This is a genomic window from Bartonella refiksaydamii, from assembly GCF_902652675.1.
Taxonomy (GTDB): Bacteria; Pseudomonadota; Alphaproteobacteria; order Rhizobiales; family Rhizobiaceae; genus Bartonella; species Bartonella refiksaydamii.
The window spans coordinates 1-57,671 of record NZ_LR736295.1; the positions used below are offsets into that span (position 1 = coordinate 1).

Annotated in this window: 43 protein-coding genes, 2 tRNA genes and 1 pseudogene; 21 read left to right on the plus strand and 25 right to left on the minus strand. The window is 37.1% G+C overall.

Features of this window, described 5'->3' with window-relative positions; all coding sequences use genetic code 11:
- Positions 1–160: 160 nt before the first annotated feature.
- The 3 genes from GQO39_RS03720 to GQO39_RS03730 all read right to left on the minus strand — a co-directional run bounded on the left by GQO39_RS03720 (position 161) and on the right by GQO39_RS03730 (position 1,966).
- Positions 161–1,063 carry a hypothetical protein gene (locus GQO39_RS03720; RefSeq protein WP_156851001.1) on the minus strand — a complete coding sequence of 301 codons (903 nt, stop codon included), beginning with the start codon at positions 1,061–1,063 and terminating at the stop codon, positions 161–163.
- The gene (locus tag GQO39_RS03725) at positions 1,044–1,256 is read right to left on the minus strand and encodes a hypothetical protein (protein ID WP_210349159.1); all 213 of its coding nucleotides are present in this window, start codon (positions 1,254–1,256) and stop codon (positions 1,044–1,046) included. The genes GQO39_RS03720 and GQO39_RS03725 overlap by 20 nt, the downstream gene beginning before the upstream one ends.
- A gap of 398 nt (positions 1,257–1,654) precedes the next feature.
- On the minus strand, positions 1,655–1,966 hold the full coding sequence (locus tag GQO39_RS03730) for an ATP-binding protein (protein WP_156851003.1): 312 nt from the start codon (positions 1,964–1,966) through the stop codon (positions 1,655–1,657).
- Between the two features lie 309 nt (positions 1,967–2,275).
- Between GQO39_RS03730 and GQO39_RS09485 the strand changes: the two are divergent.
- Positions 2,276–2,634 (plus strand): annotated as a pseudogene (locus GQO39_RS09485) (XRE family transcriptional regulator).
- Between the two features lie 46 nt (positions 2,635–2,680).
- Here GQO39_RS09485 and GQO39_RS03735 read toward each other — a convergent pair.
- A tRNA-Glu gene (locus GQO39_RS03735) sits at positions 2,681–2,755 on the minus strand.
- A 1,681-nt stretch (positions 2,756–4,436) separates the two neighbouring features.
- Here GQO39_RS03735 and GQO39_RS03740 point away from each other — a divergent pair.
- On the plus strand, positions 4,437–5,747 hold the full coding sequence (locus tag GQO39_RS03740; protein ID WP_156851004.1) for a homoserine dehydrogenase: 1,311 nt from the start codon (positions 4,437–4,439) through the stop codon (positions 5,745–5,747).
- Positions 5,748–5,897: 150 nt separating this feature from the next.
- Positions 5,898–6,884 (plus strand): class II fructose-bisphosphatase, encoded by a 987-nt coding sequence (gene glpX / locus GQO39_RS03745; RefSeq protein ID WP_156851005.1) that lies wholly within the window; start codon positions 5,898–5,900, stop codon positions 6,882–6,884.
- 127 nt (positions 6,885–7,011) lie between these two features.
- Here the strand turns inward: glpX and GQO39_RS03750 are convergent, their stop codons facing one another.
- Complete coding sequence (locus GQO39_RS03750; protein WP_156851006.1) at positions 7,012–8,118, minus strand: branched-chain amino acid aminotransferase; 1,107 nt, start codon at positions 8,116–8,118, stop codon at positions 7,012–7,014.
- A gap of 303 nt (positions 8,119–8,421) precedes the next feature.
- On the opposite strand from GQO39_RS03750, the gene GQO39_RS03755 reads away from it, so the two are divergent.
- Complete coding sequence (locus GQO39_RS03755) at positions 8,422–8,739, plus strand: hypothetical protein (protein WP_156851007.1); 318 nt, start codon at positions 8,422–8,424, stop codon at positions 8,737–8,739.
- A gap of 162 nt (positions 8,740–8,901) precedes the next feature.
- Here GQO39_RS03755 and GQO39_RS03760 read toward each other — a convergent pair whose 3' ends face one another.
- The 3 genes from GQO39_RS03760 to GQO39_RS03770 form a co-directional block, all read right to left on the minus strand.
- A complete protein-coding gene (locus tag GQO39_RS03760) occupies positions 8,902–11,394 on the minus strand; it encodes an SPOR domain-containing protein (RefSeq protein ID WP_156851008.1) in 2,493 nt (830 codons plus the stop codon).
- Positions 11,395–11,549: 155 nt separating this feature from the next.
- A complete protein-coding gene (gene argS / locus GQO39_RS03765) occupies positions 11,550–13,307 on the minus strand; it encodes an arginine--tRNA ligase (protein ID WP_156851009.1) in 1,758 nt (585 codons plus the stop codon).
- 31 nt (positions 13,308–13,338) lie between these two features.
- Positions 13,339–14,541: a deoxyguanosinetriphosphate triphosphohydrolase gene (locus GQO39_RS03770; RefSeq protein WP_156851010.1), complete on the minus strand. Its 1,203-nt coding sequence runs from the start codon at positions 14,539–14,541 to the stop codon at positions 13,339–13,341.
- 106 nt (positions 14,542–14,647) lie between these two features.
- Between GQO39_RS03770 and GQO39_RS03775 the strand changes: the two genes are divergently transcribed.
- The 5 genes from GQO39_RS03775 to glmS all read left to right on the plus strand — a co-directional run bounded on the left by GQO39_RS03775 (position 14,648) and on the right by glmS (position 20,195).
- Positions 14,648–14,971, plus strand: coding sequence for a HesB/IscA family protein (locus GQO39_RS03775; RefSeq protein ID WP_007553811.1), 324 nt, complete (start codon positions 14,648–14,650; stop codon positions 14,969–14,971).
- Between the two features lie 12 nt (positions 14,972–14,983).
- The gene (locus GQO39_RS03780; RefSeq protein ID WP_246668514.1) at positions 14,984–16,000 is read left to right on the plus strand and encodes an RgsD C-terminal domain-containing protein; all 1,017 of its coding nucleotides are present in this window, start codon (positions 14,984–14,986) and stop codon (positions 15,998–16,000) included.
- Positions 16,001–16,044: 44 nt separating this feature from the next.
- Positions 16,045–16,833 carry a cytochrome c biogenesis CcdA family protein gene (locus GQO39_RS03785; protein WP_156851011.1) on the plus strand — a complete coding sequence of 263 codons (789 nt, stop codon included), beginning with the start codon at positions 16,045–16,047 and terminating at the stop codon, positions 16,831–16,833.
- Positions 16,834–16,847: 14 nt separating this feature from the next.
- Complete coding sequence (gene glmU / locus GQO39_RS03790) at positions 16,848–18,197, plus strand: bifunctional UDP-N-acetylglucosamine diphosphorylase/glucosamine-1-phosphate N-acetyltransferase GlmU (RefSeq protein WP_156851012.1); 1,350 nt, start codon at positions 16,848–16,850, stop codon at positions 18,195–18,197.
- Positions 18,198–18,371: 174 nt separating this feature from the next.
- Complete coding sequence (gene glmS, locus GQO39_RS03795; protein ID WP_156851013.1) at positions 18,372–20,195, plus strand: glutamine--fructose-6-phosphate transaminase (isomerizing); 1,824 nt, start codon at positions 18,372–18,374, stop codon at positions 20,193–20,195.
- Between the two features lie 45 nt (positions 20,196–20,240).
- On the opposite strand, the gene recG is transcribed toward glmS, so the two are convergent.
- Complete coding sequence (recG, locus tag GQO39_RS03800; protein WP_156851014.1) at positions 20,241–22,349, minus strand: ATP-dependent DNA helicase RecG; 2,109 nt, start codon at positions 22,347–22,349, stop codon at positions 20,241–20,243.
- 391 nt (positions 22,350–22,740) lie between these two features.
- On the opposite strand from recG, the gene dnaE reads away from it, so the two are divergent.
- The gene (gene dnaE / locus GQO39_RS03805; RefSeq protein WP_156851015.1) at positions 22,741–26,229 is read left to right on the plus strand and encodes a DNA polymerase III subunit alpha; all 3,489 of its coding nucleotides are present in this window, start codon (positions 22,741–22,743) and stop codon (positions 26,227–26,229) included.
- A gap of 201 nt (positions 26,230–26,430) precedes the next feature.
- Here dnaE and GQO39_RS03810 read toward each other — a convergent pair whose 3' ends face one another.
- On the minus strand, positions 26,431–27,684 hold the full coding sequence (locus GQO39_RS03810; RefSeq protein ID WP_156851016.1) for an FAD-binding protein: 1,254 nt from the start codon (positions 27,682–27,684) through the stop codon (positions 26,431–26,433).
- A 32-nt stretch (positions 27,685–27,716) separates the two neighbouring features.
- Entirely contained in the window at positions 27,717–27,965 is a 249-nt protein-coding gene (locus tag GQO39_RS03815) for a zinc-finger domain-containing protein (protein ID WP_007553821.1), read from the minus strand.
- A gap of 320 nt (positions 27,966–28,285) precedes the next feature.
- On the opposite strand from GQO39_RS03815, the gene GQO39_RS03820 reads away from it, so the two are divergent.
- Both GQO39_RS03820 and ppx read left to right on the plus strand, forming a co-directional pair.
- Positions 28,286–30,469: an RNA degradosome polyphosphate kinase gene (locus GQO39_RS03820; protein WP_156851017.1), complete on the plus strand. Its 2,184-nt coding sequence runs from the start codon at positions 28,286–28,288 to the stop codon at positions 30,467–30,469.
- Positions 30,470–30,475: 6 nt separating this feature from the next.
- Entirely contained in the window at positions 30,476–31,987 is a 1,512-nt protein-coding gene (gene ppx, locus GQO39_RS03825) for an exopolyphosphatase (RefSeq protein ID WP_156851018.1), read from the plus strand.
- A gap of 234 nt (positions 31,988–32,221) precedes the next feature.
- Here ppx and rnd read toward each other — a convergent pair whose 3' ends face one another.
- The gene (rnd, locus tag GQO39_RS03830) at positions 32,222–33,376 is read right to left on the minus strand and encodes a ribonuclease D (protein WP_156851019.1); all 1,155 of its coding nucleotides are present in this window, start codon (positions 33,374–33,376) and stop codon (positions 32,222–32,224) included.
- 136 nt (positions 33,377–33,512) lie between these two features.
- Between rnd and aspS the strand changes: the two genes are divergently transcribed.
- A complete protein-coding gene (aspS, locus tag GQO39_RS03835; protein ID WP_156851020.1) occupies positions 33,513–35,306 on the plus strand; it encodes an aspartate--tRNA ligase in 1,794 nt (597 codons plus the stop codon).
- A gap of 860 nt (positions 35,307–36,166) precedes the next feature.
- Positions 36,167–38,416, plus strand: coding sequence for a DNA topoisomerase IV subunit A (gene parC / locus GQO39_RS03840; protein WP_156851021.1), 2,250 nt, complete (start codon positions 36,167–36,169; stop codon positions 38,414–38,416).
- Positions 38,417–38,517: 101 nt separating this feature from the next.
- Here parC and GQO39_RS03845 read toward each other — a convergent pair whose 3' ends face one another.
- The 10 genes from GQO39_RS03845 to rpe all read right to left on the minus strand — a co-directional run bounded on the left by GQO39_RS03845 (position 38,518) and on the right by rpe (position 47,658).
- Entirely contained in the window at positions 38,518–39,774 is a 1,257-nt protein-coding gene (locus tag GQO39_RS03845; protein ID WP_156851022.1) for a multidrug effflux MFS transporter, read from the minus strand.
- 68 nt (positions 39,775–39,842) lie between these two features.
- Entirely contained in the window at positions 39,843–40,175 is a 333-nt protein-coding gene (gene grxD / locus GQO39_RS03850; RefSeq protein ID WP_156851023.1) for a Grx4 family monothiol glutaredoxin, read from the minus strand.
- 99 nt (positions 40,176–40,274) lie between these two features.
- Positions 40,275–40,508: a BolA/IbaG family iron-sulfur metabolism protein gene (locus GQO39_RS03855; RefSeq protein WP_007553831.1), complete on the minus strand. Its 234-nt coding sequence runs from the start codon at positions 40,506–40,508 to the stop codon at positions 40,275–40,277.
- Positions 40,509–40,577: 69 nt separating this feature from the next.
- A complete protein-coding gene (gene purL, locus GQO39_RS03860; protein WP_156851024.1) occupies positions 40,578–42,791 on the minus strand; it encodes a phosphoribosylformylglycinamidine synthase subunit PurL in 2,214 nt (737 codons plus the stop codon).
- A 302-nt stretch (positions 42,792–43,093) separates the two neighbouring features.
- Positions 43,094–43,765: a phosphoribosylformylglycinamidine synthase subunit PurQ gene (gene purQ / locus GQO39_RS03865; RefSeq protein WP_007553836.1), complete on the minus strand. Its 672-nt coding sequence runs from the start codon at positions 43,763–43,765 to the stop codon at positions 43,094–43,096.
- A gap of 12 nt (positions 43,766–43,777) precedes the next feature.
- Positions 43,778–44,017, minus strand: a complete 240-nt coding sequence (gene purS, locus GQO39_RS03870) for a phosphoribosylformylglycinamidine synthase subunit PurS (protein ID WP_156851025.1) — start codon at positions 44,015–44,017, stop codon at positions 43,778–43,780.
- A gap of 86 nt (positions 44,018–44,103) precedes the next feature.
- The gene (gene purC, locus GQO39_RS03875) at positions 44,104–44,868 is read right to left on the minus strand and encodes a phosphoribosylaminoimidazolesuccinocarboxamide synthase (RefSeq protein ID WP_007553840.1); all 765 of its coding nucleotides are present in this window, start codon (positions 44,866–44,868) and stop codon (positions 44,104–44,106) included.
- A 174-nt stretch (positions 44,869–45,042) separates the two neighbouring features.
- Positions 45,043–45,591 (minus strand): alpha/beta hydrolase, encoded by a 549-nt coding sequence (locus GQO39_RS03880; protein WP_156851026.1) that lies wholly within the window; start codon positions 45,589–45,591, stop codon positions 45,043–45,045.
- A gap of 78 nt (positions 45,592–45,669) precedes the next feature.
- A complete protein-coding gene (gene purB, locus GQO39_RS03885) occupies positions 45,670–46,974 on the minus strand; it encodes an adenylosuccinate lyase (protein WP_156851027.1) in 1,305 nt (434 codons plus the stop codon).
- A 9-nt stretch (positions 46,975–46,983) separates the two neighbouring features.
- Complete coding sequence (gene rpe / locus GQO39_RS03890; protein WP_007553846.1) at positions 46,984–47,658, minus strand: ribulose-phosphate 3-epimerase; 675 nt, start codon at positions 47,656–47,658, stop codon at positions 46,984–46,986.
- Between the two features lie 133 nt (positions 47,659–47,791).
- Here rpe and GQO39_RS03895 point away from each other — a divergent pair, with 133 nt between their 5' ends.
- Both GQO39_RS03895 and dksA read left to right on the plus strand, forming a co-directional pair.
- Complete coding sequence (locus tag GQO39_RS03895; RefSeq protein WP_156851028.1) at positions 47,792–48,325, plus strand: flavin reductase; 534 nt, start codon at positions 47,792–47,794, stop codon at positions 48,323–48,325.
- A gap of 321 nt (positions 48,326–48,646) precedes the next feature.
- Positions 48,647–49,063, plus strand: a complete 417-nt coding sequence (gene dksA / locus GQO39_RS03900) for an RNA polymerase-binding protein DksA (RefSeq protein WP_156851029.1) — start codon at positions 48,647–48,649, stop codon at positions 49,061–49,063.
- Between the two features lie 52 nt (positions 49,064–49,115).
- Here dksA and GQO39_RS03905 read toward each other — a convergent pair whose 3' ends face one another.
- Entirely contained in the window at positions 49,116–49,637 is a 522-nt protein-coding gene (locus tag GQO39_RS03905) for a flagellar biosynthetic protein FliO (RefSeq protein ID WP_156851030.1), read from the minus strand.
- Between the two features lie 190 nt (positions 49,638–49,827).
- Between GQO39_RS03905 and GQO39_RS03910 the strand changes: the two genes are divergently transcribed.
- Entirely contained in the window at positions 49,828–52,371 is a 2,544-nt protein-coding gene (locus GQO39_RS03910; protein WP_156851031.1) for an ATP-binding protein, read from the plus strand.
- A gap of 277 nt (positions 52,372–52,648) precedes the next feature.
- Here GQO39_RS03910 and purN read toward each other — a convergent pair whose 3' ends face one another.
- Positions 52,649–53,260: a phosphoribosylglycinamide formyltransferase gene (gene purN / locus GQO39_RS03915; protein WP_156851032.1), complete on the minus strand. Its 612-nt coding sequence runs from the start codon at positions 53,258–53,260 to the stop codon at positions 52,649–52,651.
- On the minus strand, positions 53,257–54,342 hold the full coding sequence (gene purM, locus GQO39_RS03920) for a phosphoribosylformylglycinamidine cyclo-ligase (protein ID WP_156851033.1): 1,086 nt from the start codon (positions 54,340–54,342) through the stop codon (positions 53,257–53,259). Before purM ends, purN begins: the two co-directional genes overlap by 4 nt.
- A 182-nt stretch (positions 54,343–54,524) precedes the next feature.
- On the opposite strand from purM, the gene GQO39_RS03925 reads away from it, so the two are divergent.
- The 4 genes from GQO39_RS03925 (at position 54,525) to GQO39_RS03940 (ending at position 57,670) form a co-directional block, all read left to right on the plus strand.
- A complete protein-coding gene (locus GQO39_RS03925) occupies positions 54,525–55,736 on the plus strand; it encodes an AI-2E family transporter (protein ID WP_156851034.1) in 1,212 nt (403 codons plus the stop codon).
- Positions 55,733–56,422, plus strand: coding sequence for a DnaA regulatory inactivator HdaA (gene hdaA / locus GQO39_RS03930; protein ID WP_156851035.1), 690 nt, complete (start codon positions 55,733–55,735; stop codon positions 56,420–56,422). The genes GQO39_RS03925 and hdaA overlap by 4 nt, the downstream gene beginning before the upstream one ends.
- 774 nt (positions 56,423–57,196) lie before the next feature.
- Positions 57,197–57,273, plus strand: a tRNA-Pro gene (locus GQO39_RS03935).
- A gap of 91 nt (positions 57,274–57,364) precedes the next feature.
- Complete coding sequence (locus tag GQO39_RS03940; protein WP_156851036.1) at positions 57,365–57,670, plus strand: ETC complex I subunit; 306 nt, start codon at positions 57,365–57,367, stop codon at positions 57,668–57,670.
- Position 57,671: the final 1 nt, after the last annotated feature.

Sequence of the window (57,671 nt, forward strand, 5' to 3'; positions counted from 1 at the left end):
ACAACAGCTGCTTCACGAGATGATTGAGACCTATCAAGGCTTAAAGATGATGTCATGCTTCATGAAGTGGTTAGCATTCATTGTCTTTATGTTCATTATCGATTTTGCACGCATTATGGACGCACTAGACAATATCTTCTCACATTTAAAACAGTGGTTTTCAAAGAATTGAAGAACAGAATACTTGACTGGCTTGCTTTGATCGATGGTGTAACAAATCCTTTTTAATAATATCCATAAAAGTGTTATTTCGTAATTTTGCGTTACTCAAAATAGTACGTAGAGACATAACTTGTACGCAAGCATTGAATTCAGACCAATAACACCGATAATATTTTCCTTCTGGAGAAAAAACTTTAGTAAAATTATTTGTAATAAGTAATACTTTTTCGTAAGGATCATCTACTTCAGCAATGAGATAGAGATACATCTCTGTAACACCAGCTCTTTGAAGAGTTTGAGCATAATACATTAATTGAGAAACGCCAGAATTTTTGTAATCTGCTGTGGGACTTTTAAACTCTATTAAAACAGCACGGTTTCTGTTATCAGAATCAAAATACAAAGCTATATCGGGTCGACTCCGTAATTCCTTACTATCTTTCTCAGAAGCGGGTAAAAGTAACTTAACCTCTGAAATAAATTTCTTTATTCTCTTCTCACTTTGTAAATAGCTGTAGCTCATTAAGTTGTCATCAAGTATCCACAAATTATTATTTTTCAGTGGTAAGGGTAAGGCTTTATCAGCAGTGCATTGTTGTGGGATAAATAAATTATGAATTTCTTTTTCTAGGGTTGTAGGTGTTAATAATTTAGAGAACTCATTCAGAATATTATCTCGGAATTGGATGTATTGAGTTAATTCTAGACTAGCAAAGTTTTGTGCTTTTTGTAAATTTTCTTCTGGCATTCCTTTGCCTTCACGAAGAGTTTTTCTGAATGCTAGTTTTCTTTTTGAATATTTTTTTTCGGCGTTTTCAATAAATGAATCTTCTTTGAAGACGCCCCCAATTACATCTTTTGTGTCTAGGAAGTTTACTAACTCAAGGATATTCTTCAGCATCTTTTGGGAAAAGAGCACTCTTTTTTTCTTTAATTTCTGGAAATCGGATATTAATTATTTCATCTAAAATTATCTCTAGTTTTTGATTAATATTCTCCCAAGTCAGTTGGGTTTCTAAGTCAGGATTTTTTTTATTAATCTCAAAATCATTCTGTTCATTATTAACATACTTATCAAAAATAGGCGATTCCAATAAAAATATCATCATCACATTGTTTATTGGATTGATATGTATAAATTCTGAAAAAGGTAGAACAGTATGATTATTAGCACAATAGAAAGCTTCTATTTTAGTATTAGAATTTGTGTTCTTTTCTCTAAGATTTCTACAGCTTCTAAATTTTTTATGTTCCTTACTTTATTTAAATCTTTTAAATTTTCTATATTATGTACATAAAAGTTAATTTGAATATTTTTTTCTTTTTGTAAAAAAGTAAAGGAAGTAGATGATAATAAATTTCGTTATGAACTAGGTTTATATCTAATCGATTTTTTTATAAGGGTTTTCAAGATATAAATGTGTAGTCCACCATTTGTCTTGTCTGCCATTTTCTTCGTTGAAAGAATCTTGTGTAAACTGTAGCATGAAATTCAGTGAAATTTGAAGATTTTCAAGTAAGTAATGCGTCCAACACCTTTACATCCTTCTTGAATTTTATAATCACTTTTATGGCTAGAGAAAGATTTGATATTGTCTTTTGTAAACCCATCTCCATTATCAAAAACGCTCATAGAAAAAACTGGTTGATTGTTCCACAAATTTGCATTGCTATAAAGTTGGAATAAAACATCAATTTTTGCTGCATGAGCTTGTACAGAGTTAACAATAGATTCTTTAAGAACTGTAACGATATTCGTTTTTGGAAAAAGATCGCCAATTATAGCATTAAGCTTGACAAGCATGAGTACACTAATATATTCTTAATTTATATATCTCATTGCAATATCTAAATTTTATGATGATATTAAATGCATTATTCCTGATAAAAAATTAATAATTCCTTACCGTAATGGATATTATATATGTTTGATAACGATTTTTGTATAGAGGTAGTGGATAATATCTCCACACGTTGAAAAAAATGACTAACCAAAATCTAAAAATTTTTGTTAGAGTCACAATGTATATTTATTCTTCTAATAGGATTTAGAACACCCTTTGGTAAAACCTTACGTAAACTTCACATTGATTATTCAGAATGCCTTTCCGATATAGCTGAGAAATTAAGCATATCTGTACCGTTTTTATCTTCTGTAGAGATTGGCAGGAAAGAGACTTGTTCGCCGGTAGGAAGAGAGGAAAAGATTATTGAAATCTACTCTTTAGATCAAGAAGCGGAAGAACTTTTGAGAAGATAGGCGGATATTTGTCGTAAGCATTTTACAATCAAGCCATTTAACTCGTTGAGTAGTGAAACTGTTGGCATGTTTGCAAGATCATTGAATAGTTTTCTACAAGAGGACTTAGAAAAATTAAAAAAACATTAGAAAAAGTTGGTAAAAAAATGAGCTTTGTAGAAGCATATCGGGAAATCCTATTCCAGAATTTTTATCTACATCCCGCACCTTAAAAAAGAATAAGTAAAATCAATGAGTTATTTGTAATAAAAAGTAACATGGTACGCCCAAGGGGAATCGAACCCCTGTTTCCGCCGTGAAAGGGCGGCGTCCTAACCGCTAGACGATGGGCGCAAACCAATGATGAGGCTTATAGAGAGGATCTGTTTACTTCGCAAGCCCTCTGCGTAATTTTTTTGAAAAAAACGCGTTTTATTGAATTATTTTCGAGTGTGTTTATGGTATTTTGGTCGAGATTGTTTTATTTTCTAGAGTTGAAAATATAGAGAATAATTATAATGGTTGATAAAAAAGTTTCTATGTTAATCATAATAGTCGGATGATATTTTTTATGCTTACCGTTTTGAGGAATAAGTAAAAATGATAAAAGCAGCATTTTAAATGGATCGGAGCTTTTGTATCATTTTAATTGTTTTTTTTGAGAGGTTTGTTTGGTACTTCATTTTTTCCAAGATCTTCTATGAAAGAAAGAGGTCTTCTAAAGTTTTGGGTAAAACTATAAGCTGCTACAGAGCAGTTTTTTTAAAATAGAACGATAAATACTCCTTGATAAGCTAAAAGATGATACGAATCATGCAAAAGCTGTCTTTACATTATAGATTGTAGATTCATTTCATTTGATAGAATGGAAAAAGTGCGCACCGTAAAATGAAAAAAATATTGCATCACATCAAAAGCAGAAGGGAAGTTAATTATCGCTTTTTTTCATTTTCATTTTTATGTGGTTGAATGAGAAATTTTTAGAAAAAGTGAAAGTTTACCGCTTATTTTTACATATCTGACACGTTTTTTAAAAAAACTGTTATACATGTGGAGAAACGATGCAGGTGCATCTAACTGGAGTGCGCAAATATTTTCAAGGTGTTGACGATAAGGTGATCTGAAATTTTGGATTTGTAAATGTTATTGTTATGCTATTCCGCGTAACGTTCTAGAGTTGAGTTGTGTACAAACCATATTTTCTGATTTCTGCTTTGGTGTAAAGTTTCACTTAGATATATAGGATATTAAGGCTTTTGGATTAAAGAAAAGATATTTTTAATATAGTTTAAGCTGTGCAACGCTAGAAAGAGATATGATATCCTTTGCTCATCCAGTTTGTTCTGTTCTCTTAATTTTTCATATGTAAGAGTGTTGTTTGTTCAATATGTGTTAAATTGGAGGAGGTATTTTTGCGTACACTCTACAAAATCTTCAATAGCCATTTGTTGATTGTTTTTTGATTTTTTTGTTTCTGCTAAAAATAAAGCTATCCTTATAATTTGTTGATGACAATCAGATCTGTAAATTTTGAAAGTTCTCACAGAAAGAATCTGCAATAATTTAGTTTATATGTGAAACATCTTTAATGTTAGGAGAGTAGATAAGTTTTTTTATTGGAAATGGATGATTGATAGTTTTTAATGCATATAAAGTCTTGATGAGATTATGGTGCACTTCTATTTTCATAAAAGTTATCGTTGCGAACGTTTACAAAATAATATTTCTGTATGTTGCTATTGTTTGAAAGATGTATAAAAAGCAATGTGTCGTTTGTAATTGAAAATTTTTAGTGTGTTTATTAGCCATCTTTAGTATCTGAAGAAGTATTTTTATGAAGGCTAATATCCTTTGAAAGAGATAAACATTTGTATTTTTAGGGGGGATTGAATGAGCTGTGTTGTTGTATTAAAGGAAAAATTAAATTGAAGAGAGTTGGAGATTTCTCTAGATTGTACTTAGTTGTAAGCATCATCTGCGTTGATTTGTGCGTTTTGTAAGTATTTTTCAGAAGATAGGGATGAGCGGTTAGATAATGGCAGAAGCTTTAAAAGTTGGCATTGCCGGTCTTGGTACGGTTGGTACTTCTGTTATTAGAATTCTACGCGAAAAAGCTAGTGATTTGGCTTACCAATGTGGACGACCAATCGAAATTGCTGCTGTTAGTGCGCGTGATCAGGGTCGTAATCGTGGAATTGATTTGAGTGGTGTGAAATGGTTTGATTCACCTGTAGATATGGCTGCTTCTGATGAGATTGATGTTTTTATTGAATTAATTGGTGGTGAATTAGATGTCGTATATGAAGCTGTTAAAAAGGCGCTTGAGGTCGGACATCATGTGGTTACTGCTAATAAAGCGCTTCTCGCTCGACATGGGGTGGAGTTTGCTTTAAGTGCAGAAAAAAAAGGCATTTTTCTTCATTTTGAAGCTGCTGTTGCTGGGGGAATTCCTATCATTAAAGCGATGAGGGAATCGCTTGTCGCTAATCGTATATCGCGGATTTATGGCATTCTCAATGGAACTTGCAATTATATATTAACACGCATGTTTACTGAAGGTCTTTCCTTTAAAGATTGTTTAGCAGATGCGCAGAAACTTGGTTATGCTGAAGCTGATCCCACTTTTGATATTGGAGGCCATGATACCGCTCATAAATTAGCTTTATTGACAAGTTTGGCATTTGGAACGGAGGTTTCATTAGATGACGTTTATGTTGAGGGAATTAGCAATATTTCGCAGATTGATATCCGTGCCGCTGATGAATTGGGTTATCGGATTAAGCTTTTAGGGGTTGCATTAGAAACCGATTCTGGAATCGAGCAACGTGTTCATCCGACAATGGTACCGACATCATCAATGATTGCGCAGATTCATGGTGTAACAAATGCTCTTTCTATTCAAAGTGATCTATTAGGTGAATTACTGTTTTCTGGTCCCGGTGCTGGAGGAGAAGCAACAGCATCAGCGGTTATTGGTGATTTGGCTGACATAGCAAAAGCACGTCCTGGTTTTCAATATGCACCTGTTTTAAGAAGTCCTGCATCGGGGCTTTTTCCTCATAAAAAAGCACGTATTTCTCAACATGCAGGTGGTTATTTTATTCGTTTAAATGTTCATGATCGTGCTGGTGTTTTTGCGGCAGTTGCAAGACATATGGCTGATAATCATATTTCATTAGAGTCGATTGTTCAAAGGTCTTTTGTAGAGAGTCAGATTGTAAAAACAATCATTTTAATAACGCATGAAACAACGGAAGTGAATGTACGACAAGCACTTGCCGCAATTGAAAAAGATGGTCATCTTATTGCAAAATCTCAGTTTATTCGTATCGAACCTATGGCGTAAAATTGATAATTTGATTTATAATGGCAAAGGGAGAAGCTTGAGTGTTTTTTTTCTTGTGGAAAGTTCTTATCTTTGCCAAAAGCTTTTTTCTTATTGCTTAGTAATAAATACGAGCGTTTTTCGTTAGTGCTCATTCGGTAGGATTTTTATATGCCCACAACCCAGAAGATTTTAAATGGACTTGATCGTATTCTAACACTTGAATTGGTACGTGTAACTGAACGCGCTGCTGTTGCAGCTGCACGCTGGCGCGGGCGTGGTGATGAAAAGGCTGCTGATCAAGCTGCTGTAGATGCTATGCGTCGCGAGCTTAATCGGTTACCCATAGATGGTACAGTGGTGATTGGCGAAGGTGAGCGCGATGAAGCTCCTATGCTTTATATTGGAGAAAAAGTGGGTCTTCAAAATGGACTGGCAATTGATATTGCACTTGATCCACTTGAGGGGACCACAATTTGTGCTAAAAATCTTGCTAATTCCCTAGCAGTAGTTGCAATTGCTGAAAAGGGGAATTTACTTTATGCTCCTGATGTTTATATGGAAAAAATTGCTATTGGTTCTGGTTATCCGAAGGGGATAGTTGATATAGATACCTCTCCTACGGATAATATTCATGCTCTTGCAAAAGCTAAAGGAGTTACTGTTAATCAGGTAACTGTTTGTATTATGGATCGGCCTCGCCATGAAAAACTAATTAATGAAGTGCGAAAAACGGGGGCATCAATTCGTTTAATTGGTGATGGAGATGTTGCAGCTGTTATTGATACGACCCATCCAGATGAAACGGGTATTGATATCTACATGGGGATTGGTGGAGCACCAGAGGGTGTACTAGCGGCTGCAGCCTTACGCTGTATTGGTGGACAGATGCAAGGGCGTTTGCAGCTTGATACAGAAGAAAAAATTGCACGTGCAATTAAAATGGGGATAGATAATCCCAATAAAGTTTATACAATGGAAGAAATGGCAAAGGGTGATGTGTTGTTTTCTGCAACGGGTGTAACGGATGGCAATATGCTTTCTGGTGTTAAATTTACTCCTCGTTATATTCAGACGGAGACTCTCGTGATGCGTTCACATACTGGTACAATTCGTAATATTAAAGCACAGCACAGGGATTATTCAAAATTTGATTAGCGCTTTTTTCCCTTGTCATTACTTAAGAAATAAAAGAAATACCGTTTTTAGAGAGTCCGCTTTTATAAAAATTTTAAGAGATGCCTTCATGGAAACATTGATTATGGTTTAAAAATATCTTTTATTGTTATGAGAGTTGGACAGAGTGCACCCAGCCATTTTTATCTTCTATATTGCCTTTTTGAAGGTCAACCAGTTGTGTGCGAAGTCTTTTTGTGACCTCACCAATCATTTCATTTCCGATGATTAATTCGCCACCTTTGTATTTGAAACGGCCAATTGATGTAATAACGGCTGCTGTACCACAGGCAAAAACTTCTTTAAGGTGACCACTTTGTGCATCTTCCTTGAGCGATTCAAAAGAATAAAGACGCTCTTCTATCGTTAACCCTATTTGTTGTGCTAACTGTAAAATTGAATGACGTGTTATTCCTGGAAGGATAGTACCATTGAGTGCAGGTGTTACAAGTGTATTATTTGCCATAATAAAGCAAACATTCATGCCGCCGAGTTCTTCAATCCACTTATGTTCGACCATATCAAGGAAAAGCACTTGGCTACAATTATTTTGTGTTGCACTGTTTTGTGCAAGTAAGCCTGCTGCATAGTTTCCACCACATTTGGCAGCGCCCGTGCCCCCTAGACCGGCACGGCTATAATCTGTTTCGATCCATACGCTAACAGATTTTTCTTCTCCTTTAAAATATGATCCAACAGGAGATGCTATTATACAGAAAATATATTCTTTAGAAGGGCGAACTCCCAAAAAATTTTCATTGCCAAACATGAAAGGGCGTATGTAAAGGCTTGCATTTGGAAGATCAGAAACCCATTTTTGATCAACTTTTACCAATTGGTTGACTGCCTCCAAAAAGATATCCTGTGGTAATTCCGGCATAGCTAAACGCTTCGCCGATTCTATAAAACGTTGTGCATTGGCATCAGGGCGGAATAACAAAATGCGTCCATCTTTTGCACGATATGCTTTTAAACCCTCAAAAATTTCCTGCCCATAATGCAAAACAGTACTTGCTGGGTTAATCTCTAAAGGTTTGTATGGAGAAATAACAGCGTTATGCCAACCTTTGGCTTCAGACCACTGGATGGTACACATGTGATCTGTAAAAAATTGACCAAAACCAGGACTTTTTAGAATTTCTTCACGGTTTCCGTCTGACAGAGGTGATGGGTGTTTTTCTATTTTAAACGGAAGCGATGATGTAAGAGATTTCATAAGTAAAACCTTTTGGGATGTGCTCTATTTCTACGTATTTTTTTCATTATAAAAAATAATGAGATACGTTTATTAAGACTTTATTACTAGCGAGTCATTTATGTCAATGATCTTATTATGGAAATAAAAGGAAAAGCTATTAAGAGATATTTTTGTTTCTGTTTTCATAATTCTTCTTCTCAATTTTATCACGTAATCTGGAACCTTTATACATAGTTATCGTTTTTCAAGATAAGTGTCTGAATAATTTTGTATGCATATCTTATAGCTTAAAGGTAGGGGCATTGAGAAAAGGAACTTACTATGATTGATAGAAATTACCACACATACGGGGAACGTACAGCTGCAGAAAAGAAAGATCGTGAACAGCGTAATTCGATTGGTAGAGGTATTCTTGCTATTCTTCTTGGAGTCGTTATTATCTGGTTCATTTTTGGCTTTTTAGGATCTTTTTTTGAAAAATCTCCTGAGCATATCTCTCACTATAATACTACAGAATCAAATCAAATGATAACAAGTCCGAGGAAAGATTTAAATCCAACATCTCCAGTACCTTATACCTATAAAGGCACGAGCTCGCCTTTATCTCATGAACAAAGTTCTTCAGAAGAAAGAATCTAACCTAGCATGGATCAAGGAGTGAAATTATTCCAAATGTATGAGCTAGAGAAATATAATAAGATTTTAACTCCTGAAGGTAATCGATGAGTTAATTAATGAGGATCACAATAAGAGGATCACAATAAATAGTGCAGCGGTTGTTAAAGCCGTCGCATTATTTATTTAGCGTGTGATGAAGCAGCTTCCTCCAGAATTTTTTATGTTTTCACAAAGGCTTATGGCATCATTCCGATTTTGCGTTTGAATACGTACACGATAATAGATTCCTTTCCCTGGTATGAGAGCAGAATGAATATTTAAAGGACGAGTGCCGATAAGGAATCCAAATCTGGACTTCATGTTTTTCAAAGAATCTCTAGCCAGTGCTTGGGTTGGTTGGGATGCAAGTTGTACGTAATAACTTTCTGAATTTTGTGTGGCTACTTGGCTTGGTGATGTTGGGCTAGAAGCAGTATGTGTTTGTGGTTCTGAGTTTCTCTCTGCATACGAAGGAAGTGGTATAACTTTTCCTTTAATACTAGAGGTAGAAGTGTTTTCAGCTATTATTCTATCGATATCATTCGTGAGATGATCTTCTATTTTTTTGTTGTCTATATCAGAATCATGTGAAGAAACAAGGGGAGTGTCTTGAAGTTGGTCTACAATAGTTTGATCAGTTGTTTCTTCTGATTCATCAGAATTTTTACTTTCTGTATGATGCATTGGCGCCAGTACAACTGTACCGTCTTGGTTTACAACAACAGTTTGAACTTCTCGCGTTGGAATGGTGTGATTGATGGCTTCTGTCACTGCATCTTCAACGTCAGATTCATCGAGAGAAGAGGATGAAAAATTTGTAGATTCTTGTTGGTTTAATTCTGCTAACTTTTCAGGTCGTTCAGAATTATCAATAAGAGATTGTTGTATGTTTTCTTGTTTTTCATTTTCTCCAGTTGTTTGTTTATAAATATCTAAATTATGTGTAACATCATTCTTCGTTTCCGTTGTTTCATGTTTGAATTTGAAAGGCGTATTGTCAGCATGGATAATGGGGGTGCTTTCATTTTTTTGTGGTGGTATAAAAAAATAGGAATAACCGGCAAAACCAATTGCTATTAAGATAAGAAGAACGACACTTTTGGTAAGAGCTTTACTAACAATAAAACTTTTTAATGGAGGGGTGGTTGACGCATGAGTGGGGATTTTATTTTTACCTTTGTATAACGAATCTTCAGGACAAGAGGAGGAATCATATCCCATACTGCCGGCGGGGAAATAGTTAGCATTTTGATCTTGGGAATTTGTATATGCACCTTCTCTTCGATTTTGCATGGTTTGATGAAAGATTTCATTGAAGATTTCATTTTGCTGTTGTTGGGGAAAATCTTCTTCTGGGATATTTCCTACATTGAATACATCAGCAAATTCTTCTTTTAAATTATCTGTCGGTACATCATATTCTGGGGCTTCATACGGAACTTCAGGAACCATAATTGGTCCAGTTTTTTCTACGATTTCCTCTGCAAATTTATAAGTATCGACATTCGGAGGGGGAGTATCTCTATGTGTGTAGTTATGAGAAAAAAAACTATTCTTTTGTGTCGTACTAAGGATTTCCGATGAGGGGGACATGCTATTTAAATTGTTTTGATCAGAGATGTTTTCAGCATTATTGACGTATTGGGCTTGAGCGTCACGGTATTCTAAAATTTCTGCAGCATCAATTTTTTGTTCTGAAAATTTTTCTTCGTAAAACTGTGGATAATCAGGAGTATAAACTCTTTGCGAAAAGCTTTTTGAATCAAACTGCTTGTCGATGTGCGCTGAATCTAAAGATGATGGAATATCACTTGTTGTTTCATTTCTTGCTGTGTTTTGTCTCTCTGAAATAATATCAGAAGATGAGAAAGACATATTTGTATCCGTAGAAGGAAAAGAGACGTCAGTATAATGTTCGTTAACCCAATTCTGTTGATTAGCTGAAACTTTATACGGATGATTTACAGGAGCATCGTAGAAGTTGTTATTATCGTCATAATTTCGTTGTATGTGAGGGATATTCGCTTGTTGTGAGGCTGTTTGTGAAAAATGGTCGGATTGTTCAGCGGGTTCTGTAGTAACGCCTTTATTATTGCGTTTATCAGCTTCATCAAAAAAGAGATTTTCTGATTGGGTACTAAAATCACTTTCTTCAAAAAAAGGGTCCCTGCTAATTGGTGTAGCACTATTTTGAGGTGATTGATTCTTTTGAATAGGTAATGGGGAAAGCGAATCTAAAATTTTTTCTTCATCGTGACTTATAGGTAAAGAATGTACTCCTTCAGACAAAAAGCTATTTTGTTCTGGATAGTTAAAAGAAGTAGTTCGAGCAATATTTGAAGTTAGTTCATTGCTGCTTGTGTGTAAATTCTGTTGCTTTTTTTGATCATCAAAGGGCAAGTCATGCGTTAAACTATTTTCAAGTTCTGCCTCTAGAAAGGATAAATCAAAATTGTCATCATGATATGAAGTTTTAGGAGGATGAGGTACTGATCGATCAGTTTGTAGAGAAGATTGATCGTTTTGGTCTTTGCTCTGTTTGTACGGATTAAAAATTCGCGTAAGCCTCTCTAAAGGATCATGGTGTTCATGATCTTTTTTTATTTCGCGTGGATTCTTGCGATTGTTATCGCTCATAGCTTTTCTCACATAATGATTTGCATTTGCGTGCAATAAATGGTTAATTTTGATTTATTATTATCTTAAAATTATAAATTCCCTCCCTCCTATGACAGGGATATATGAAAAAGTTTATTAATAAGGTACTTATTTTATGTATTTAGAGAACTTTTTCAACGCATTTCTGTTGATGCTTCTATTCCTATAATTGTAAGCCCTGATGATAAAATATTCATGATAGCTTGTATCAATCCCAGTCTGGCAAGTGATAGTTCTGTATCATCAGGCTGAATAAAGCGTAAGTAGAGATTATCACTTCCTTTATTCCAATGAGCATGAAAATTGGAAGCAAGGTCATAGAGATAAAACGCTAATCGATGTGGTTCTTTATGAATTACAGCTTGTTCAATGATGCGTGGATATTCAGCAAGTTTGCGTATTAGGGATATTTCATTATCATCTGTTAATCTGTTAAGGTGGAGGATCATGGTCTCTTTTGAAAAATTTTTAATATGAAGGACTTCTTGTGCTTGACGAAAGATTGAGTGACAACGTGCACTGGCATATTGCACATAAAAAATAGGGTTATCTTTTGATTGTTCTGTTACTTTCTCAAAATCAAAATCAAGAGGTGCTTCACATTTACGGTATAGCATCATAAAACGCACAGAATCACAGCCTACTTCTTCCACAACATCACGCAAGGTGACAAATGATCCTGCTCTTTTTGACATACGCACAGGTTGATTGTTGCGAAAGAGCCTTACTAATTGACATAAGAAAACGCTCAATTTGGCTTTATCGCCAGAAATCGCTTTTGCCATCGCTTCTAGCCGCTTTACATAACCAGCATGATCTGCACCTAAAATATAAATCATTTCATCAAAATGACGATTGAATTTATCACGAAAATAAGCAACATCAGCAGCAAAATAAGTATAAGAACCGTCAGATTTAACTAAAACACGGTCTTGATCATCTCCAACATCCGTTGAACGGAACAAAGTTTGTTCGCTTGGTTCCCAGTCTTCTGTATTTTGTCCTTTTGGTGGTGGAAGCTTTCCTTTGTAAATATAACCATTTAAAGTAAGGTCATTAATTGTATTACGAATAGCCCGCGCATTATCTGCATAAAGCATACGCTCAGAAAAAAAGATATCATGATAAATATTAAGAGTAGCCAAATCTTCGCGAATCATTAACATCATCGCATGAATAGCACGCTCTTTCACGATAGCTAAAGATTCATCTTTATCCATAGTGAGTAATTGATCACCAAATTCTTGAACAAGCGATTGTCCCAATGGGATCAGATATTCACCAGGATAGAGTCCGTCTGGAATTTCATTAATTTTTTGTCCAAGAGCTTCGCGGTAACGCAACAGTACGGAGTGGGCGAGTACTTCAATTTGTTTACCAGCATCATTGATGTAATATTCTTTTGTAATGTTATAGCCGACAAATTGCAGCAAATTGCAAAGAACATCTCCAACAACGGCACCTCGGCAATGCCCCACATGCATCGGTCCTGTCGGATTTGCTGATACATACTCAACATTGATGCGTTTTCCCTGTCCCATTGGCATACGACCGTAAGAGACACCTAATTCAAGCATGGATTTTATTGCATCTTGCCAAAATGATTTTGTAAGTTTGATGTTGATAAAACCAGGGCCGGCAACATCAATACAATCGATAGAAGGATCATTTTTAAGAAGTTCTACGATCTTCTCTGCAAGTATACGAGGGCTAAGTCCAATAGACTTTGCAAGCACCATAGCAGCATTTGTTGATAAATGTCCGTGTGAAGAATCACGTGGGGGATCAACAGTGATTTTTGATAAATCTAAATCTCCTCCATTTTTTCCTTTCATATCAGATAGTTTAAGAGATTTTTTAATTTTTTTCTCGAAGTTTTTAAAGACATTCATATTCAACTTCCATCATGGTATTCAAAAGCAATTAAATGAAATTACCTGTATGGTCAAATAAACGGTGATATTCGCGTAGAGCATAGTGATCGGTCATACCTGATAGAAAGTCAGCAATAAGACGTGCCAACTCCTGATTTGTCAAGTGAGCTGTTTTGCTGCACCAACTTTCAGGCATTGTATTCGGATTTTCATAATAACAGTCGAATAATTTTTGTACAATGCATTTTGCCGCATTGCGACGATTGAGGACTTGATCATGGTAATAAAGATTTTTAAACAGAAAATCCTTTAGTTCTTTTTCGTAAACGGTCATTGTGGGCGAAAAGGTAATAATGGTTTGTTTTGCTTGGTGAATATCCCTGATGCTTGTTGGTTTGAGGCGCGTTAAGTTTTCTTGTGATTGTTTGATAACATCTTCAACCATGGTTGTTATCTGTCTTCGTACAAGTGTGTAACCGCGCCGATTTTGATCGAGCTGTGGGTGTTCGTCCGTTATATCTTTTAATAATGCTGCTGTCAGTGAGATATGTTCGAACTGATCGAGTGTTAAAAATTGCGAACGTAAACCATCATCGATATCATGCGCATTGTAAGCAATATCATCAGCAATAGCAGCACATTGTGCTTCTAGTCCAGCAAAACAGTCGAGCTCAAGATCCTGCTTTGCATTGTATTGTAGAATATCGATTGGAACATCTTTGCTGTTTGCATAAGGACCTAGAAGAGGACCATTGTGCTTTACAAGTCCTTCGAGTGTTTCCCAAGTAAGGTTAAGTCCATCAAAATTTGCATAACGCTGTTCCAGCTTTGTGACAATGCGTAACGCTTGTGCATTATGGTCAAAACCGCCATAAGGTGCCATTGCTTCATTAAGGGCATCTTCTCCTGCGTGGCCGAAAGGCGTATGCCCAAAGTCGTGAACAAGAGCAATGGCTTCGGCAAGGTCTTCATCAAGACAGAGTGCGCGGGCTAATGTTCGTGCAATTTGAGAAACCTCTATTGAATGCGTCAGTCGCGTACGATAATGGTCGCTTTCATCAGCAATAAATACTTGAGTTTTATGTTTAAGGCGCCGAAATGCATTAGAATGAATAATACGATCTCTGTCTCGTTGAAAAGGTGATCGCATAGTATTCATAGTTTCATGGAATAATCTACCACGGCTTGTTTGCGGGTTAGTACTATAGACCGCTCGAGATTGGTAATTGAAATTGATATTGTTTATATCCATTGCAAGCTGTCCATTCTCATCCTAAATTAGGATTGGTTTATACTTAGTAAACTTCTCTTGAGTTTGGGATACTCTTTCTTGATAGTTTAATGCAAGGATATATAAAATGGGTGTGAATATTTCAGATGTTGCTGCCAAACGGATTGCACAGATACTTTTGAGTGAACCCGATAAAATAGGATTACGTATTTCTGTTGAAGGTGGTGGGTGTTCGGGTTTTTCTTATAAATACAATTTGGTTTCTGAAGTGGGCGAAGATGATCTCATTTTAAAAAAAGATGGGGCGGTTGTCTTTATTGATTCACTATCACTTCCCTTCATAGAAGGAGCTGAAATTGATTTTGTTGACGATCTTATGGGACAGTCTTTTCAAATTCATAATCCCAATGTTGTTTCATCATGCGGTTGCGGTGTGAGTTTTTCAATTTAGAATAGCGGTTTTGTGATATTGATTCTTGAAAAGATTATTACTTTGGTAGACAATGCAAAAATGGGCACTCTTACGAAAATATTAGGTCGGTGTTTGTGGTTATGTGTAACGCTTGTCTTATTGTTCTTTAACGATTGTGTATTTTCAGAAGAGGGAAAAGAGCAATATTATTCACAAAAACAATCAACAAATATTATTTTAAAACCTCAAGATCACGAAAAAGAGGATTTAGTTTCTCAGTCTAGCCTCATATTGCATGCTCGATTAAAAAATAGCAATGAAGATATTGTGAAAGGGCTCGTATGGCGGATTTATGCTCCTATCTTAGGGGTTGATGATAAATTACCGCTGATTGCAACTTATGAAGGAGGGAGCGCGCGTTTTGATTTAGAACCAGGGAGTTATCTTGTTCATCTCTCATTTGGTCACGTGGGTGCGGTGGATTATGTAAATTTAGAAAGTGGGCAAAGTCTTGTTAAAAATTTTAACCTTGATGCTGGGGGGGTTATTTTAAATACTACACTATTGAATGGCACAATCAATGAAAAGGAGCTCCGTTTCACTATCTATGAGGATGAAAAAGAAAATGATGATACTGGCGTAATTTTATCAAATGTTAAACCTCAGTCAATTGTGCGTTTGAAAGCAGGTCGCTATCATGTTGCTTCCCATTATGGTTCCATTAATGCTATTGTTCGTTCAGATATCCAAGTGGATGCGGGTAAAATTACAGAAGTTATTCTTGAACATCAAGCAGCTCAAATCGTTTTAAAGTTGGTACGGCAAGAAGGAGCGGAAGCGCTTGCAGATACAAGTTGGTCTATTACGAATGATTCTGGTGATATTATTTACGAAACAGTTGGTGCTTATGTTTCGCTTGTGTTAGCGGAGGGCGAGTATATTGCGATTGCTAAAAATAAAGATAAAATTTATCAAAAAGTTTTTTCAGTTGTCTCTGGCCACGATGAAGATATAAGTGTGGTGGCGGATGCAAAAAGTATGCAACAAATTGATGAAGGAATGGATTGATAATTGTTCATCGATATGACTGGTAATGGGAAACGGATAGAGATTTGGTTGTAGAAATTTCAACAGTTGGTGTATTTTTTGCTGGTGCGTTATCTTTTTTATCACCATGTGTTTTGCCGTTAGTTCCTCCTTATTTGTGCTATATGGCAGGGATTGTTATTAACGATTTTTGTTCAGAAAAGCATGAGGGAGAAGTGTTTGTACGGCGGGCACTTTTATCTTCTGTTATTGCTTTTGTGCTAGGTTTTACAACCGTTTTTGTTGTTTTAGGTGCTAGTGCAAGTACAATTGGTAGGTTCGTTGGTTATTATCGTGATTGGTTTGCGTTTGCTGCTGGTGTTACCATTATTATTTTGGGTTTAAATTTTTGGGGACTTTTTAAGATTGCTTTTTTGTTTCGTGAAGCGCGTTTTCAAACACGCAATATACCTGCTGGGCCTTTAGGAGCTTACGTTATTGGTTTAGCTTTTGCATTTGGTTGGACACCGTGTATTGGGCCGATTTTAGGACCTGTCATAACTCTTGCTGGAACAAAAGAAACTGTAGGCGAGGGGGCTGTCCTTTTAGGGATTTATGCGTTAGGTCTTGGTGTGCCTTTTGTTCTAGCGGCTTTATTTTCAAGCAGTTTTATGAAATTTTTAGGAGCTTTTCGTATTCATTTAGGAAAAGTTGAAAAAATTATTGGGATTTTTTTGGTTGTTACGGGTGTTTTGTTTTTGACAGGCTCTATGCAGGGGTTTTCATTTTGGCTTTTGGAACATTATCCTTCGTTGAATGATATTGAAGGCGTTCGTTGGCATGATATTGTGCATTTTTTTGGATTTTCTCGTTAGTTTTATGTGGTTTTATGGTTAGAAATTGTCTTTCTATTATTCTTGCAGCAGGTGAGGGGACGCGTATGAAGTCGTCTCTTCCTAAAGTGCTTCATAAAATTGCTGGACTGCCTCTTATATGCCATGTCATAAAACAAATAGAATTGGTAGGCATTTCACAATTAGCAGTCGTTGTAGGGTTTGGTGCTAAAGATGTTATGGAAACTGTTCAATCATTTGTAAAAAATGCAATGATTTTTGAACAACAAGAACGTTTTGGAACTGCGCATGCTGTTCTTTCTGCACGTTTAGCTTTGCAAAAAGAGGTTGATGATATTCTTATTGTTTTTGGAGATACTCCTTTAATTGAGAAAGATTCATTGCTACAAATCCGTGCGCAACTTGCTGATGGAGCAGATGTTGTTGTTGCTGGTTTCCATGCTCCAGATCCAACGGGTTATGGTCGCCTTCTTGAGAAGAATGGGAAACTTATCGCGATTGTAGAAGAAAAAGATGCTAACGATGAAGAAAAAAAGATCTCTTTTTGTAATGGTGGCATATTTGCTCTTCAGGGAAAGCATGCGCTTTCTCTGTTAGAGAGGGTTCGTAATGATAACATGAAGAGAGAATATTACCTGACAGATATTGTATCTATTGCAGCCCATGAAGGGCTGGATGTTCGTGTTGTTGAAGTACCTTTTGATAATGTTGTAGGAATTAATAATTGTTTTGAGCTTTTTGAAGCTGATTCTTTATGGCAAAAACGTAAGGCGCGCGATTTAATGTTGTCTGGTGTTACCATTCTTAAACCGGAAAGTGTTTATTTTTCTTATGATACAGAGATTCAACCAGGAGTAGTGATTGAGCCAAATGTTTATTTTGGTCCTGGAGTAAAAGTACAATCTGGTGCAGTTATTTATGCATTTAGTTATTTGGAGGGCGCTGTTGTTGGTATGAATGCGCGGATCGGACCTTATGCGCGTTTGCGTCCTGGAACAGAGTTAGCATCCTCAGTAAAGATTGGAAATTTTTGTGAAATCAAAAAGGCGAAGATAGGAGTGTCCTCTAAAATTAATCATTTAAGCTATATTGGTGATGCGGAAATTGGTGCACATACCAATATTGGAGCTGGTACTATCACTTGTAATTATGATGGATTTCACAAATATAAAATTACAATTGGTGACCATGCTTTTATTGGATCTAATTCAGCACTTGTTTCTCCATTGATGATAGGAAGTGGTTCTTATATTGCTTCAGGAAGTGTTATCACTGAAAATGTTCCCACAAATAGTATGGCTTTGGGGCGTGCGCGACAAGTGATAAAAGAAAATTATGCAACAAAATTTCGTGCACGTTTATCAGGACATGAAAAGAAAAAGTGATCATTTTTAGTTTATTTCCTCGCGTTATGTTGACCTAATAATTGCGTAGGCAACTTATTTTTAAGTATTGCCTTACTCTATATTTGGTTTATCTGATATCTTAATGTTTTGAATGAAAAGTTATTGAATGTTTTATGGGATATATAAATCTAGGATGTGAATTGGAGCTTTTTAATGTGCGGAATTATCGGAATTCTTGGAAATAGATGTGTTACATCCTCTTTGATTGATGGTTTGAAGCGCCTTGAGTATAGGGGGTATGATTCATCTGGCATAGCGACAGTGCATGAAGGGCGTCTTTATCGTATGCGTGCTGAGGGGAAGCTCATTCATTTAGAAGAAAAATTAAAAAAAATACCTCTAAAAGGAAATTTAGGGATTGGTCATACGCGTTGGGCTACGCACGGAGTCGCGGTAGAGCGGAATGCTCATCCTCATGTAACTGAACGACTTGCGATTGTTCATAATGGAATTATTGAAAACTTTGTAGAATTGCAACGAGAACTCGTTGAGGATGGTTATATTTTTGAAACAGAAACGGATACAGAGGTTATTGCACATTTAATTACGCGCGCATTAAAAAATGGTCTTTCTCCCCAAGATGCAGTGCGCACGAGTTGGAAAAGGTTGCAAGGTTCTTTTGCTCTTGCTCTTATTTTTGCAGGTGAAAACAATCTTATGATTGCTGCTTGTTCTGGTCCGCCGCTAGCAATTGGCTACGGAAAAGATGATTTTTTTGTCGGATCAGACGCTATTGCTTTGGCTCCATTCGTGAATCGTATTAGCTATATGAAAAATGGGGATTTGGCTGTTTTGACACGGGAAGGTGTAACAATTTACGATGCCAACAACAAACAGGTAAAACGTCCTTTTACAACATTGCTTGAAGGAGCTTTATTGGTTTCTAAGGGGAATCACCGTCATTTTATGCACAAGGAAATGTTTGAACAACCTGAAGTGATCTCTTGTAATTTGGCACATTATCTTGATCTTGGAAATTGCACGGTTCGCCCACTTGAGAATTTGATTGATTGGAAAAATATTAATCGAATACTCTTTGCAAGTTGTGGAACGGCTTATTATTCGACTTTAGTTGCACGCTATTGGTTTGAGAGATTTGCTGCTTTAAGTGTTGATAATGATGTTGCTTCGGAGTTTCGTTATCGTGAACCACCCATGACATCCGATGTGTTATCAATGTTTGTTTCTCAATCTGGTGAAACAGCCGATACATTGGCTTCGTTGCGTTATTGTAGCGAGCATGGTGTGAAGACAGCAACAATTGTGAATGTTGAGCAATCGACAATAGCAAGGGAAGCTGATTTTGTTTTACCAACACTCGCTGGGCCGGAAATAGGTGTTGCCTCGACAAAAGCGTTTACCTGTCAATTGGCAACGCTTGCTGTGTTGGCGCTTAATGCTGCTAAACAACGTGGGTATCTTTCTGAGACGGAAGAACGTCAGTTTGTCCAACAATTGGCAGAAATTCCTCGGATTTTAAAAGAGGTTTTAAAACTAGATAACAAGATTGAAGGGATTTGTCGTAATTTAGTAAACGTAAAAAGTGTTCTTTATCTCGGGCGAGGGACCTCTTATCCAATTGCATTGGAGGGAGCGCTTAAACTGAAGGAGCTTTCTTATATTCATGCCGAGGGTTATGCGGCAGGTGAGTTAAAACATGGGCCTATCGCATTGGTGGATGAGACAATACCAGTGATTGTTGTAGCGCCTTATGATCGGTGGCTTGAAAAGACTTTTTCTAACATACAAGAAGTGGCAGCGCGCAATGGTCGTATTATTTTGATAACCGATAAACGAGGGGCAGAAGCAGTGCATTTTGATACATTATCAACTATTGTTTTGCCAGATGTTTCAGAATTTATTGCGCCTATTATTTATGCTTTACCTATTCAGTTAATCGCTTACCATACAGCTGTTTTATTAGGAACAGATGTTGATCAACCCCGTAATTTAGCAAAATCAGTTACTGTTGAATAAAATTCACCTAAGGATCTTAATTTTATTTGATTGCTTTTTTTATTGTTATCCTGCTCGTAACAGACGTGTAGCGTCGTCGCGCCCAAAAAGATAGAGGAGCAAGCGTAAAGCTTTCCCTTGTTCTGAAGAAAAGTTAGGATCACGTTGCAGAAATAAACGTGCATCTCTTCTTGCCATTAACAGAAGATCGCTATGGACCGCAAGGTTTGCTATATGAAACTCAGGCATACCAGATTGTCGCGTTCCTAAAAGCTCTCCTTCTCCTCGTAAACGCCAGTCTTCTTCAGCAATTTTAAAACCATCTTCTGTATTGCGTATAATATTAAGGCGTTTTGCGGCCATTTTTGTTAGTGGATCTTTATAAAGCAAAATACAGGAAGATTTTTTTTCTCCTCGTCCTACACGTCCACGCAATTGGTGTAGTTGTGAAAGTCCAAAATGTTCGGCATGTTCGATAACGATGATTGAAGCATCCGGAATATCCACTCCTACTTCAATGACTGTAGTTGCAACTAAAATACCTATATTTCCGCATTTAAAGGATGCCATAGCTGCTTCTTTTTCATCTGTTGACATTTTTCCATGTATCATACCAACATGTGCTCCAAAACGCTCTTGGAGAATAGCAAAACGGGACTCAATTGAAGTGAGCTTAAGGTTTTTTGATTCTTCCACTAACGGACAGATCCAATAGAGTTTTTCTCCTTTTTCTAATGCAATGGCAACTCGTTCTATGAGTTCATCAATACGTTTCAAAGAAAGCGTTGCTGTTGTAATTGGTTGGCGTCCCATCGGTTTTTCGGTAATTTTGGAAACATCCATGTCACCAAAAGCGGTTAGAACTAATGTGCGTGGAATCGGAGTGGCAGTCATAACCAGCATATCAGGTTTATAGCCTTTTGCTGTGAGGGCAAGACGTTGATGCACACCAAAACGATGTTGTTCATCGATAATGGCCAAAGCAAGATTATTGTAAATGACGGTATCTTGTATAAGAGCATGGGTTCCGATAATAATAGAAGCTTGGCCTGATAAAATATCGTTCAAGATATTTGTACGCAATTTTCCTTTTTCTCGTCCTGTTAAGAGAACTGTTTTTAATCCAACCTTTTCGGCAAGAGGTGCAATTGTAGCAAAATGCTGGCGGGCAAGAACTTCTGTTGGAGCCATTAATGCCGACTGTCCTGCATTTTCAGCAATCTGCGTCATCGCTATTAGCGCAACAACAGTTTTTCCTGCTCCTACATCACCTTGGAGAAGTCTTAACATTGGTTCTTGTGAAGCGAGATCATTAGCAATATCTTTTATTGCCTCTCTTTGTCCATTCGTAAGTTGAAATGGCAGGGTTTGCAGTAATTTTTTAGTGTATATTTCTGTTGATGGACGAGAAGCACCTGAAAAAGATTTAGTCTTCAAGCGTACAAGTCCAAGAGCTAATTGGCTAGCGAGAAGTTCATCATAGGCAAGACGTTTACGTGCTAGACTTTCTAAGGTTAGATCATCGGGATTGATGGGGGTATGGATGCGGCGTAAAGCAACAGAAAAAGAAGAAAAGTTTTGTTGTTTTTTTACACTTTCCTCTATCCATTCTGGTAAGGGAGGAATATAATCGAGGGCGTTTTGTATTGCACGTCTTAGTGTTTTTGCTGATAACTCCGCAGTAGAGGGATAAATAGGTTCAATCAGCGGCATTTGATTTGATTGTTCGCTTGGTGTTATATAATCTGGATGCACCATTGAGAGTTGTCCATTAAACCGCTCAGCTTTACCTGATACAATAACTTTTTTTCCTTCCGGTAGTTGTTTTTTTAGCCAAGAAGGTTGAGCATGAAAAAAGACTAAATTTATTTTCCCTGTTGGATCATGTGCAACGACCTTATAGGGTAATCGGTTACGGCCAATTGGGGGCGGTTGATGCTGATCGATAACAATTTCGAGAGTAATGGTGACTCCTTCTTGTGCACAAGCAATGTCGGGACGTATTCTACGGTCTATAACGGAATAGGGCATTAATTGAAGAAGATCAATAAGGGTAGGATCACGTTGCATAGGGTTAATGTTTAAGACTTTGGCAAGTAAGCTATATACTTTAGGTGTTACCCCAGAAAGGGTACGGATAGAATTAAAAAGAGGGGTAATAAGGCTTGGAGGCATAAGAAAATTTAGCCTGCTCTTTTTGTTTTTTCTAGTGCTTTAAAAGAGCTTTTTGGGGATAAGTCATAGAAGAGAAATTGCTTTATTTACACTTTGAGTTTTAGTAGAAAAGTAAATACTTAAAGAATGCATAAAATAAAAATAGTGCAAAAAAGAGTGTTAAGTTAATATGTGTAATACTCTATATAATTTGTTCCTTATTTACTGTGAATAAAGATATTTTCTTGATGAAGGTCTTTTATAAATAGCAATAGGACAGGAATGCGCATCAATATGCGGGGGATAATAAATTTAATAGATTGAAAGGTACGATAAATTATATAGTTTTTTCTATTATAATACAGGTAAAGGTTGAGATCTGGTATTTATTTTGTAGTGGGAAATTGTGAGAGTGGTGGAAGATAAAAGTAAAATACGAGATAAAAAAAAATCTCTCCCTCGTTTTATTCATTTAAGGGTACATTCTGCTTACTCACTGCTCGAAGGAGCTTTAAAAATCCCACAAATTATTCAGCATGCGATTTCAGATCATACACCAGCGGTTGCTATTACTGATACTAATAATTTGTTTGGTGCTTTGGAGTTTTCTCAACATTGTTTTTTGCATGGGATCCAACCTATTATTGGTTGTCAGCTTGCAGTTGATTTTGGTGATGAAAATAATAATCTGCCATTTGTTAAAGGGCGCTCTTCTCCTGATTTTTGCTCTCTTGTTTTCTTAGCTGCTAGCGAAAGTGGTTATGCGCATTTGGTTCGTCTCGTTAGTCGTGCTTATCTTGATAAGTGTGATACTGATCCTCCTCATATCAAAATCGATTGGCTGTTGTCACACAATGAAGGAATAATCGCTTTAACAGGTGGCAAGGGAGGACCTATTAATTTTTCTTTGGTCGAAGGTAAAAAAGAACGTGCTGTTGAACGTTTAATTTATTTAAAAAAAATTTTTGGTGATCGTCTTTATGTGGAATTACAGCGACATGGCGCCTATAACCGAAAAATAGAGGCTGCACTTATTGAGTTGGCTTATACACATGAAATTCCTCTTGTTGCTACCAATGAGGCTTTTTTTCTGAATAGGCAAGGATATGAAGCGCATGATGCGCTGATGGCGGTTGCGGAAGGCCAAATTGTCTCTAATCTAGAACGTAAACGTGTGACGCCGGAGCATTATTTAAAGTCACAAGATGAAATGGTTTCGTTGTTTTCTGATCTTCCTGAAGCTTTGGAAAACAGCGTTGAAATTGCATTACGTTGCCATGCTGCTACGCAGACTCACAAACCGATTTTGCCTCGTTTTATAGAGCAATCTGTTGATTCAAATTTTACTTTAGAGATAGAAGATAGTGAATTGTTAAATCAAGCTAAAGCTGGTTTAAAAATGAGGCTTGAAACAATTGGATTGGCTGAAGGATATACGATTGCAGATTACGAGCAGCGACTTGATTATGAAATTTCAGTTATTACACGTATGCAATTTTCTGGCTATTTTCTTATCGTTTCAGATTTCATAAAATGGGCGAAGTCCAATGGTATCTCTGTTGGTCCAGGGCGTGGTTCTGGTGCTGGTTCGCTTGTTGCTTATGCATTGACTATCACTGATATTGATCCATTGCGTTTTTCTCTTCTCTTTGAACGTTTCCTTAATCCAGATCGTGTTTCTATGCCGGATTTTGATATAGATTTTTGTCAGGAGCGACGCGAAGAAGTTATTCATTATGTTCAAAAAAAATATGGGCGTGATCAAGTTGCTCAAATTATTACGTTTGGTAAATTACAAGCGCGTGCGGTGCTACGTGACGTTGGACGTGTTTTAGAAGTGCCTTATCGTCAAGTGGATTATCTTACGAAATTAGTTCCTGCTACGCCTGGAAGTCAGGTTGAATTGGCTGATGCTATCAAGGATGAACCAAAATTTGAGGAAGAAAAGAAAAAGGATCCTGTCGTTGCACGCACATTAGATATAGCACTTCAGTTAGAGGGGCTTTATCGTCATGCATCGACCCATGCAGCAGGGATTGTTATAGGTGATCGACCACTCTCAGAGCTTGTTCCGATGTATCGTGACCCTCGTTCCGATATGCCTGTTACACAATTTAATATGAAATATGTTGAACAAGCTGGGTTGGTAAAGTTTGATTTCCTAGGGTTGAAAACGCTCACTGTTTTGAAAATGGCAGTAGATTTTGTTGCTCGAAAGGGTATCAAAATAGATTTGTCGAATATCCCCCTGAATGATGAAGCGACCTATGCTATGATGGCACGTGGTGAAACGGTTGGTGTATTTCAGGTGGAAAGTTCTGGGATGCGCAAGGCGCTGATTGGGATGAAGCCAGATCGTATTGAAGATATTATTGCTCTTGTAGCGCTTTATCGCCCTGGTCCGATGGAGAATATTCCAACCTATAATGCACGCAAACACGGGGAAGAGGAAATCGCTTCTATTCATCCTAAAATAGATCATCTGATTAAAGAAACACAAGGTGTTATTGTCTATCAGGAGCAGGTGATGCAGATTGCTCAGGTGCTTGCTGGTTATTCACTTGGGGAAGCGGATTTATTACGTCGCGCTATGGGTAAAAAGATTCACAAAGAAATGCAAAAACAGCGTACACGTTTTGTGAATGGGGCTGTTGCTGGTGGTGTTGATAAGGATCAGGCTGATATTATTTTTGATCTTTTAGCAAAATTCGCAGATTACGGTTTTAATAAGTCGCATGCCGCTGCTTACGCGATTGTTTCTTACCAAACAGCTTATATGAAAGCACATCATCCCGTTGAGTTTTTAGCTTCTTCAATGACGTGTGATATGGCGAATACGGATAAGTTAAATGATTTTCGGCGTGAGGCATTAAGATTGGGTATTAAAGTTATTGCACCTTGTGTGCAAACATCACATCGTGTTTTTGAGGTTGGTGATAATTGTATTTATTATTCTCTTGCTGCTATTAAAGGTGTTGGAGAAGCGGTAGTTGATCATATTGTAGCTTGTCGTGGAAATAAACTTTTTAAGGATCTAGAAGATTTTTGTGAGCGTATTGATCCTCGTATTGTTAATAAGCGTGCGATGGAAAGTTTGGTTTGTGCTGGTGCGTTTGATTGCTTTAATATTGCACGTGAGATTTTGTTGGCGAATCTTGGAACTCTTCATGCATACGGACTTCGTATTCTTGATAATAATTCTAGTGGGCAAATTGATATATTTAGAATGACGGGTGGGTTAAAAGAGTCCTTAATTTTATCGCAAGCATCTCCTTGGTTACTGGATGAAAAACTTTATCGAGAATTTCAAGCAATAGGTTTTTACTTTTCTGCTCATCCTTTGGATGAGTATCGGGCTATGCTTGTTAAAAAGCGTGTACAAACTTGGGCTAATTTTGCCAATGCTGTTAAAGGAGGGGCAACTGCTGCTAGGCTTGCTGGAACTGTCGTGGCAAAACAAGTGCGCAAAACAAAATCTGGGAAGAAAATGGGGATTATTCATTTTTCTGATACGAGTGGGCAGTATGAAACAATTCTCTTTTCCGAGGGGCTTTCAAATTATGAGGAGATACTAGAACTTGGAAAATCTTTTATCATTACTGTGGGTGCAGAAAATCGCTCTGAGGGTATTAGTTTGCGACTTGAAACAGTTCAATCTTTGGAACAGGAGGTGTTGCAGCATCATAAAATGATGCGTCTCTTTATAAAAACAGTTGATATGTTGCCGCAAATTGAACAAAATTTGAATCCTAGTGGTAATGGTGAAGTGGGGCTTATTCTCATTCAACAGGATGGATTACGGGAAGTCGAAATTATGCTTCCAAAGCGATACAAGGTTAATGCATATGTAGCGAGTGCTATGAAATTGGTGCAGGGTGTTGTTGATGTAGAGTTGATTTGAGTAGGATTCTACGGTGACTTCTTGTTTTGAGTGGAAGTATTATCTTTATTAGCGGTTTAAATTGGGGATTTGAAGCGAGCCTTACATTCTGAAAGATTTTTTTCAGATATGATACATTTCTAATGTAATAAAATTAAAAAATGCACCTATTTCATTTATGAATATCCAAGGTAACTTGGGGATTATGAATTTTATAATTTTTTACTGCACAGCGCTTCGCTTCATTTTTGCTAAGTTCATGGCATTATAACTATAAAGCCAATCGAGACTTGACATAATAGCTTCTGATGTACGAATTTTCATTACGAAATTACGTGCGATTGCTATAGGACCAGTTGCATGATAAACTATTCTATTGAAATCTCCACGTTTTTTTACCGCAGCAACGCGGGGATTTCGTGTTTTTTCGTAGAATGAAAGAGCTTCAATGAGTGAAAGATCTTTCATAGAGAGTGTTTCTGCCAATGTGGCGGCATCTTCTATTGCCATAGCAGCACCTTGTGCAGCGAAAGGGAGGGCAGCATGTGCACAATCACCAACAAATACTTGTCTTTCTAGTCCTAAAAAACGATTTTGTTTCATTTGAAAGACTGGCCAATAGCTCCATTCGTCAATATGGTCAAAGATTTGCAAAATTTGCAGGTTCCAATCTTTGAAAAAAGATTTCAAGTTTTCTTTATTTCCTTTATGCGCCCACCCTTCTTTTGAATTTTCGCTATGAGTAATGGCGACAAAATTAAAAATTTTTTCGGATGATTGAATGGGATATACAACAAGATGGTTTTTGGGTCCCATCCAAGCAGTAATTGTTTTCACATTTTGCAATAAAGAACGAAAGCCTTTAGGGAGATGTTCGAATTTTTTTATTGCGCGCCAAGCAATAAAGCCGCTAAAATCTGCCGTTTCATAAAAAGGAGCTAATTTCCGTAATGTGGACCACACTCCATCACATCCGATAAGAAGCGGCGTTGAATAAAATTGGGGTTGTTGTGTCTCAGTTGGCACATCTGTTTTTATTGTTTTTATATGAATGCTGTTTGTGGTTGTTTGGGTAGACGCTACAACAGCTTCGCCTGTTTTATATTTAATAAAAGGATTTTTAACAACAGCGTTGTATAAAACTTTTTGTAAGTCGGCGCGATGGATTGTAATATAAGGCGCTTTCCAGTTTTTTTTTGATAAATTGAGAAGATCAGCACGCAGTCGCGTTTTTAAAGATACTCCATCTCTTAATTCAAGAAAGTGCGGTGTTGTACCTACTTCAGTAAGTTTGCCAAGAATTCCCCAATGAGCAAGTATACAGGTTGCATTTGGGGTGAGCTGAATACCAGCACCTACAGCATCAAGCTGTTTATGCTTTTCGAAAATGGTACTTGCAATTCCTTTATGGGCGAGTGCCAAAGCAGTAACTAAACCAGCAATACCTGCTCCAACAATGATTGGCGATTGATCCATAAGTACTTCATATTGAAAAAGTCGAGAACACACTATAACGAATCGCTCGGATGATAGAGACATCCTGTTGGGTTCGTTTGGTTGTAGGATAGTGAAGAAACATAGCGATAAAGTGTTGAACAATAAGGGCAAATTTTTTCGTCAGCTGATCCCATGTCGATAAAAATATGGGGATGATCAAATGGCTGTGTAGCACCCACACACATAAATTCTTTTACACCAATTTCGATTGTTCTACATCCAAGATCATTTTGGAAATAGGGAATGTTGTGATCAGCCATGGTGTATAAACTCCCGATAAAACACCTTAATCAGGTATGATTTTGATCCTCTATTCTATATATATCAGTTTGTAATAAAGCTTATAATAATGCAAGGTGCTTTCCTAAAAAAAACTAATTATCTTTTATGTTATACCGTTTTTTCGTGCGTTCTTAGCATTTCGTGTATGGAAAGAGCTCCAAGTGTTTTGAAATATTAAATGTAAATAACATAAGAAAAATTGAACATTATAGACTATTATACGATAACATATCATAAAGTGTTTTGTGAAATATTTGTTCATAAGGATTTCGGAAATAAAAAAGATTAGCTAGAATATATGAAACAAATGGTGGCAGATCAGAGTTTAATGTCGGATATAACGATGAAAGATCCGGCGCGGTTTATTAATAGAGAATTTTCATGGCTACAATTTAATAATCGTGTATTGATGGAAGCTGCTAATCCGAAGCATCCTTTATTGGAGCGGCTAAAGTTTCTTTCGATTTCAGCAAAAAATCTTGATGAGTTTTTTATGGTTCGTGTTGCTGGCCTTGCTGCTCAAATTCGTGCTGGAGTTACATCGTGTAGTGCAGATGGGCGCACACCGCAGGAGCAACTTGATTTTGTGTTAGCTGAGATTTCACATTTGCAGGTTAATCAACTACAAGAATTGAGTCTTTTACGTTACGAGTTAAAACAGAATGATATTGAAATTGTTTGTTCTAGTGGGCTTTCAAAAATTGAAAGATTATGGCTCGAAAAATATTTTCTTGATACGATTTTTCCTGTTTTAACACCTCTACCTGTTGATTCTGCTCATTCTTTTCCATTCATTCCTAATTTAGGGCTTTCACTTGCGCTTCAGTTGTCTCACTGTACAGATCAACACTCATTCATAGTGTTGTTGCCTATCCCAATTGTTTTAAGACGTTTTATTTTCCTTCCTCAAGAAGAGGGCAATCATTTTCGTTTTATAGCGTCTGAAGATGCTGTTAGTCTTTTTATACGTCATGTATTCCCTACTTATGAAGTTGATGGAATTGGTACATTTAGAGTTATTCGCGATAGTGATATTGAAGTAGAAGAAGAGGCTGAAGATCTTGTTGATTTTTTTGAAGCAGCGCTTAAAAGGCGTCGTCGCGGTCAGGTTATTCGAATTGAATTTAATGCAAAGATGCCAAAGAATTTACGCCGATTTATAGCGGATGGACTTGCTGTTCCTGATAATTGTATCAGTGTGTTCGATGGATTTTTGGCGCTTAATATGATATCAGAGATTATCTCTATCCCGCGTAATGATTTAAAATTTGTTTCTTATAATCCCCGTTTTCCTGAATGTATTCGGAAGCATAATGGTGATTGTTTTGCTGCTATTCGTGAAAATGATATCGTGCTTCATCATCCTTATGAGTCATTTGATGTTGTGATCCAGTTTTTACGTCAAGCTGCTAGGGATCCTGATGTTGTTGAAATTAAACAAACTCTTTATCGCACATCGAATGATAGCCCAATTGTCAGCGCTTTGATTGAAGCTGCTGAACAGGGGAAGTCAGTGACCGCTTTAGTGGAACTTAAAGCGCGTTTTGATGAAGAAGCAAATATTCGTTGGGCGCGTGATCTTGAACGTGCAGGCGTTCAAGTTGTTTTTGGTTTTATTGCATTAAAGACACATGCTAAGATGTCACTTATCGTGAGGCGTGAAGGAAAACGTCGTTGCTCTTACGTTCATCTTGGAACTGGAAATTACCATCCAATTAATGCTAAAGTTTATACCGATCTTTCTTTTTTTACCAATGATGATGATATTGCTCATGATGTTGCATTATTGTTTAAATATATCGCGCAGTATGCGCGTCCAAATAAGGCAATGAAAGTTGCTTTTTCACCTTTAACATTGCGCAGTCGTATTCTCAAACATATTGAAGGAGAAATTACCAATGCGCAACAAGGGCGGTTTGCTGCTATTTGGATGAAAGTCAATGCATTGGTTGATCCTGAAATTATTGACGCTTTATACCGTGCTAGCCAAGTAGGAGTGCAGATTGATTTAGTTGTACGTGGTATCTGTTGTTTACGTCCTAGTATTGTAGGAATTTCAGATAATATTCGTGCAAAATCAATAGTAGGCCGCTTTCTTGAACATAGTCGCATTTTTTGCTTTGGTAACGGTGAGGATTTACCTAATGAAAATGCACTTGTTTATTTAGGGTCTGCTGATATGATGCCACGCAATCTAGATTATCGTATTGAAATATTGGTTCCAGTTTTTAATAAAACGGTTCGTCAGCAGATTCTTTTACAAATTATGTTGGCTAACATCATTGATAATCAGCAAAGCTTTGATATACTGAGCAATGGCACATCAAAACGCATAACGCCGCAAAGAGGTGAGAGACTGTTTAACGCGCAGGAGTATTTTATGGAAAATGCAGGTCTTTCGGGTGGGGAGAGATCTTTCGAGTCTTCTGCTTCGCGTTTGATTGCGTTGCATCGGCAACAAGCCGAAGCGCATAAAGACTGAAATTCAATGACATATATAAATGCTCAAGGTCGGCTAAAAGGATGCAAGCCTATCGCCGTTATCGATATTGGCTCAAATTCTGTTAGGCTTGTTGTTTACGAAGGACTTGTCCGTTCACCAACAGTTCTATTTAATGAAAAAGTTCTCTGCGGTCTTGGTCAAGGAGTTGCAAAAACTGGATTTTTAGAAGAAAAATCAATGAAAATGGCATTGCGAACACTGAAACGGTTTCGTGCACTTTGTCGACAAATTGGAGCAGATGAGATCTATACTCTAGCAACAGCAGCAGCGCGGGACGCAAAAAATGGGTTAACATTTATTCAAAATGCTGAAAATATTTTGCAAGATAAAATATACCTTCTTTCGGGAAATGAAGAGGCTGTTTATTCAGCGTACGGAGTTGTTTCTACCTTTTACCGACCCAAAGGTATTTCTGGTGATCTTGGGGGAGGAAGTCTTGAGCTTATTGATGTTGATGATTCTGATATGGGTGAAGGGATAACTCTTCCATTAGGTGGTTTACGATTACAGTATATGTCCAATAATAATATTACTGTCGCTGAAAAAATTGTACATGAGCAATTTTGTAAATCTTCTTTCCTTCGTAAAGGCATGGCACGTTATTTCTATGCAGTAGGAGGAACTTGGCGTAATTTGGCAAAACTTCATATGATAACAAAACACTATCGACTACCTGTGATGCATGGCTATGAAGTTGATGCAGTTGAGATGGAGGATTTTTTGCGTTTTGTTGTGAGTGGCAGTATTGATGATATGGAAGGGATTTCAGCTGTTTCAAAAAATCGCCGGCAGCTTTTGCCTTATGGGGCAATCATTCTTATTGAACTTATTCGCTGTATAGGTTTTGAAAAAATATTTTTTTCTGGAGCTGGAGTCCGTGAAGGCTTTCTTTATTCACGATTATCGCCAAAAATTCGTCTTTCAGATCCTCTCATTGCGGCATGTATGGAAGTGGCTATTCTACGAGCCCGTTCACCAAAGCAAGCAGAGGAGCTCATTGATTTCACGTCCAATGCTTTTGAAACTTTTGGAATTTCAGAAACGGAAAATGAATGTCGTTACCGTAAAGCTGCTTGTCTTCTTGCTGATATTGGTTGGCGTATACATCCAGATTATCGTGGCAATGAGGCCGCTCATCAGATAGCATTAGGATCTTATCCGGGAATCTCTCATGAAGGGCGTCTTTATGCTGCGCTGGCTGTGTTTTTTCGTAATACAAGCTTACTCATTGATGAAGAATCTCTTCCCATTTTTCAACTGGCTACCAGAAATATAATTGAAAAAGCACGCATTCTCGGTACAACTATGCGTATTGCTTATCTTTTTAGTGCTTCTATTGCAGGCATTCTACCTCACTTGTCATGGCGTAAAAAAACAGATCATGTTGTATTGTACATCCCGAGGCGTTACGCTGATTTAATGGGAGAACGTCCTCTCGGACGGTTGAAGAAATTATCAAAAATAATAAAAATACCCCTTGCTTTTGAAACTTTCTGATTCTTTTTCTCCTAAGATATAAAAACCTATCCATATATCATATTGCTGCGTATTTTAGATACTAAATCATCATATAGAGTTTATTTCCATTTATATTGAGATATAATGAAATTAAAAAATTTTAATCTTTTGATTTTTAATCAATTTTTTTATTCACAAAAATGGATAGTTTTCTTCTTTAAAAGATTTTTGTTGCAAAAAGCTTAGTATACAAATGATTATTTTTTTTGTATATTAGAACTGTTTTATGCTTATTTCTCCGTTGCTAAAATAAAAGCCTATTTGACCTTTTAGCATTTGTTCGGCTTTCTGCCCAAATATCTCATAGCGCCAACCATTCATTGCAGGAATATTTTTCTTTATACATCCATTTGCGATTTTTTCTAAATCATTGGAACTTGCAATAATTTTTGGTGCAATATTATTTTCATTGGCAACAAGTTTTAAGAGTACTTTGAGAAGATCGATAGCAGCAGTTGTCGTATCATTAAGTGGTTTATGCTTAGGTAGGGCAGGTAAAATCGCAAGATCGGCTTCTAAGCCTTCGTGAATAGCTTTGATTAATGTCTGTGCGATTGAGAATTTATCCCAGTTTTTGCTAAGACTACGCAAACGTTTTAATGAAGATTCATCTTTTGGTTGTTGCGTTGCGATTTCGATAAGGCATTCATCTTTCATAATATGGCGACGTGGAATATTATATTTTCGTGCTTTACGTTCACGCCAAGCCGCTATTTTTTGTAATACAGCAAGCTCACGAGGTTTTTTGACTTTTCCTTTCACTTTTTTCCATGCTTCATTTTCTGGCAAATCATAAGTTTTGGGTGATAATAAGATTGCTATTTCATCATCCATCCAGTGTATGCGTTTGTTTTTTTCTAACTGCTTTTTCAATAAGAGGTAAATATCTCTCAGATAGGTTACATCGGCAAGTGCATAAAGCAGTTGTTTTTCGGAAAGAGGCCGGTAGCTCCAATCTGTAAAACGAGATGATTTATCAAGTTGATGCCCCGTGCAGCGTTGTACAATTTGGTCATAGGAGATAGAATCACCAAATCCACAGATTGATCCTGCTATTTGTGTGTCGAAAAGAGGGGAGGGAATAATTCCTCCGATATGATAAATCGTTTCAATATCTTGGCGTGCCGCATGAAAAACTTTGACAACTTTTTTATCTACCATTAGATCAAAAAATGGTTGCAAATCAATATCTTGTGATATTGGATCAATCAGAACTGTAGTGTCTGGTGATGCAAGCTGGATTAGACACAGTTGCGGCCAAAAAGTTGTTTCGCGGATAAATTCAGTATCGACTGTTATAAAATCTGAGGTACGTAAAGTAGCAAGTGCGATTTCAAGATCTGTAGTTTGTGTAATAAGATTCATCATTATTTTATTATAACCAGATAAATTAAATTTGTCTTTTATTGACTTTTTTTTTGAGTCTTTATCCTCATATCTTGACAAATGGTTGTTAAAAAGCGTTTGTAGCGCATGTGAAATATTATAATTAAAGGCAAAAGCTATGCACCGTTATCGCAGTCATCATTGCGCTGCTCTTCGTAAATGTGATGTAGGAACAGACGTTCGTCTTTCGGGATGGGTTCATCGTGTTCGTGATCATGGAGGAATCCTTTTTGTAGATTTGCGTGATCATTTTGGAATTACACAAATTGTTGCTGATCCTGCTTCGCCAGCTTTTAAAATTATCGAAAAAGTGCGTTCTGAATGGGTTATTCGTGTAGATGGGGAAGTATGCGCACGTTCTGATGAAGTTATTAATACATCTCTCCCAACCGGCGAGATTGAAATTTTTGCAAAAGAGGTGGAGATTCTTTCGAAGTCTGATGAGCTTCCTTTACCTGTTTTTGGCGAACCTGATTATCCAGAAGATATTCGGTTGAGGTATCGTTTTCTTGATTTACGTCGCGAAACTATGCATAAAAATATAATGCGTCGTACTGAAATTATTGCTGCTATCAGACGTTTTATGCAAGATGATGGTTTTACGGAATTTACCACGCCGCTTTTGACAGCGTCATCACCGGAAGGAGCGCGTGATTTTTTGGTTCCAAGTCGTATTCATCAAGGAAAATTTTACGCATTGCCACAAGCACCACAACAGTACAAACAGTTGTTGATGATGTCAGGTTTTGATCGTTATTTTCAAATTGCTCCGTGTTTTAGAGATGAAGATCCACGGGCTGATCGTCTTCCAGGAGAATTTTATCAATTAGATGTTGAAATGAGTTTTGTTGAACAGGAAGATGTTTTTATAACAATGGAGCCCATTATACGTTCTCTTTTTGAGGAGTTTGCAAATGGAAAGCCTGTAACACAAAATTTTCCTCGTATTTCCTATGATGAAGCAATGCGGAAATATGGCTCAGATAAGCCTGACTTACGTAATCCGATTATCATGGAAGATGTTTCTCGGCATTTTTATGATTCTGGTTTTAAAGTTTTTGCTCAAATTTTGGCAAATGATGAAAAAGCACAGATATGGGCTATTCCGGCTAAAACCGGTGGAAGCCGTGCTTTTTGTGATCGTATGAATGCATGGGCACAAGGTGAGGGACAACCAGGGCTCGGTTATATTTTCTGGCGCGAAGAAGAAGGGAAGTTTGAAGGGGCGGGGCCTATTGCTAAAAATATTGGTATGCAGAGGTCTGAAGCACTCCGTACACAGCTTGGACTTGAAAATGGTGATGCCTGTTTTTTCGTGGCAGGAGATCCAAAGAAATTTGCATCTTTTGCGGGAGCGGCACGTACGCGGGTAGGAGAAGAATTAAACCTTGTTGATCGGGAGTGTTTCTCTTTAGCATGGATTGTTGATTTTCCATTTTTTGAATGGAATGAAGATGAAGAAAAGCTTGATTTTGCTCATAATCCTTTTTCCCTGCCTCAAGGGGGACAGGATGCGCTTGAATATCAAGATCCTCTTACTCTTAAAGCTTTTCAATATGATCTTGTATGCAATGGTTATGAGATTGCTTCGGGCGGAATCCGTAATCATTCACCAGAAATGATGCTTAAAGTTTTTAATCTTGCTGGTCTTTCTAAGGAAGTGGTAGAAAATCGTTTTGGTGGTCTTTATCGTGCATTCCATTATGGGGCACCACCGCATGGTGGTATGGCGGCAGGTATTGATCGTATTATTATGCTCTTACAAGGTGTCAAAAATTTACGTGAGGTTGCTTTATTTCCTATGAATCAGCAAGCACTTGATCTCTTGATGAGTGCTCCATCTGATGTTTCTGCTGCACAATTACGTGATTTAGGAATCCGGATTGCTCCTGCTGACAAAAAGAGTTCATAAAGTTGCTGAAGTTTGAATGTTGGTGACACTTTTTTACTGTGTGTTGTAAAATTTTAATATCTTCAATGATGTTAGAGCATATACGGTTGATAACAAACTCAGACCTATGATTCTTAGTTTTTTAATGATGCAGTAAAACACCTATCTTAGTTTAGTAAGAATAATGCAGTGTTGCTAAACACTGTAATATGCTGAAAAATTTGAATTTTATAAGCTTTAAATGCTTTGTAAAGCTCATCATATAAAAACTGGATGTGGTTGTTATGCAATATGGCTGATTGTTAAAGATCTATAAGATTAGAGAACTCATTTATCGTCAGATTTTCAGAAAAACATAGGGTAACAATGGGATTTTTTTTGAAATATTTGCACTCAAAATATTAGTAGCGATAAATTGTTGTTATTAAAAATATTATGAGGATTCGTTTTCAGAGTGTTTTCGCATTGTTTTTAAGGAAATCATATAACGCGTTTGGTTTGTCTGGATATATCAACTTCAAATGAGTAATAGCATTTTTTAGATTTTCTGTTTATCCTGAAAATGCTCATTGCCAAGTTTAACGATGGATGTGTTCTTTATTTCTTTAGGGGCTGTTTATTTTTTGTGTTAATTTTTTTAAGACAGTATTTTATCATTCTTGCAAATTTTTTTTGAATGAATTCGTTGAGTATTTTCATATACTATTTTAAATATACATATAAATTTTTCAAATTGATATAATTGTTTGTTCATGTTTTAATTACAATGGTTATTTTTATATAGTCGATTTTTGATAAAAATAGTCGACTCATGAGAGATTTTACTGAAGAAAGCTTATAAAATAATTTCTCATTATTGGGGGAATTGTTATTCTGATATTGTGTCTGATAAAATGAATTTACCTTTTGATAAAGAACATATTGAGCCAATAGAATTACGGTCTGCTTTACAAGAGCGTTATTTGGCTTATGCGCTTTCTACTATTACACACCGTGCATTACCTGATGTGCGTGATGGTTTGAAACCTGTGCATCGGCGTATTGTCCATGCAATGCGTTTGCTCAAACTTAACCCAGGGCAGTCCTATGCGAAATGTGCACGGATTGTTGGTGATGTCATGGGAAAATTTCATCCACACGGTGATGCATCTATTTATGATGCATTAGTGCGTTTGGCGCAGAATTTTGCTGTGCGTTATCCATTGGTTGATGGACAAGGTAATTTTGGTAATATTGATGGTGATAATGCTGCTGCTATGCGTTATACGGAAGCGCGTATGACTGAAGTGGCAGCATTGCTGTTGGAAGGAATTAATGAAAACGCCATTGATTTTCGTTTAACCTATAATGAGGAAGATGAAGAGCCTGTTGTTTTGCCGGGAGCTTTTCCTAATCTTTTAGCAAATGGTTCATCCGGTATCGCTGTTGGTATGGCGACATCTATTCCACCCCATAATGTTGCTGAGCTCTGTGATGCGGCACTACATTTAATTGCACATCCCAATGCACATGATGAGGAATTAAATCAATTTGTGCTTGGTCCTGATTTTCCAACAGGTGGCATTTTAGTTGAGCCTAAAAAAAGTATTGAGGAATCTTATCGGATAGGGCGTGGTTTTTTTCGGCTGCGTTCGCGTTGGCATCAAGAGTCCGGTAGTCGTGGTTCTTATGTGATTATTGTTACTGAAATTCCTTATCAAGTTCAAAAGTCACGACTTATTGAAAAAACAGCAGAATTACTGCTTGCTCGGCGATTACCAATGCTTGAAGATATTCGTGATGAATCGGCAGAAGATATCCGTATCGTACTTGTTCCTAAAAATCGTACAATTACCCCTGAACTCCTCATGGAATCCCTTTTTAAATTGACTGATTTTGAAGTAAGATTTCCTCTTAATCTTAATGTTTTGTCTTTGGGAAAAATACCGAACGTTCTTTCTTTGCGCGAAAGTGTGCAGCAATGGCTCGAACATCGTCAAGAGGTGCTTATTCGTCGCTCTCATTATCGGCTTGATCAAATTGATTGCCGATTAGAAATTCTCCATGGATACCTTATCGCATATTTGAATCTTGATGAGGTCATTCAGATTATTCGTGAAGAGGATGAACCTAAAAAGAAACTAATCGACCGTTTTAAATTAACCGAGAATCAGGCTGAAGCTGTTCTTAATATGCGGTTGCGGTCTCTCCGTAAGCTCGAAGAATTTGAAATTCGTAAGGAGTTTGAAACCCTGAAGGCTGAAAAAGAAAGATTGCAGAGTCTGTTGGCTTCTCATACAAAGCAATGGAAAATAATTTCAGAAGAAATCATAAAGGTTCGGAAAATTTTTGGTCCTAATACTCTCTTAGGGAGAAGGCGTACAACATTTGAAGAAGCACCAAGACATGATATTGGTGACATTCATCAGGCAATGATCGAAAAGGAACCAATTACGATTGTTATTTCTGAAAAGGGGTGGATGCGTGCTTTAAAAGGACATTTAAGTGATTACAAAGCACTTTCTTTCAAAGAAGGGGATTGCTTAAAGTTAGCATTTCCGGCGTCTACTACAGATAAGATTGTGCTGGTAAGTACTGGCGGAAAATTTTTTGCTATTGGTGCAAATAGTTTGCCTAGAGGGCGTGGGCATGGTGAACCAATTCGTATTTTAGTTGATATGGATGATGAACATGATGTTCTTACAGCTTTTGTACACAATGCAGAGGAAAAACTTCTCTTAGTTTCATTGCACGGAAATGGCTTTATTGTACCTGCAGGCGAGGTAGTTGCTAATACACGAAAAGGTAAACAGATTATGAATGTGAAGCTCCCTGATAAAGTAAAGCTTTGTGTTCCGGTAAAAGGTGATCATGTCGCAGTGGTTGGTGAAAATCGTAAAATGCTTATTTTTGCTATTGAACAAATACCAGAAATGAATCGTGGTAAAGGTGTTCGTTTACAACGTTATAAAGAGGGTGGTATTGCCGATGCCAAAACTTTTAATTTATCAGAAGGTTTAATTTGGCAAGACGCAGCTGCACGCTGCTTTAATCGCCAAGTTAATGATCTCCATGAATGGATGGGAACGCGCGCTGGGGGAGGGCGTTCAGTTCCGAAAGGCTTCCCAAAATCAGGAAAATTCGCCAATTAATCAATATAGTATATTTAATTATTAGTTTATAAAAGCACAAAAAAGAATGCTTTATGATTTTATTACTTGGTAGGAGTGTTGTTGAGTTTTCCTCACAGCTTTTATTCATGAGGGTTACTATTATGTTGTCTAAAGAGATGCCCACGTTCGGCCCATAAAACTAGAACTATAGCGATGAGGCTAAGAAAGAAAAAACCTGCCGAATTAGGGATGGTTGTTTCGTTAAATTGTTGCGCAATAAAAAAGCTAAGACCCGTTCCAATAGATGTTTGAAGAAAGCCAGATACAGAAGATGCTGTTCCTGCAATTTTTCCTACAGATTCAAGAGCAAGTGTGTTGAAATTTGCCATAATGCCGCCGCACGCAAACATTAATACGCAGAATAACAGCATGAAAAAAGGAAAAGGGACAACGCCATCTGCTAAGATGGATCCTACAAACCAGATGAATGAGGTAGCACAAAAGAGTAAAAGCATTGTGTGTGCAATGCGACGCATTCCGAGGCGTCCGACAAGTTGAGAATTAAAGAATGATGATAGAGCTTGAAATGCAGCGCCGAGAGCAAATGCAAGGGGGAACCAGAGACCTAAGTTATAAATCCCTTCATATGTTTGTTGTGATGTATTAACGGCAGTGAAAATACAACCTAAAATGATAGAAGTGGCCAGTGTGTAGCAAAGTGTTGTGCGATTGGTTATAACAATCCATAAATTATGTCTGATCGAAGAAAAGGAAAGAGAGCGTCGTGCATAAAGAGTTTCAGGTAAGCGCAGTTGAATCCAAATCATGAGCCCAAAACCAATCATTGCCATGAATATAAAAATAAATTGCCAGTGCCCAAACAGTAGAATAACTTGTCCCGTTGCGGGTCCAATCATTGGTGCAATAAGAAAAACCATCATGACGATAGACATGACTTCTGCCATTTTTCGACCACTATAGAGATCACGTACAATGGAAACTGTGAGTACACGCATAGCGGCACCTCCCATACCTTGCAAGATACGTAAAATAAGCAATAAAGAAAAATTGGATATAAAAGCACAACCAATCGCCGTAAATGAATAAAAAGCAAGACCGATGAGAAGAATCTTACGTCGCCCATAACGATCACTTATTGGGCCAAAAAATATTTGTGTAATGCCATAGCTAATAAGATAACTGGAAATGATATAGTGCTGATCATTTTCATTGATAGCATGTAAGCTATTTAAAATATCAGGCATTGCCGGCAGCATAATGTCAACGGCTATAGAATTGATGGCCATAAGCGCACCAATGAGAATAACAAATTCTTTATAGCCAATTTTTTTTCTAATCGTATCACTATGCGTTTGTTCGTCGATTAAATATGACATATGCATCCTTGAAATAAAAGTTTCGACTGAACACGACTCTATAAAAAATTGGATAAAACGAGGAATACTTATGTTTTTTTGCAGGGAATGTTTTTTTCTATTAGCAGTTCTTGCAATTCGTTGTTTTGAAACATTTCTTTAACAATATCACAGCCCCCAATAAATTCACCTTTTATATACAGTTGCGGAACTGTTGGCCAATTTGAATAGTCTTTGATTCCTTGACGCAATTCATCAGAAGTTAAGATATTAACTCCTTTATAATTTAACTCTAAATACTCAAGAATTTGAACAACTTGTCCTGAGAAGCCGCATTGTGGAGCATCCGGTGTTCCTTTCATGAATAAAATGATATCATTTGTTTTAATTTCGTTGTCAATAAACTTATGAACAGTGGTCATCTCTATTCCTCGATATTGCAGATTTTTATAAGTGTGAATTTACGTTTGCATTATTTTCTAATCGTATTGAGTGAATGAATGCAAGAAGAAATTTTTCAATTATTTAGGAGTATTCGTTTGTAGCGCTAAAGCATGGAGTGCATTTCCCATATTGCCTTTAAGAGCATCATAGACCATTTTATGTTGCTGAACACGGCTTTTACCGAGAAAACTTTCAGAAATAACTTCTGCGGCGTAATGTTCTCCATCGCCAGTAAGATCATGAATTGTTACAGTTGCATCAGGAATGCCTTCACGAATAAGTGCTTCAATTGCACTGGCACTCATTGCCATGATTATTCTCCTGTGTTTGTTAATTTGTTTATAAGAGTAGCATAAGGTTAAAGAGAAATAAAAAAAATTTTATTTTTCGCCCATAAATTCTGGAAACCAGTTTTCATAGGCTTGCATGAGTTCATATACAGAAAGTTTTAATACCCCATCTATATCAAGCAAAGTACCCTCAACTATACCAAGCTCTGTTAAGGAAACGGCACTTATTTGTGCAAGTTCTTTAAAGCTATTAAGCGCTTCAGGTTTAACTGCTAAGAGATAACGTCCTTGGTCTTCTCCAAAAAGTTCTGCATGCTCTGGTGATCGATTACTTAATTTTGCTTTGATTCCTTTACCTGCTTTAATGACCATTTCTGCAAGTGCAACAGCTAATCCTCCGTCAGAAATGTCATGCGCGGCATGAACAAAACCACGATGAATGACATCTCTAACAAATTGACCATGTTTTTTTTCAAGTTGTAAATCCACATGAGGTGGTGTGCCGGTATCAATATTTAAAATGTCTCGCACGTAGATTGATTGTCCCAGATGAGAGCCGCAAGCTCCAATCAAAATAATATTATCTCCATGTTGCATACCGCTGATCGTCACCATTTTAGACCAGTCGTCAAGAAGACCAATACCAGCGATTGTGGGAGTAGGAGGGATTGCTTCTCCGTTTGTTTCATTATAAAGAGAGACATTGCCTGAAACGATAGGAAAATCAAGAACTTTACAAGCTTCACCTATGCCTTTAATGGCAAAAACGAACTGTCCCATAATTTCAGGTTTTTCAGGGTTCCCAAAATTGAGATTATCTGTAGCGGCTAGTGGTGTTGCGCCCGTAGTGCTAATATTCCTCCAGCATTCTGCAACTGCTTGTTTCCCTCCTTCATAGGGATCAGCTTCACAATATCGAGGTGTCACATCAGAAGAAAAGGCAAGGGCACGTTTGTCATTATTGCTTACACGGATGACTCCTGCATCGCTTCCTGGACGAACAAGTGTATTGCCTTGTATGAGGGTATCATATTGTTCATAAATCCATCGTCGTGAACTTAAATTTGCAGAGTTTAGTAGCGTAAGGAGTGCACCACCAAGATTTTCAACTTTCTCAACGTCTTCTGCTTTAAGAGGTGTTTTTTTAGCAGGCTCACTCCAAGGGCGATCATAAACAGGTGCTTCATTACCAAGTTCTTTGATGGGAAGATTAACGACTTCTTCTCCTTGATGCTTTACGCAAAAACGTAAATTATTTGTTGTTTTTCCAATTATAGAAAAATGAAGTCCCCATTTGTGAAAAATTTCAGCTGCTTGTTGTTCCATTTCTGGTTTTAGAACCATGAGCATACGCTCTTGGCTTTCAGAAAGCATCATTTCGTAGGCTGTCATGTTTTCTTCACGAACAGGAACTTTATCGAGATTAAGTTCTATACCCAAATTTCCTTTTGCTCCCATCTCAACAGCAGAGGATGTTAAACCTGCTGCTCCCATATCTTGGATAGCAACGACAGCTCCTAGTTCCATAAGTTCTAAGCAAGCTTCAAAAAGGCATTTTTCCGTAAAAGGATCACCCACTTGAACGGTTGGACGTTTTTCACTGATTGAATCATCAAATTCGGCAGAAGCCATTGTTGCTCCACCGACACCATCACGTCCTGTTTTAGCTCCAAGATAAACAACAGGAAGCCCTACTCCTTGCGCTTTTGAGTAAAAAAGAGAGTTTGTTTTTGCAATTCCAGCGGCAAAGGCGTTGACAAGGATATTACCATTGTAACGCTTATCAAAATTTACTTCTCCCCCAATGGTTGGAACACCAAAAGAATTTCCATAGCCACCGATTCCAGAAACTACACCAGAAACAAGATGGCGTGTTCGAGGATGATCAGGAGAACCAAATCGCAATGCATTCATGGCTGCGACAGGACGGGCACCCATTGTAAAAACATCTCGTAAAATGCCACCAACACCTGTTGCTGCACCTTGATAAGGCTCAATGTAGGAGGGATGGTTATGACTTTCCATTTTGAAAATCACGCATTGACCTTCACCAATATCCACAACGCCAGCATTTTCACCAGGTCCTTGAATAACACATTTTCCTTTTGTTGGGAGAGTTTTAAGCCACTTTTTAGATGATTTATAAGAACAATGTTCGTTCCACATTGCAGAAAAAATTCCTAGCTCAGTAAATGTTGGCTCTCTCCCAATTAAGGCTAGGATATGTTGATACTCATCATCTTTTAAGCCGTGTTGTGCAATTAATTTTGGTGTAATGGCGATGTTATTATTGCAAGGATTCATGAGTAGTTTATCCGTCAAATTAATTAAAATTTAGCATTTTTATTATCCTAAATCTAGCAGCTTAGATCATAAGTGGTTGCATTGTTTGATAAGGTAGCAGTTTACAAATCATTAACTGAGATTCTGGTGATTTATTCGATGTTTCAAAGACCAGAAACGGCTTTTGAATAAATCTTTGTGTATTTTTAGAGAAACACCATCCAATGGATCTATAAAGCATTTGATTCGTAAATTTATTACGTAGGAAATGATAGAGATTTTCGACTTTAAAAAGGTTAAATAACATAATTTCTCTTTTATTACTACCCATTTGCCAATTCTAAAGCACTTTGGAAAAGTAAGCGGCCATCAGTGCCACCATGTGCGGGCTCAATGAAATTTTCAGGGTGAGGCATCATACCAAGGATATTACCAGCTTTATTGACAATACCAGCAATATTATTAAGTGAACCATTAGGGTTTGTATTTTCAGCATAGCGGAAAACAATTTGCTCATTATCTTCCATTTGTTTTAATATTGCACCGTCAACAAAATAATTTCCATCGTGATGTGCAACAGGACAGCGAATGATTTGTCCTTTAGAATAATACCGAGAAAATCTTGTACTGTTGTTGGTTACTTCAAGTTTTATGTCACGACAAACAAATTTTAACGAAGCATTACGCATTAAAGCACCGGGTAATAATCCAGCTTCCAACAAAATTTGAAATCCATTACATATGCCGATTATTGTAACACCTTTTTCTGCTTTTTCACTAACGGCTTGTAAAACTGGTGTTCGTGCGCCAATAGCACCACATCTTAAGTAGTCCCCATAAGAAAAACCACCAGGAATAACAATGACATCTACATCTGGAATTGTTGAATCTGTTTGCCAAATTTTGAATGGTTCAACTCCTGTTATATGATGTAATGCTGCGATCATATCTCGGTCGCGATTTAGTCCAGGTAATTGAATGATAGCAGTTTTCATGGAGAGTTCCACTTAAAGAAGTTCTATAGTGTAATTTTCAATAACAGTATTTGCGAGTAATTCTTCACACATTTTTTCAAGTTTTTGCTTTGCCGTTTCAGCAGGCTGATCATCAAGCACAACATCAAAAACCTTTCCTTGGCGAATAGAGTGAATGCCTTTAAAAGCTAAACTTTCTAAAGCATTAACAACCGCTTCTCCTTGTGGATCAAGAACGCTGTTTTTTAAGGTAACTGTGACGCGTGCTTTCATTTTTTATTTCCTATTGCTAAAATTCTTCTCCTTGAAGAGGTCTACACCCCAATATCAAGGAAGGCGATATAATGTCACCTTATTGTTTATTTTACCAAAACGGGACCACTTGGTCGCGGAGGTTCATTTTCATTGATGATTCCGAGACGTTTGGCAACCTCTTGATAAGCGTTAATAAGTCCACCCATATCACGCCGAAAACGATCTTTATCCATTTTTTCTTGTGTTTGCATATCCCATAGTCGGGCAGAATCAGGAGAGATTTCATCAGCAAGAACAATGCGCATCGTTTCATCTTCCCACAAACGACCAAATTCCATTTTAAAATCAACTAATTGAATGTTAACACCTGCAAAAAGCCCAGAAAGAAAATCATTAATACGAATCGCAAGTTGCATAATGTCTTCTATTTCTTGTGGAACAGCCCATCCAAAGGCAGTAATATGTTCTTCAGTTACCATTGGGTCATCAAGAGAATCATTTTTATAATAAAATTCAATGATGGATTGCGAAAGAGCGGTTCCTTCTTCTAATCCCAAACGCTTAGAAAGAGAGCCAGCGGCAATGTTTCTAACAACAACCTCCAATGGAATAATTTCAACGGCTTTAATGAGTTGTTCGCGCATGTTTATACGCTTGATAAAATGTGTTGGGATACCCAAACGGCTAAGATGGCTGAAAATATGTTCAGAAATACGATTATTTAAAACCCCTTTTCCGTCAATAATTTCGTGCTTTTTTGCATTAAAAGCAGTTGTGTCATCTTTAAAAAATTGAATATAGGTCCCTGGTTCAGGTCCTTCATATAAAATTTTGGCCTTGCCTTCATAGATACGGTGGCGACGATTCATTATGATTCTCTATTGGTTTGAAAGGTTTTAAACAGCGTTGATAAGTGATACTACCCTAATTGGCAGAAATTCTCAATGATTGCTATAATACTTCTTACAACTTTTGTCATTGTAGCTCTGCCAAAGAAAAATGAAACTGTATAGATAGGGTAAAGACGATTATCTTTTTTTGAATCAGATTTTTGCAAGAAAATGAGAGAGAACCATAAGTCCTTCAGGCCAAGGTCCATGTCCAGATTCTGCATTAATGTGGCCTGATTGACCAGCGTCCACAAAGAGTGCACCCCAATTATTGGCAAGATTCTCTGCTACTGAGAATTGACAAAATTCATCGTTTCGGCTGGCTATAACTACAGAGGGAAAGGATAATTTTTTGCAATAATAAGGGCCAAATGTCATTAAATGTTTGGGGCGTATTTTTTCATTGTTTACATCTGGAGGTGCAACAAAAAAGGCACCACAAACTTTTTCTGCGTTTTGTATAGTTGCTTGAACAGCAGTTGGAACTCCTAATGAATGGGCAATAATCATAACGGGCTTTTGAGCTTGTGCAATAGCGAATTTAACCTCATTAACCCATTCTTCACAAACAGGTTTTGACCAGTCGACTTGTTTAATACGGTGAGCTGTAGATAATTTCTTTTCCCATCGTGTTTGCCAATGATCAGAGCCAGATCCTTTGTAGCCAGGAACAATGAGAATATCAAGTTGGTTTGCTTTCATGAATTGTTTCCTCATTACAAAACAGATTTTAGATCATAGATGGAAGAAAATATGTTAGTTCCTTATACGCAATTTTTATCACTCCCCAAAAACACGTTTAAAAATTGTGTTGATATGTTTTGTATGGTAAGAAAGGTCGAATTTTTCGCGAAGTTCTGTCTCACTTAAAACTTTTGTAACATCGTTGTCATTGAGCAGTTCTTCTAAAAAATCTTTTCCTTGTTCCCAAACCTTCATCGCATTTCGTTGTACGATCCGATAAGCATCTTCACGACTCATTCCAGCTTGCGTGAGTGCTAAAAGCACCCGTTGTGAATGAACAAGCCCACGGAATTTATTAAGATTTTTTTTCATGTTTTCTGGATAGACAATTAGATTTTCAATGACAGATGTGAGTCTGGCAAGAGCAAAATCAAGTGTAATGGTAGCATCAGGGCCAATATAACGCTCAACAGATGAATGAGAGATATCACGTTCATGCCAAAGTGCTACATTTTCCATGGCAGGAATTGTAAATGCACGCACCATACGTGCTAATCCTGTTAAATTTTCTGTTAAAACTGGATTACGTTTATGGGGCATAGCGGATGAGCCTTTTTGCCCAGGTAAGAAATGCTCTTCTGCTTCAAGAACTTCTGTTCGTTGAAGATGGCGTATTTCTATAGCTAATCTTTCAATAGATGAAGCAATAACACCAAGTGTTGCAAAGAACATGGCGTGACGATCACGTGGTATGACTTGGGTGGAAACAGGTTCAGTGCGCATTCCCAATGCTTTTGCTACATGTTCTTCAATGCGTGGGTCAATGTTTGCAAAAGTCCCTACAGCCCCTGAAATAGCGCAAGTAGAAATTTCTTCACGTGCTGCAAGAAGACGTTTGCGACAACGGAAAAATTCAGCGTATGCAAGAGCGAACTTAACTCCAAATGTTGTCGGTTCAGCGTGAATGCCATGACTTCGCCCAATGGTGATTGTTCCTTTATGTTCAAAAGCACGTTTTTTTAATGCTTCAAGAAGTTGGTCTATGTCTTTTAGCAAAATATCACTGGCACGCATCAATTGAATATTAAGCGTTGTATCTAGAACATCTGATGATGTCATACCTTGGTGAATGAAGCGTGCTTCTGGTCCAACAAATTCAGCTAAGTGGGTTAGGAAGGCAATGACATCATGTTTGGTGATTGCCTCAATTTCATTAATGCGATTAACATCAAATTCGGCTGCTTCCCCTTTTTCCCAGATGATCTTTGCTGCTTCTTTTGGAATAATTCCCAGTTCAGCAAGTGCATCACAGGCATGTGCTTCAATTTCAAACCAAATACGATATTTTGTCTTTGCTGACCAAATTGTTACCATTTCAGAGCGAGAATAACGTGCTATCATGATTTTTCCTTATTGTGAGAGAGCTGCTGCTTGGCGCAATGCATTAATTCGGGTTTTGTAAAGTTCTTTGTTTCCATTTTTATAAATTGCAGAGCCTGCGACAAATACATTGGCACCAGCTTTTGCAGCTATTCCAATTGTATCAACAGTGATGCCACCATCTACTTCAAGATCAATAGGTCTGTTAGCGATCATGCTTTTAACGCGCTTGATTTTATCTTTCATTTCTGGAATGAAATTTTGCCCACCAAAACCAGGGTTGACTGTCATGATGAGGATAAGATCTAATTGATCAAGCAAATATTCAAGCACATGTTCTGGTGTGCTTGGATTGATTGCAATTCCTGCTTTTTTTCCTGTTGCTTTGATTATTTGTAGTGAACGATGAAGGTGGGGACTTGCTTCAGCATGAATCGTTATAATATTTGAACCAGCTTTTGCAAAAGCCTCAAGATAAGGATCTACAGGTGTGATCATCAGATGAACATCAAATATTGCTTTGGTTAATGGTCGGAGTGTCTTGACGACATCAGGGCCAAAAGTGATATTAGGGACGAAGTGCCCATCCATTATATCAAGATGCAACCAATCTGCACCGGCATCAACAACATCTAATACTTCTTTGCCAAGTTTGGAAAAGTCAGAAGCCAAGAGTGAAGGCGAAATGAGATGAGAATGAGGCATTAAGATCTCCTAGATTGACTTTTTTAGCATGTAGTTTTGTATACTAAAATATCATTTGTATTATAGAGTATGTGTAATAGATTTTTTTTATGGAAAGATCACTTGAAATTTTATAGCTGTATAAGTGAAAGATATGTCAAACCATACAACACATTTAATGCTTGGACTTCAACATAATATTACTGTTTCCTCGCAAGAATATCGAGATGCTATGAGCCATTTTGCAGGAGCCGTGCATATTGTGACAACAAATGGCATTAAAGGAAGGCGTGGTGTAACAGTTTCAGCATGTTGTTCCTTATCTGATGCCCCCCCAACACTTCTTGTTTGCCTCATGCGGCATAATCCTAAGAATCAGTTATTTATAGAAAATGGTAATTTTTGTGTTAATAGTTTAGCAGGAAAACATCGTTCATTAGCAGATATTTTTTCTAGGTCTTGTCGTGATACACAAAATGAACATTTTAGTATAGCGCGATGGAGTACTTTGCAGACTGGTGCACCTAGTCTTTCAGACGCTTTAGCGTCTTTTGATTGTCGTTTGATTTGTTGGCATGAACATGCAACTCATTTTGTTTTGATTGGTGAAGTTGTTGCGATCAACCGTAATCAAGAAAAAAACGCTTTGATGTATTTGAATCGCGAATATCATACTCTGCCTTTGTAAAGATTTTTATTTTTTGCATACTGAGACGATTTGTTTTTAGTAGGTTTGAGTCTTGCTCCAATAATTGAGTAAGGTTATTGCGTCTGATTTTGAATACCTGCTTTTCTAGGCTTGTAGATATCATGAGAAAGAGGATTTATGGACAAGCCTTGACTAGTCATTATGTCAAGGGAGTGACATGCTATTTAGAAAGAGTAGCTGAAGAGTTAAACAGGAATTTTAAACATATTATAGAGTGTATAAAAAAATATTTTGCGCTTGTATTGATCGGTGTTGCACAATATATAGACCGCACATACCGTATGTGGAGGTTTTTATGGCATGAGCGAAGAGATTGATGATCAATATCGCCCTAGCGAAAACGAGCCTTTTATGAATGAGCGACAAAAGGCATATTTCCGTGCTAAATTGGTTTCTTGGAAAAATGATATATTAAGAGAAGCGCGGGGGACTTTGGAAAATTTGCAAGAAGAGAATGTTGGTCAGCCCGATTTGGCCGATAGGGCGTCTTGCGAAACTGATCGTACAATTGAATTACGTGCTCGTGATCGTCAAAGAAAACTCATTTCAAAAATAGATGCTGCTTTAGAGCGCATCAATAATGGAACTTACGGTTTTTGTGAGGAAACTGGTGAGCCTATTAGTATAAAGCGTCTTGAGGCTCGACCAATTGCAGTTTTATCGTTGGAAGCACAGGAACGCCACGAACGACGGGAAAAAGTTTATCGTGATGATTAAAGTCGGTTGAGATGATGAGCAAGTGAGATGCGCGCTGTTAGAGTTGTGTATTTTATTTTTTGGGGGCAGGGATAAATAAGGATGGCTCTTGTCGCCCTTCAATTTCAGTGATAATTGCTGAATCTTCAACGTTTTGTTTCATAAAAGAGCTAGAAGAATCGTTCTGTGGGCGTTCTCTTTCTTTTGTGGAAAAAGACCTTTTTTCTGTAAGGTTGGCATTTGGAGTGATTTCTGCTGTTGTTAATGTTGGCTGTGCTTCTCTCTTTTGTATGATGGATGTACTGGTGATATTGGATTCTACAACAACATCTGTTAATCCGCCAATAAGAAGCAAATGCTCTTTATCATCACAACGTACCAAAATAAGACTACGCGCGCGATCGATAGCAATTGTATCACATAATGTTAATCGCGTTGGACGCTTTTTTCTGTTGATACTGAATTTTCCTGTGTTTAAACGACGTACAAACAGGATGATTGCAGAAAGAGCAGCGATTGTTATTATAAAAAACACAGCGCTTGTGGTTATGTTCGCGGCAGATGTGCCTATTTGGCTTGATAACCAGACATACATAAAAATTTCTCCCATTTTGGAATGGAAATATTATTTTTTATTGAGATAAGCTTATAAATATACCCTTAAAAGGTTTGCTTATAACATGATATGGGTGACGTTTCTTAGGGAGATATTATCATGGTATGTACTTTATAACAATGATTATGGAGTTAATTTATGGTAACAGCTTTAATCAAGGCAAAGTGAGATGGATAAAAGTTTTGAGAATAATGGAAGATCATCGTCTTCTTCTTCTGTAAATCGAGGAGGTGTGGTTCTTGGTGTTATTTTTGTAATAGCTTTTCTTTTCATTGTGGGTGTTCTAGGTTTTTTTTATCCACAAAGCTATTTGCAAAAGGTCGAATTGATTTCTTTTTTAGCTTTAGCGGTTATAGGGGTTGCTGCACTCGTTCTGATTGGAATGGGAGTTTTAAAATGTAATGCAGCACAATTTCATGAAGATTTTGATCTTCGCATCTTTAATAGTAGCGATGATGCAATTATAATCTCCGATTTATCTGGTTTTGTTTATTACTCTAATCAAAGTTATCGAAAAATTCTTACCTATAAGCCTGACTCCTCTTGTTATGTAGTTATTGCTGATCTTCCTGGGGCTGGTGCACTTGCGTATCGCTTAAAAGTTGCAGCATGTAGTCATCTTGCAGCGCAAGAAGAATTGAGAGTCGAGCAACCAATTTTTGTCCATTCTACGCAAAAAAAATCTGTTTGGTATAATATTTCTGTTCAACCAATTACAAAGCGGGGAAAAAAGCTTTTATTTTGGCGTATTGCTGATGTTTCACATTTGCAAGAATGTCGTGAAGTTTTTTTCTCGAATCTTCAAGAAGCTATAAATCATTTGGATCAAGCTCCTGTTGGTTTTTTGTCCGTGAATAGCCAAGGGAATGTTCTTTATGTAAATGCAGTTTTTGCTGAATGGTTTTCAATTGACTTGGTTAACTTTACTATTGGGCAATATAGTTTTGATCAATTATTTGGTAGCGTTGGAGTTAATGGCGCGTGGCGTGATATTTGTTTGCAATATGACAAACATCAAAGTTCAGGGTACCCTTTACCTTATACGTTTCCGTTATGTTTAAATTCAGAGATCAGTGTTAAGAAAATATTGAATTGTTTTATGTGTGTTTCTTCTCTCCTAGAAGATGAAGCTATTTATCGTATTGTCGTAATTCCGCAGCAGGTACAAAAGGGAGAGAATGATGATCAATCAAAATTACCTAGTGCACTGGTAGGGTATTTTGATGCAAGCCCCTTTGCAATAGCAGTAGCGGATCAGAAAGGACATTTGATTCACATGAATAATGTTTTTTCATCACTCGTAGGATGTACGAGAAAAACTATCAATCTTTATGATGTTATATTTCACCGTGATCATATGCAGCTAGAGCGAGCATTTCAGAAAATTACAACAAATAAAAATTATTCAGTTTCTCTAGAAACAGTTTTAGAAAATAATGAAGAACGCCATTTACGCCTCCATCTTGTACCTATACTGTCTTATTACAGTGAAGCACCGCGAAATTTGGTCATTATCTCTGTTATAGAAATAACAGAACAAAAAACACTTGAAGATAAAATGATGCAAAGTCAGAAAATGCAAGCTGTTGGGCAGTTGGCTGGTGGTATTGCTCACGATTTCAATAATGTTTTAACAGCAATTTTGATGTCATGCGATCTTCTTTTAAATACACATCGTAGTTCTGATCCTGCTCATGCTGATCTTATCAATATCAAAAATAATGCCAATCGCGCAGCTGCGCTTGTACAGCAATTACTAGCTTTTTCTAGGAAGCAAACACTTCGTCCTGAAGAGGTGGATTTTACAGATTTTTTATCAGATATTCGCAATCTCATTTTACCCCTTTTAGGCAATAATGTTCAGTTAAAAATTATTCATGGAAGAGATTTGTGGAGCGTTGAAGTTGATCAAGCATCTTTTCAGCGTGTTATTATGAATTTGGTTATTAATGCGCGTGATGCTATGCCAAATGGAGGGGTTGTCACGATTGCAACAAATAATATTACAAAACAACAGAGTGTTGAATTTGATCATGTTGGTTTTGTAATTGGTGAGTATGTACAATTGACTATTTCAGATACAGGAATTGGTATATCAGCTGCTATACAAGAAAAGATGTTTGAACCATTTTTTACAACAAAAAAAGTTGGACAAGGAACTGGGCTTGGTTTGTCAATGGTTTATGGAATTATCCAACAAACAGGTGGTTACATTTACTGTGATAGCAGAGAAGGAGAGGGAACAACATTTCATATTTTTCTCCCTCGTTATATTTCTCATAATAATGGAAAAATTTTTCCATTGATTGAAAAAGAGGAAGAGCAAGAAAAAAATACAGATTTGACAGGATCTGCGACTGTTTTGTTGGTCGAAGATGAAGATGCAGTCAGAATGGGTGGAGTAAGAGCGCTTCAAATGAGAGGATATACTGTTTTAGAGGCCGCAAGCGGGGTAGAAGCACTTGCCATTCTTGAGGAACATAAGGGAGCTATTGATGTTATCGTTTCTGATGTGGTGATGCCAGAAATGGATGGGCCGACTTTGCTTAAGGAAGCACGTAAAAACTATCCTAATATCAAATTTATTTTTGTTTCTGGATACGCAAAAGATGCTTTTGCTAAAAATCTTCCACAAGATGCTGTTTTTGGTTTTCTATCTAAACCATTTACACTCAAACAGTTAGCACTAATAGTTAAAGAAACACTTTCATAATGAAATAAAAAATTATACAATAGAAACATCGTTTATTTTAAAATTTTTTAAACGAAAGTGGGTATTTTGAAAAGATAGGCGTAGTAGTGAGTAAAGCCTAGTGAACAAAATAAGTTAAGAGTAATTAGAAAATTGACCGTTAAAAAGCTAAAAAAGTATTGCACACTTTGTACAAAAACATTTATGAGGATGATGTAATTTTATCCTATTCAAACTTTATAAGAGAGGAGAGTACAGGAAAGTTTTTTGCAAGGTTGGAAAGCGCTGTTTGATATACTCAAAAGGATAAAAGCTGTTGTTGAGTATTTATCATTTTTTTGTTTCCATCAATGAAGGCTTTTAAGGCTTTGGGGTAGAGTTCGTGTTCCGCTTTAAGTACTCTCTCTGCTAAGTATTCAGTGGTATCATTTGGACAGACTGGAACAGCTGCTTGGGCAAGAATTTTTCCTGCATCCATATCTTCTGTAACAAGATGAACAGTGCATCCAGTGATTTTAACGCCTGCTTGTAAAGCCCTTTCATGTGTATTCAAACCTTTAAATGACGGTAAAAGAGAAGGGTGAATATTTAAAATTCGGCCTTCATAAAGTTTTACGAAACGCGATGAGATGAGGCGCATATAGCCAGCAAAGCAGAGAAGATCTGGATTATGTTGAGCTAAAATCGTAAAGATAGCTTCCTCGTGTGCTTCTCTCGTTGGATAACTTTTGCGATCAACAATGTGCGTAGGCAAGTTATTGTTACGTGCTTTTTCAATGCCGGCAGCATAAGGATTATCGCAAATAACCGCGATGATCTCAGCAGGGTATTCCTTTTGTTTACTTGCCTTGGCAAGGGCAACCATATTAGATCCGTTGCCAGAAATAAAAATAACAATTTTTTTTTTCATAAGTGTAGTACACCTTTATAGAATATTTTTTTATTTTGGCGTTTTGTTAAAATGCCGAGGGGAATAATTTTTTCTCCTTGCATTTCAAGTGCTTGTGTAATTTCTTCAACTGCGTGTTGCGCTACGATAATAACCATGCCAATGCCGCAATTAAATGTTCGCAGCATTTCAGTTTCTTCTATTTTACCTTGTTTGGCAATCCATGAAAAAATTGATGGAATCTGAATGGCAGAAAGATTAATTTCAGCGCACAGAGAAGATGGAAGTACCCGTGGAATATTTTCAGGAAAGCCTCCACCTGTGATATGGGCAAGAGCCTTAATTCCTTCATAATTTCGCATAATAGATAGGAGTGATTTTACATAAATGCGTGTTGGTGTGAGTAGTGCTGTACCAAGGCTGATTTGGGGATTAAATGGAGCTGGATTTTCCCATTTTAAATTATCTTGTTTGATGATTCGTCTTATGAGAGAAAAGCCGTTGGAATGAACTCCAGATGAGTTAAGTCCTAAAATAATATCGCCTTCTGTAAGATTTTTTGAGGGGAGTAATGCGCTGCGTTCGCATGCTCCTACAGCAAAACCTGCTAAATCATAATCTCCCTCTGCGTACATACTTGGCATTTCTGCAGTTTCTCCTCCAATGAGAGCAGCACCTGCTTGTTTACATCCTTCTGCTATACCAGCAATGATTGTCGCACCCTGTTCAGGGTTAAGCTTACCAGTTGCAAAGTAATCAAGAAAAAAGAGAGGTTCAGCACCTTGTACGAGTAAATCATTGACGCACATGGCTACTAGATCAATACCCACAGTGTCATGTATACCCATTTCAATGGCAATTTTTAATTTTGTTCCTACGCCATCATTTGCTGCTACAAGAATGGGATCTGTGAAGCCGGCTGCTTTTAAATCAAAGAGGCCACCAAAGCCGCCAATTTCTGCATTTGTTCCTGCTCGTTTTGTTGAGCGTATAAAGGGTTTAATTTTTTCTACCATAGCATTACCCATATCGATGTTTACACCGGCTTTTGCATAGGTAAGACTGCACTTGGATTTATTATTTATGAGATCTTGGTTGCTCATTGGAGTCTTCCTTATGGAAAATCAGATTTTTATATTATGCAATGCCATGATAAAGTTGCCTCTGCAAGTGGTATTGATATTTAGTATTTAAGAAATAAGCTATTTTACTTGACCTATATCTTTTCTTGACCCATGTAAAAGGGGTTTATAATTTTTTTGTGAAGAGTTTTTTAGGATATTTTATGAGCAAGGTATCAGATAATCAGGACCATTTCACTTCACAGCTTATGAACAAGAAGGTGAGGGAGAGTGGGGCTCGTGACCGTTATAAGACTTATGTGCCAGCTTATACTCAAGTACCGTTACCGAACAATATGAAAAAGCAAATTTTTTTCTGGCTTGGTACGCTGATTTTTTTCATTCTTTTTATGTTTATTTTGGGATCCGTTTTGCTTCCTTTCGTAGCAGGGATTGTGTTGGCTTACTTTCTTAATCCTATTGTTCAATTATTTGAAAAATTTGGTATTCGTCGTGTTTTTGGTACTATCCTCATTACTTTATTTATTGTTGTTATTTTTGTCGCTTCTTTAATTATTTTAATTCCTATTATCAGTTGGCAAATACAGCAGTTTGTGAGTGATGGCTTGCCCGTCTATATTAGTCGTATTCAAACTTTTTTTGTTGAGCATGATTTTGATTGGGTTAGGCGCTATTTTGGTAGTGATCCGAATGAATTACAGAGTAATATTAAAGGACTTTTGGGAAAAAGTTCTGATTTTATTACGTCTCTCTTGAATTCACTTTTGAAGTCAGGAAAATCTATCGTTAATCTTGTGAGCTTATTTGTCGTGGCACCCGTGGTGGCATTTTATATGTTATTAGATTGGCCGCGTATGGTTGCCGCAGTTGATTCGTTAATACCGAGGGATCATCTTGAGACCGTTCGCAGTATTTTTTATGAAATGGATAGAGCTATTGCTGGCTTTGTTCGTGGACAAGGAACAGTTTGTTTAATATTGGGAGGGTATTATGCTATCGGTTTAACTATCACGGGACTTAATTTTGGTCTTTTGATTGGTATGTTTATTGGTCTTATCAGTTTTGTTCCTTATATTGGTACAATGAGTGGTTTTGTGCTTTCTGTTGGTGTTGCATGGGTTCAGTTTTATCCTAATAATTGGGGTTGGATTGTTGTTGTTATGGTTCTCTTTTTAATTGGTCAGTTTATTGAAGGCTACATTCTTCAACCAAAACTTGTGGGTTCGTCAGTGGGATTGCATCCGGTGTGGCTGATGTTTGCACTTTTTGCTTTTTCATCACTCTTTGGTTTTACTGGTATGCTTGTTGCGGTTCCTGCAGCAGCGGCTGTTGGTGTTTTGGTTCGTTTTGCTCTTCATACTTACCTTAATTCTCAGATGTATTCACGAAGTGGCAATTCGGAGTTGTTAGAATGAAGGGGCATGAAACGCAATTACCCTTAAACTTTTTTTATAATCCGGCTTTCCAATTTGATGACTTAGTAGTGACGGAAAGCAATCGTATGGCTTTTCAGCTTATTGATCATTGGCCAAATTGGGTCTTACCTATTGCAGTTTTGGTTGGAAGACAAGGATCTGGGAAAACGCACTTTTCTAGTGTGTGGGCTCAAAAAGCCGACGCTTTAATTTTTCATCGCAATGAAGTTGATCAGGCTATTGCTGTTGCTTCTTCAGGAAGATCGCTTTTAATTGAGGATATTGATGCGGATGAAATTAGTGAAATAGGGCTTTTTCACTTAATTAACAGCGTTAAGCAAGCAAATATTGATGTGCGTCATGCTACGTTGTTAATAACGGCACGTACAGTACCTTTAGCGTGGAATTTAAAGTTAAATGATCTGAAAAGTCGCCTTAATTCTGTTATGTTAGTCGCGATTAATCAGCCTGATGATGCATTGTTAACAGCTGTTGCTTTTAAACTTTTTTCTGATAAACAAATTATTGTTCATCCGGATACCGTTTCTTATCTTGTAAGCCGCTGTGAGCGTTCTTTATTTTCATTAAAACGTGTTATTGATTCTGTTGATCAGTTAGCATTACAAAGAAAAAGTAAAATAACGCGTGCTGTTATTGGTGAAGCCCTTACCATGCAAATACAGTAAATATTTTTTAGTACGACCTAAATTGTTCAATAGAAGTGCTTTTGTTTTATTGTCATTATAGTGTGCAGATAGAAATGCTGTTATTTACGTTTTCTGCTTTTTCTATATCTATCAAGAGTGGATAAAACAGTGTGTTTTTATTTTTTCCTTTTTTGCATAATCTGCTTAATATGTTGTTTGAATAACTTTGCGGTTTTTAATTTATGACAACTTTTTTCATGACTTATACAAACATATTTAAGCGTTTGGAAATAATTTTAGAGAATAAGAATTTTTTCTTCATTGAGAAAAGTGTTTGTTTTTTTAGTTTATAAATTGGCATTGTAGAGAGCATAGAATTTAAAAACAACAGTGATTGGGAAGATAGAAGGGCAGAGGAACTTAACCAGTTTTCTTCATGATGTGCGTTGGATTTTATATGAATTATGAATAAAGTGGAGATATTGAAGCTTTATGCCATTTGGAATTTTTTTGTGATGTTAAAGCCATTTTGTTACGTAAATTATATTCGCTATATGTTTTGTTGTCATGAAAGCTTTTTCAAAGTAATATGAGAATTCTAGGCTTATGAAGAAGTTGATTATTTGTTAACGTGGAGTGGATTTTTTAGGGTATCGTTTTCTTGTTTTTATAAATACATATGTTATTTGTCAGAAAAAGATTTTAAAAAAGTTTTTTTGTAAGAAAAGTAACAAAATTGAAAAAAAAAGTGTTTTTCTCTTGCACTTCTGTTGTGAAAATTTTAGGGAATGTGCATCAAATAAATGTGAATGGCGGAGCGTAGCGCAGCTTGGTAGCGCACCTGATTTGGGATCAGGGGGTCGTAGGTTCGAATCCTATCGCTCCGACCATATTTGGTAGGATGTAGAAGATAGCTCAAGTGGGGGCGTGAAGCGAGAAATTGTTATTTGGGTGTTATGTATCGTCTAAGGAAAATTAAGCATGATTGCACGTATTTATAGTCCTGCGAAGACAGCTATGCAGTCAGGTAGGAGGAACACTGGTTTTTGGATTTTAGAATATGAACCGTTACAGGCAAAAATGCTTGAGCCTCTTATGGGATACACGGCGACATCTGATATGAATAATCAAATAAAAATCCAGTTCAATAGGAAAGAAGATGCAGTTGCTTTTGCGCGCAAGAATGCTATTCCTTATCGCGTAGAAAAAACACATAGACCGATTCGACGTGCTGTTTCTTATTCTGATAATTTTCACAGTGATAGGCAGCAATCTTGGACGCATTGAG

What these genes read in the sequence shown, in the direction of transcription:
- GQO39_RS03720 (WP_156851001.1), bottom strand. Translation starts at nt 1,063, where the DNA reads ATGCTGAAGAATATCCTTGAGTTAGTAAACTTCCTAGACACAAAAGAT.
- GQO39_RS03730 (WP_156851003.1), bottom strand. Translation starts at nt 1,966, where the DNA reads ATGCTTGTCAAGCTTAATGCTATAATTGGCGATCTTTTTCCAAAAACG.
- GQO39_RS03740 (WP_156851004.1), top strand. Translation starts at nt 4,437, where the DNA reads ATGGCAGAAGCTTTAAAAGTTGGCATTGCCGGTCTTGGTACGGTTGGT.
- glpX (WP_156851005.1), top strand. Translation starts at nt 5,898, where the DNA reads ATGCCCACAACCCAGAAGATTTTAAATGGACTTGATCGTATTCTAACA.
- GQO39_RS03750 (WP_156851006.1), bottom strand. Translation starts at nt 8,118, where the DNA reads ATGAAATCTCTTACATCATCGCTTCCGTTTAAAATAGAAAAACACCCA.
- GQO39_RS03755 (WP_156851007.1), top strand. Translation starts at nt 8,422, where the DNA reads ATGATTGATAGAAATTACCACACATACGGGGAACGTACAGCTGCAGAA.
- GQO39_RS03760 (WP_156851008.1), bottom strand. Translation starts at nt 11,394, where the DNA reads ATGAGCGATAACAATCGCAAGAATCCACGCGAAATAAAAAAAGATCAT.
- argS (WP_156851009.1), bottom strand. Translation starts at nt 13,307, where the DNA reads ATGAATGTCTTTAAAAACTTCGAGAAAAAAATTAAAAAATCTCTTAAA.
- GQO39_RS03770 (WP_156851010.1), bottom strand. Translation starts at nt 14,541, where the DNA reads ATGGATATAAACAATATCAATTTCAATTACCAATCTCGAGCGGTCTAT.
- GQO39_RS03775 (WP_007553811.1), top strand. Translation starts at nt 14,648, where the DNA reads ATGGGTGTGAATATTTCAGATGTTGCTGCCAAACGGATTGCACAGATA.
- glmU (WP_156851012.1), top strand. Translation starts at nt 16,848, where the DNA reads ATGGTTAGAAATTGTCTTTCTATTATTCTTGCAGCAGGTGAGGGGACG.
- glmS (WP_156851013.1), top strand. Translation starts at nt 18,372, where the DNA reads ATGTGCGGAATTATCGGAATTCTTGGAAATAGATGTGTTACATCCTCT.
- recG (WP_156851014.1), bottom strand. Translation starts at nt 22,349, where the DNA reads ATGCCTCCAAGCCTTATTACCCCTCTTTTTAATTCTATCCGTACCCTT.
- GQO39_RS03810 (WP_156851016.1), bottom strand. Translation starts at nt 27,684, where the DNA reads ATGGATCAATCGCCAATCATTGTTGGAGCAGGTATTGCTGGTTTAGTT.
- GQO39_RS03815 (WP_007553821.1), bottom strand. Translation starts at nt 27,965, where the DNA reads ATGGCTGATCACAACATTCCCTATTTCCAAAATGATCTTGGATGTAGA.
- GQO39_RS03820 (WP_156851017.1), top strand. Translation starts at nt 28,286, where the DNA reads ATGAAACAAATGGTGGCAGATCAGAGTTTAATGTCGGATATAACGATG.
- ppx (WP_156851018.1), top strand. Translation starts at nt 30,476, where the DNA reads ATGACATATATAAATGCTCAAGGTCGGCTAAAAGGATGCAAGCCTATC.
- rnd (WP_156851019.1), bottom strand. Translation starts at nt 33,376, where the DNA reads ATGATGAATCTTATTACACAAACTACAGATCTTGAAATCGCACTTGCT.
- aspS (WP_156851020.1), top strand. Translation starts at nt 33,513, where the DNA reads ATGCACCGTTATCGCAGTCATCATTGCGCTGCTCTTCGTAAATGTGAT.
- GQO39_RS03845 (WP_156851022.1), bottom strand. Translation starts at nt 39,774, where the DNA reads ATGTCATATTTAATCGACGAACAAACGCATAGTGATACGATTAGAAAA.
- grxD (WP_156851023.1), bottom strand. Translation starts at nt 40,175, where the DNA reads ATGACCACTGTTCATAAGTTTATTGACAACGAAATTAAAACAAATGAT.
- GQO39_RS03855 (WP_007553831.1), bottom strand. Translation starts at nt 40,508, where the DNA reads ATGGCAATGAGTGCCAGTGCAATTGAAGCACTTATTCGTGAAGGCATT.
- purL (WP_156851024.1), bottom strand. Translation starts at nt 42,791, where the DNA reads ATGAATCCTTGCAATAATAACATCGCCATTACACCAAAATTAATTGCA.
- purQ (WP_007553836.1), bottom strand. Translation starts at nt 43,765, where the DNA reads ATGAAAACTGCTATCATTCAATTACCTGGACTAAATCGCGACCGAGAT.
- purS (WP_156851025.1), bottom strand. Translation starts at nt 44,017, where the DNA reads ATGAAAGCACGCGTCACAGTTACCTTAAAAAACAGCGTTCTTGATCCA.
- purC (WP_007553840.1), bottom strand. Translation starts at nt 44,868, where the DNA reads ATGAATCGTCGCCACCGTATCTATGAAGGCAAGGCCAAAATTTTATAT.
- GQO39_RS03880 (WP_156851026.1), bottom strand. Translation starts at nt 45,591, where the DNA reads ATGAAAGCAAACCAACTTGATATTCTCATTGTTCCTGGCTACAAAGGA.
- purB (WP_156851027.1), bottom strand. Translation starts at nt 46,974, where the DNA reads ATGATAGCACGTTATTCTCGCTCTGAAATGGTAACAATTTGGTCAGCA.
- rpe (WP_007553846.1), bottom strand. Translation starts at nt 47,658, where the DNA reads ATGCCTCATTCTCATCTCATTTCGCCTTCACTCTTGGCTTCTGACTTT.
- GQO39_RS03895 (WP_156851028.1), top strand. Translation starts at nt 47,792, where the DNA reads ATGTCAAACCATACAACACATTTAATGCTTGGACTTCAACATAATATT.
- dksA (WP_156851029.1), top strand. Translation starts at nt 48,647, where the DNA reads ATGAGCGAAGAGATTGATGATCAATATCGCCCTAGCGAAAACGAGCCT.
- GQO39_RS03905 (WP_156851030.1), bottom strand. Translation starts at nt 49,637, where the DNA reads ATGTATGTCTGGTTATCAAGCCAAATAGGCACATCTGCCGCGAACATA.
- GQO39_RS03910 (WP_156851031.1), top strand. Translation starts at nt 49,828, where the DNA reads ATGGATAAAAGTTTTGAGAATAATGGAAGATCATCGTCTTCTTCTTCT.
- purN (WP_156851032.1), bottom strand. Translation starts at nt 53,260, where the DNA reads ATGAAAAAAAAAATTGTTATTTTTATTTCTGGCAACGGATCTAATATG.
- purM (WP_156851033.1), bottom strand. Translation starts at nt 54,342, where the DNA reads ATGAGCAACCAAGATCTCATAAATAATAAATCCAAGTGCAGTCTTACC.
- GQO39_RS03925 (WP_156851034.1), top strand. Translation starts at nt 54,525, where the DNA reads ATGAGCAAGGTATCAGATAATCAGGACCATTTCACTTCACAGCTTATG.
- hdaA (WP_156851035.1), top strand. Translation starts at nt 55,733, where the DNA reads ATGAAGGGGCATGAAACGCAATTACCCTTAAACTTTTTTTATAATCCG.
- GQO39_RS03940 (WP_156851036.1), top strand. Translation starts at nt 57,365, where the DNA reads ATGATTGCACGTATTTATAGTCCTGCGAAGACAGCTATGCAGTCAGGT.